This window comes from Flavobacterium sp. WV_118_3 (genome assembly GCF_039778605.1).
Lineage (GTDB): Bacteria > Bacteroidota > Bacteroidia > Flavobacteriales > Flavobacteriaceae > Flavobacterium.
The window spans coordinates 568,872-617,500 of sequence record NZ_CP156060.1 but is presented as its reverse complement, the minus strand read 5'-3'; the positions used below and the strand labels follow the sequence as shown (position 1 = coordinate 617,500).

At 37.6% G+C, this 48,629-nt stretch carries 45 protein-coding genes, 6 tRNA genes and 2 rRNA genes (2 of these 53 cut by a window edge); 23 read left to right on the top strand and 30 right to left on the bottom strand.

Annotation, left to right across the window (positions count from 1 at the left end; all coding sequences use genetic code 11):
• From ABFU83_RS02950 to ABFU83_RS02935, 4 genes are all read right to left on the bottom strand, one after another.
• Window positions 1-1,044, bottom strand: a 23S ribosomal RNA gene (locus ABFU83_RS02950); it reaches 1,837 nt to the left of the window's first position.
• 183 nt (window positions 1,045-1,227) lie between these two features.
• Window positions 1,228-1,301 (bottom strand) — tRNA-Ala (locus ABFU83_RS02945).
• Between the two features lie 90 nt (window positions 1,302-1,391).
• Window positions 1,392-1,465, bottom strand: a tRNA-Ile gene (locus tag ABFU83_RS02940).
• A 174-nt stretch (window positions 1,466-1,639) separates the two neighbouring features.
• Window positions 1,640-3,155 (bottom strand): 16S ribosomal RNA (locus tag ABFU83_RS02935).
• Together the 16S and 23S rRNA genes with 2 tRNA genes alongside form the textbook arrangement of a ribosomal RNA operon.
• A gap of 772 nt (window positions 3,156-3,927) precedes the next feature.
• Between ABFU83_RS02935 and thrS the strand changes: the two genes are divergently transcribed.
• The 7 genes from thrS (at window position 3,928) to ABFU83_RS02900 (ending at window position 10,229) form a co-directional block, all read left to right on the top strand.
• A complete protein-coding gene (thrS, locus tag ABFU83_RS02930) occupies window positions 3,928-5,874 on the top strand; it encodes a threonine--tRNA ligase (RefSeq protein WP_300491417.1) in 1,947 nt (648 codons plus the stop codon).
• Window positions 5,875-5,969: 95 nt separating this feature from the next.
• The gene (gene infC, locus ABFU83_RS02925; protein WP_230979003.1) at window positions 5,970-6,455 is read left to right on the top strand and encodes a translation initiation factor IF-3; all 486 of its coding nucleotides are present in this window, start codon (window positions 5,970-5,972) and stop codon (window positions 6,453-6,455) included.
• A gap of 121 nt (window positions 6,456-6,576) precedes the next feature.
• A complete protein-coding gene (gene rpmI, locus ABFU83_RS02920; RefSeq protein WP_136403190.1) occupies window positions 6,577-6,774 on the top strand; it encodes a 50S ribosomal protein L35 in 198 nt (65 codons plus the stop codon).
• Between the two features lie 107 nt (window positions 6,775-6,881).
• A complete protein-coding gene (gene rplT, locus ABFU83_RS02915; protein ID WP_136403191.1) occupies window positions 6,882-7,226 on the top strand; it encodes a 50S ribosomal protein L20 in 345 nt (114 codons plus the stop codon).
• 133 nt (window positions 7,227-7,359) lie between these two features.
• Complete coding sequence (rlmF, locus tag ABFU83_RS02910) at window positions 7,360-8,466, top strand: 23S rRNA (adenine(1618)-N(6))-methyltransferase RlmF (protein WP_347068803.1); 1,107 nt, start codon at window positions 7,360-7,362, stop codon at window positions 8,464-8,466.
• A 9-nt stretch (window positions 8,467-8,475) separates the two neighbouring features.
• The gene (locus tag ABFU83_RS02905) at window positions 8,476-9,783 is read left to right on the top strand and encodes an AAA family ATPase (protein ID WP_347068801.1); all 1,308 of its coding nucleotides are present in this window, start codon (window positions 8,476-8,478) and stop codon (window positions 9,781-9,783) included.
• Window positions 9,784-9,848: 65 nt separating this feature from the next.
• Window positions 9,849-10,229 (top strand): hypothetical protein, encoded by a 381-nt coding sequence (locus ABFU83_RS02900; protein ID WP_347068799.1) that lies wholly within the window; start codon window positions 9,849-9,851, stop codon window positions 10,227-10,229.
• A 381-nt stretch (window positions 10,230-10,610) separates the two neighbouring features.
• Here ABFU83_RS02900 and ABFU83_RS02895 read toward each other — a convergent pair whose 3' ends face one another.
• From ABFU83_RS02895 to ABFU83_RS02840, 12 genes are all read right to left on the bottom strand, one after another.
• Complete coding sequence (locus ABFU83_RS02895; protein WP_347068797.1) at window positions 10,611-11,522, bottom strand: glutaminase; 912 nt, start codon at window positions 11,520-11,522, stop codon at window positions 10,611-10,613.
• A 51-nt stretch (window positions 11,523-11,573) separates the two neighbouring features.
• Window positions 11,574-12,248 (bottom strand): response regulator transcription factor, encoded by a 675-nt coding sequence (locus tag ABFU83_RS02890; protein WP_136403194.1) that lies wholly within the window; start codon window positions 12,246-12,248, stop codon window positions 11,574-11,576.
• Window positions 12,249-12,253: 5 nt separating this feature from the next.
• The gene (locus tag ABFU83_RS02885) at window positions 12,254-13,051 is read right to left on the bottom strand and encodes an ATP-binding protein (protein ID WP_347068795.1); all 798 of its coding nucleotides are present in this window, start codon (window positions 13,049-13,051) and stop codon (window positions 12,254-12,256) included.
• Window positions 13,044-13,679, bottom strand: a complete 636-nt coding sequence (locus tag ABFU83_RS02880; protein WP_347068793.1) for a hypothetical protein — start codon at window positions 13,677-13,679, stop codon at window positions 13,044-13,046. Before ABFU83_RS02880 ends, ABFU83_RS02885 begins: the two co-directional genes overlap by 8 nt.
• Before the next feature lie 11 nt (window positions 13,680-13,690).
• The gene (locus ABFU83_RS02875; protein ID WP_347068791.1) at window positions 13,691-14,023 is read right to left on the bottom strand and encodes a hypothetical protein; all 333 of its coding nucleotides are present in this window, start codon (window positions 14,021-14,023) and stop codon (window positions 13,691-13,693) included.
• A 234-nt stretch (window positions 14,024-14,257) separates the two neighbouring features.
• Window positions 14,258-15,523 (bottom strand): asparagine synthetase B, encoded by a 1,266-nt coding sequence (locus tag ABFU83_RS02870; protein WP_347068789.1) that lies wholly within the window; start codon window positions 15,521-15,523, stop codon window positions 14,258-14,260.
• A gap of 85 nt (window positions 15,524-15,608) precedes the next feature.
• Window positions 15,609-17,153: a replicative DNA helicase gene (dnaB, locus tag ABFU83_RS02865; protein WP_347068787.1), complete on the bottom strand. Its 1,545-nt coding sequence runs from the start codon at window positions 17,151-17,153 to the stop codon at window positions 15,609-15,611.
• A gap of 143 nt (window positions 17,154-17,296) precedes the next feature.
• Complete coding sequence (locus tag ABFU83_RS02860; protein ID WP_136403200.1) at window positions 17,297-18,250, bottom strand: acetyl-CoA carboxylase carboxyltransferase subunit alpha; 954 nt, start codon at window positions 18,248-18,250, stop codon at window positions 17,297-17,299.
• A gap of 71 nt (window positions 18,251-18,321) precedes the next feature.
• Entirely contained in the window at window positions 18,322-19,209 is an 888-nt protein-coding gene (locus ABFU83_RS02855) for a DMT family transporter (protein ID WP_347068785.1), read from the bottom strand.
• Window positions 19,196-20,272, bottom strand: coding sequence for an LptF/LptG family permease (locus ABFU83_RS02850; RefSeq protein ID WP_347068783.1), 1,077 nt, complete (start codon window positions 20,270-20,272; stop codon window positions 19,196-19,198). Before ABFU83_RS02850 ends, ABFU83_RS02855 begins: the two co-directional genes overlap by 14 nt.
• A 33-nt stretch (window positions 20,273-20,305) precedes the next feature.
• Complete coding sequence (gene tgt / locus ABFU83_RS02845; RefSeq protein ID WP_347068781.1) at window positions 20,306-21,436, bottom strand: tRNA guanosine(34) transglycosylase Tgt; 1,131 nt, start codon at window positions 21,434-21,436, stop codon at window positions 20,306-20,308.
• 98 nt (window positions 21,437-21,534) lie between these two features.
• Window positions 21,535-22,734, bottom strand: coding sequence for an MFS transporter (locus tag ABFU83_RS02840; RefSeq protein WP_347068779.1), 1,200 nt, complete (start codon window positions 22,732-22,734; stop codon window positions 21,535-21,537).
• Between the two features lie 173 nt (window positions 22,735-22,907).
• On the opposite strand from ABFU83_RS02840, the gene ABFU83_RS02835 reads away from it, so the two are divergent.
• The 3 genes from ABFU83_RS02835 to ABFU83_RS02825 all read left to right on the top strand — a co-directional run bounded on the left by ABFU83_RS02835 (window position 22,908) and on the right by ABFU83_RS02825 (window position 26,074).
• Entirely contained in the window at window positions 22,908-23,756 is an 849-nt protein-coding gene (locus ABFU83_RS02835) for a transketolase (RefSeq protein ID WP_347068777.1), read from the top strand.
• 41 nt (window positions 23,757-23,797) lie between these two features.
• A complete protein-coding gene (locus ABFU83_RS02830) occupies window positions 23,798-24,751 on the top strand; it encodes a transketolase C-terminal domain-containing protein (protein WP_347068775.1) in 954 nt (317 codons plus the stop codon).
• 97 nt (window positions 24,752-24,848) lie between these two features.
• Window positions 24,849-26,074, top strand: a protein-coding gene (locus tag ABFU83_RS02825; protein WP_347068773.1) for an IS3 family transposase whose coding sequence is annotated in 2 segments (ribosomal slippage) — window positions 24,849-25,188 and window positions 25,188-26,074 — 1,227 coding nt in all. Because the reading frame shifts where the segments join, the coding sequence is not laid out codon by codon here.
• 55 nt (window positions 26,075-26,129) lie between these two features.
• Here ABFU83_RS02825 and ABFU83_RS02820 read toward each other — a convergent pair.
• Window positions 26,130-27,035, bottom strand: coding sequence for an FKBP-type peptidylprolyl isomerase (locus ABFU83_RS02820; protein WP_347068771.1), 906 nt, complete (start codon window positions 27,033-27,035; stop codon window positions 26,130-26,132).
• 80 nt (window positions 27,036-27,115) lie between these two features.
• On the opposite strand from ABFU83_RS02820, the gene ABFU83_RS02815 reads away from it, so the two are divergent.
• From ABFU83_RS02815 to ABFU83_RS02805, 3 genes are read left to right on the top strand one after another with little or no spacing between them, the layout of a single operon-like run.
• Window positions 27,116-27,511 (top strand): RNA-binding S4 domain-containing protein, encoded by a 396-nt coding sequence (locus ABFU83_RS02815; protein WP_347068769.1) that lies wholly within the window; start codon window positions 27,116-27,118, stop codon window positions 27,509-27,511.
• The gene (locus tag ABFU83_RS02810) at window positions 27,498-28,082 is read left to right on the top strand and encodes a methyltransferase domain-containing protein (RefSeq protein WP_347068767.1); all 585 of its coding nucleotides are present in this window, start codon (window positions 27,498-27,500) and stop codon (window positions 28,080-28,082) included. Before ABFU83_RS02815 ends, ABFU83_RS02810 begins: the two co-directional genes overlap by 14 nt.
• A gap of 18 nt (window positions 28,083-28,100) precedes the next feature.
• On the top strand, window positions 28,101-28,595 hold the full coding sequence (locus ABFU83_RS02805; RefSeq protein ID WP_347068765.1) for a phosphoribosyltransferase family protein: 495 nt from the start codon (window positions 28,101-28,103) through the stop codon (window positions 28,593-28,595).
• Here the strand turns inward: ABFU83_RS02805 and ABFU83_RS02800 are convergent.
• Window positions 28,587-29,105 carry a shikimate kinase gene (locus ABFU83_RS02800; RefSeq protein ID WP_347068763.1) on the bottom strand — a complete coding sequence of 173 codons (519 nt, stop codon included), beginning with the start codon at window positions 29,103-29,105 and terminating at the stop codon, window positions 28,587-28,589. The two genes, ABFU83_RS02805 and ABFU83_RS02800, sit on opposite strands and share 9 nt — an antisense overlap.
• Window positions 29,106-29,233: 128 nt before the next feature.
• On the opposite strand from ABFU83_RS02800, the gene ABFU83_RS02795 reads away from it, so the two are divergent.
• The 3 genes from ABFU83_RS02795 to ABFU83_RS02785 all read left to right on the top strand — a co-directional run bounded on the left by ABFU83_RS02795 (window position 29,234) and on the right by ABFU83_RS02785 (window position 30,980).
• Window positions 29,234-29,306: transfer RNA gene (locus ABFU83_RS02795), tRNA-Lys, on the top strand.
• A gap of 34 nt (window positions 29,307-29,340) precedes the next feature.
• Window positions 29,341-29,413, top strand: a tRNA-Lys gene (locus ABFU83_RS02790).
• Between the two features lie 277 nt (window positions 29,414-29,690).
• Window positions 29,691-30,980, top strand: a complete 1,290-nt coding sequence (locus tag ABFU83_RS02785) for a tyrosine-type recombinase/integrase (RefSeq protein ID WP_347068762.1) — start codon at window positions 29,691-29,693, stop codon at window positions 30,978-30,980.
• 202 nt (window positions 30,981-31,182) lie between these two features.
• Here ABFU83_RS02785 and ABFU83_RS02780 read toward each other — a convergent pair whose 3' ends face one another.
• The 8 genes from ABFU83_RS02780 to ABFU83_RS02745 all read right to left on the bottom strand — a co-directional run bounded on the left by ABFU83_RS02780 (window position 31,183) and on the right by ABFU83_RS02745 (window position 40,344).
• Entirely contained in the window at window positions 31,183-32,328 is a 1,146-nt protein-coding gene (locus ABFU83_RS02780; protein WP_347068760.1) for an IS481 family transposase, read from the bottom strand.
• 642 nt (window positions 32,329-32,970) lie between these two features.
• Window positions 32,971-33,093, bottom strand: a complete 123-nt coding sequence (locus ABFU83_RS02775; protein WP_347068758.1) for a hypothetical protein — start codon at window positions 33,091-33,093, stop codon at window positions 32,971-32,973.
• 78 nt (window positions 33,094-33,171) lie between these two features.
• Window positions 33,172-34,518: a restriction endonuclease FokI C-terminal domain-containing protein gene (locus ABFU83_RS02770; protein WP_347068756.1), complete on the bottom strand. Its 1,347-nt coding sequence runs from the start codon at window positions 34,516-34,518 to the stop codon at window positions 33,172-33,174.
• A 15-nt stretch (window positions 34,519-34,533) separates the two neighbouring features.
• The gene (locus ABFU83_RS02765; RefSeq protein ID WP_347068754.1) at window positions 34,534-35,934 is read right to left on the bottom strand and encodes a restriction endonuclease subunit S; all 1,401 of its coding nucleotides are present in this window, start codon (window positions 35,932-35,934) and stop codon (window positions 34,534-34,536) included.
• Between the two features lies 1 nt (window position 35,935).
• Window positions 35,936-37,456, bottom strand: coding sequence for a hypothetical protein (locus ABFU83_RS02760; RefSeq protein WP_347068752.1), 1,521 nt, complete (start codon window positions 37,454-37,456; stop codon window positions 35,936-35,938).
• A complete protein-coding gene (locus tag ABFU83_RS02755) occupies window positions 37,453-39,651 on the bottom strand; it encodes an N-6 DNA methylase (RefSeq protein WP_347068750.1) in 2,199 nt (732 codons plus the stop codon). The genes ABFU83_RS02760 and ABFU83_RS02755 overlap by 4 nt, the downstream gene beginning before the upstream one ends.
• 2 nt (window positions 39,652-39,653) lie before the next feature.
• A complete protein-coding gene (locus tag ABFU83_RS02750; protein ID WP_347068749.1) occupies window positions 39,654-39,851 on the bottom strand; it encodes a helix-turn-helix transcriptional regulator in 198 nt (65 codons plus the stop codon).
• Between the two features lie 241 nt (window positions 39,852-40,092).
• A complete protein-coding gene (locus ABFU83_RS02745) occupies window positions 40,093-40,344 on the bottom strand; it encodes a hypothetical protein (RefSeq protein WP_347068747.1) in 252 nt (83 codons plus the stop codon).
• 588 nt (window positions 40,345-40,932) lie between these two features.
• On the opposite strand from ABFU83_RS02745, the gene ABFU83_RS02740 reads away from it, so the two are divergent.
• The 5 genes from ABFU83_RS02740 (at window position 40,933) to ABFU83_RS02720 (ending at window position 43,083) form a co-directional block, all read left to right on the top strand.
• A tRNA-Leu gene (locus ABFU83_RS02740) sits at window positions 40,933-41,017 on the top strand.
• Window positions 41,018-41,222: 205 nt separating this feature from the next.
• On the top strand, window positions 41,223-41,627 hold the full coding sequence (locus ABFU83_RS02735; protein ID WP_347068745.1) for a DUF5367 family protein: 405 nt from the start codon (window positions 41,223-41,225) through the stop codon (window positions 41,625-41,627).
• The gene (locus ABFU83_RS02730) at window positions 41,624-42,136 is read left to right on the top strand and encodes an ATP-binding protein (protein WP_347068743.1); all 513 of its coding nucleotides are present in this window, start codon (window positions 41,624-41,626) and stop codon (window positions 42,134-42,136) included. The genes ABFU83_RS02735 and ABFU83_RS02730 overlap by 4 nt, the downstream gene beginning before the upstream one ends.
• Before the next feature lie 400 nt (window positions 42,137-42,536).
• Window positions 42,537-42,609, top strand: a tRNA-Lys gene (locus ABFU83_RS02725).
• Window positions 42,610-42,879: 270 nt separating this feature from the next.
• Entirely contained in the window at window positions 42,880-43,083 is a 204-nt protein-coding gene (locus tag ABFU83_RS02720; protein WP_347068741.1) for an ArsR family transcriptional regulator, read from the top strand.
• A 32-nt stretch (window positions 43,084-43,115) separates the two neighbouring features.
• Here ABFU83_RS02720 and ABFU83_RS02715 read toward each other — a convergent pair whose 3' ends face one another.
• Window positions 43,116-44,549 carry a S41 family peptidase gene (locus ABFU83_RS02715; RefSeq protein WP_347068739.1) on the bottom strand — a complete coding sequence of 478 codons (1,434 nt, stop codon included), beginning with the start codon at window positions 44,547-44,549 and terminating at the stop codon, window positions 43,116-43,118.
• A gap of 207 nt (window positions 44,550-44,756) precedes the next feature.
• Window positions 44,757-45,131 carry a helix-turn-helix domain-containing protein gene (locus ABFU83_RS02710; protein ID WP_347068737.1) on the bottom strand — a complete coding sequence of 125 codons (375 nt, stop codon included), beginning with the start codon at window positions 45,129-45,131 and terminating at the stop codon, window positions 44,757-44,759.
• 96 nt (window positions 45,132-45,227) lie between these two features.
• Here ABFU83_RS02710 and ABFU83_RS02705 point away from each other — a divergent pair, with 96 nt between their 5' ends.
• Entirely contained in the window at window positions 45,228-46,148 is a 921-nt protein-coding gene (locus ABFU83_RS02705) for an alpha/beta hydrolase (RefSeq protein WP_347068735.1), read from the top strand.
• Window positions 46,145-47,287 carry an MFS transporter gene (locus tag ABFU83_RS02700; protein ID WP_347068733.1) on the top strand — a complete coding sequence of 381 codons (1,143 nt, stop codon included), beginning with the start codon at window positions 46,145-46,147 and terminating at the stop codon, window positions 47,285-47,287. Before ABFU83_RS02705 ends, ABFU83_RS02700 begins: the two co-directional genes overlap by 4 nt.
• A gap of 72 nt (window positions 47,288-47,359) precedes the next feature.
• Here ABFU83_RS02700 and ABFU83_RS02695 read toward each other — a convergent pair whose 3' ends face one another.
• Together ABFU83_RS02695 and ABFU83_RS02690 are read right to left on the bottom strand one after the other, a co-directional pair.
• Window positions 47,360-48,382 (bottom strand): DUF2268 domain-containing putative Zn-dependent protease, encoded by a 1,023-nt coding sequence (locus tag ABFU83_RS02695; RefSeq protein WP_347068731.1) that lies wholly within the window; start codon window positions 48,380-48,382, stop codon window positions 47,360-47,362.
• Between the two features lie 206 nt (window positions 48,383-48,588).
• Window positions 48,589-48,629, bottom strand: partial view of a hypothetical protein gene (locus ABFU83_RS02690; protein WP_347068729.1) — the end only. It continues 397 nt past the right edge of the window; only the last 41 of its 438 coding nucleotides appear in the window; its start codon lies beyond the right edge, outside the window; its stop codon occupies window positions 48,589-48,591.

Here is a 48,629-nt window from a genome sequence, read left to right as displayed (position 1 = left end):
CATACATTTGGGGACCTTAGCTGATGGTCTGGGTTCTTTCCCTCTCGGACATGGACCTTAGCACCCATGCCCTCACTGCTGAAAATCATTATATAGCATTCGGAGTTTGTCAGGAATTGGTAGGCGGTGAAGCCCCCGCATCCAATCAGTAGCTCTACCTCTATATAACTAAATCAGCGCTGCACCTAAATGCATTTCGGGGAGTACGAGCTATTTCCGAGTTTGATTGGCCTTTCACCCCTACCCACAGGTCATCCGAAGACTTTTCAACGTCAACCGGTTCGGACCTCCACTGTGTGTTACCACAGCTTCATCCTGCCCATGGGTAGATCACACGGTTTCGCGTCTACCACTACTGACTATAGCGCCCTATTCAGACTCGCTTTCGCTACGGATCCACACCTGAAGTGCTTATCCTTGCCAGCAACGGTAACTCGTAGGCTCATTATGCAAAAGGCACGCCGTCACCCCACTTAAGGGCTCCGACCGCTTGTAGGCGTATGGTTTCAGGATCTTTTTCACTCCGTTATTCACGGTTCTTTTCACCTTTCCCTCACGGTACTGGTTCACTATCGGTCTCTCAGGAGTATTTAGCCTTAGCGGATGGTCCCGCCAGATTCAGACAGGGTTTCACGTGCCCCGCCCTACTCAGGATACCACTATTCTTATCTTCTCTTACTTGTACGGGACTATCACCCTATATCGTTAACCTTTCCAGGTTATTCCAATTCAATCCGCAAGAAATATCGTGGTCCTACAACCCCACAACTGCCGTAACAGCTCTGGTTTGGGCTTTTCCGCGTTCGCTCGCCACTACTTACGGAATCACTTTTGTTTTCTTCTCCTCCGCCTACTTAGATGTTTCAGTTCAGCGGGTTCGCCCATCTATCGATGTACTATGTCTTCAACATAGTGGGTTGCCCCATTCGGATATTTACGGATCAATTCGTATGTGCCAATCCCCGTAACTTTTCGCAGCTTATCACGTCCTTCTTCGCCTCTGAGAGCCTAGGCATCCCCCATACGCCCTTATTTTGCTTATTGTACTTACTTTTTTTAAAATATACCTTAACGGTACACCCTAAATTCTGTGCTTTCTAATTTTTTTGTTTTCTTATCTCAATATGTCAATGAACGGTTTCTTTTAGAGGAAAGAGTCTAGAACAAAGATCAAAGACAACGTCTTTTATCTTGATTCTTGTTTCTCTTTTCTACCTCCTAAGATAGTGGAGAATATCGGAGTCGAACCGATGACCTCCTGCGTGCAAGGCAGGCGCTCTAGCCAGCTGAGCTAATCCCCCATTCTTTTTTTTTGAATGTTGAATTTTGAATGTTGAATCAATCTTTAATTCAATTCTCAACTTCCAGAATTTCCTTATAAGTAAAAATTGTAGTCCCGGGCAGACTCGAACTGCCGACCCCTACATTATCAGTGTAGTACTCTAACCAGCTGAGCTACGAGACTATTTTTAAATTATTTTAAATTTTGAACGTTAAATTTTAAATGATATATCTAAAACCTAAGTATCACTCTTTAAAAATAGTATAAACTCTTTTTTTTACTTATTCTTCTTTTTTTTGAACTAACAGCGAGAGTAAAATCTCTTGTATGCATAAACCCTAATTATCGTGTCTCTAGAAAGGAGGTGTTCCAGCCGCACCTTCCGGTACGGCTACCTTGTTACGACTTAGCCCCAGTTACCAGTTTTACCCTAGGCAGCTCCTTGCGGTCACCGACTTCAGGTACCCCCAGCTTCCATGGCTTGACGGGCGGTGTGTACAAGGCCCGGGAACGTATTCACCGGATCATGGCTGATATCCGATTACTAGCGATTCCAGCTTCACGGAGTCGAGTTGCAGACTCCGATCCGAACTGTGACCGGTTTTATAGATTCGCTCCTGGTCACCCAGTGGCTGCTCTCTGTACCGGCCATTGTAGCACGTGTGTAGCCCAGGACGTAAGGGCCGTGATGATTTGACGTCATCCCCACCTTCCTCTCGGTTTGCACCGGCAGTCTCGTTAGAGTTCCCGACATGACTCGCTGGCAACTAACAACAGGGGTTGCGCTCGTTATAGGACTTAACCTGACACCTCACGGCACGAGCTGACGACAACCATGCAGCACCTTGTAATGTGTCCGAAGAAAAATCTGTTTCCAAATCTGTCACACTACATTTAAGCCCTGGTAAGGTTCCTCGCGTATCATCGAATTAAACCACATGCTCCACCGCTTGTGCGGGCCCCCGTCAATTCCTTTGAGTTTCAAACTTGCGTTCGTACTCCCCAGGTGGGATACTTATCACTTTCGCTTAGCCACTGAGCTTGCGCCCAACAGCTAGTATCCATCGTTTACGGCGTGGACTACCAGGGTATCTAATCCTGTTCGCTCCCCACGCTTTCGTCCATCAGCGTCAATATATTGATAGTAACCTGCCTTCGCAATTGGTATTCCATGTAATATCTAAGCATTTCACCGCTACACTACATATTCTAGTTACTTCCCAATAATTCAAGTCTTGCAGTATCAATGGCCGTTTGATCGTTAAGCGACCAGATTTCACCACTGACTTACAAAACCGCCTACGGACCCTTTAAACCCAATGATTCCGGATAACGCTTGGATCCTCCGTATTACCGCGGCTGCTGGCACGGAGTTAGCCGATCCTTATTCCTACAGTACCGTCAATCTACCACACGTGGTAGGGTTTCTTCCTGTATAAAAGCAGTTTACACACCATAGATGCTTCATCCTGCACGCGGCATGGCTGGATCAGGCTTGCGCCCATTGTCCAATATTCCTCACTGCTGCCTCCCGTAGGAGTCTGGTCCGTGTCTCAGTACCAGTGTGGGGGATCTCCCTCTCAGGACCCCTACCCATCATCGTCTTGGTAAGCCGTTACCTTACCAACTAACTAATGGGACGCATGCTCATCTTGTACCGTTGGAACTTTAATAATCAAATGATGCCATTCGATAATACTATGAGGTATTAATCCAAATTTCTCTGGGCTATCCCTCTGTACAAGGTAGATTGCATACGCGTTACGCACCCGTGCGCCGGTCTCAGGTTAGCAAGCTAACCCTACCCCTCGACTTGCATGTGTTAGGCCTGCCGCTAGCGTTCATCCTGAGCCAGGATCAAACTCTTCATCGTATATTTTTAATATTTTACGATAATTTCTAGGTCTAATTTGTTATACTCGAAAAATCTTACTCTCTCTTTGTATGCTGTCAATCCAATATGTCTATGAACTTAATTCTCTTTGTTTTATCACTAACGCGTCTCCTTGTTAGCGGCTGCAAAACTAAAAATTCTTTTTGTTTCTCGCAAGATTTTTTTGAATTTTTTTTTGAAAAAATTTTCTTCGTTTATCTTACTCAATATCTTTAAGAACTTCCCTGTTTTGCGGGTGGCAAAGGTAAATCACTTTTTTATTTCTCGCAAATCTTTTTTGACTTTTTTTCTAACCTTAGTCAATCCCAATCTGCCGTACTATACTTCAATGAACTCCCTTATTGCGGCTGCAAAACTAGAACCTTTTTCCATCTTTACAAACTTTATCAAACCTTTTTTTAAATCTTTTTCTTAACAACCTCATTACAAAGACGTAACAACAACATGTTTTTTTCGAATATCCGGGCTTTGCTTGCGCAAATCCAAGGATTGGCCAGGTTTTACGCATTTTTACACTATATATACCGGGTATGACAGGTTCCAAAAACCTGTCAGGTCTTCCGAAATTAGTACAATCATACCTATATATAGGACAATTCAGGCGATCAATCGACATCAAAAACGCATTACGCAAGAAATACCACTAAAAAAAGCCCAATTTAAATCAATGTAAAATATTTGAATTATACTACCTATATATATTGTATGTATTTCTCTAAACTTTTATATTTGCGCTTTATAAATTTAATATATGATAAAGATTACATTACCCGATGGTTCGGTAAAGGAGTTTGCACAAGGTGTAACTCCGATGGATGTTGCCAAAAGCATTAGTGAAGGATTGGCTCGAAATGTTATTTCGGCTTCTTTTAATGGTACAACAGTTGAAACCACGACCGAATTAACCACGGACGGTGCTCTTGTATTATATACCTGGAATGATAAAGAAGGAAAAAAAGCTTTCTGGCATTCCACTTCACACGTAATGGCGCAAGCTTTACAAGAAATGTATCCAGGCGTTAAGCTTACAATTGGTCCGGCTATTGACAATGGTTTTTACTATGACGTCGATTTCGGCGATCAAAGAATTACTGATGCCGACTTTAAAGCCATTGAAGATCGAGTTCTTGCTATATCAAAAGAAAAACACGAATTCAAAATGCGTTCCGCAACAAAAGCCGAAGCATTGGAATTTTACGCAAAAGAAAACAATCCGTATAAAACAGAATTAATCGAGAACCTGGAAGATGGAACGATTACTTTCTGTGATCATGCTACTTTTACCGACTTATGTCGTGGTGGTCATATTCCGAATACCGGAATCATCAAAGCCATGAAAATATTATCGGTAGCCGGAGCATATTGGAGAGGTGATGAAAAAAACAAACAGTTAACCCGTGTATACGGTATTTCATTCCCAAAACAAAAAGATCTAACCGATTATTTGGAATTATTAGAAGAAGCCAAACGTCGCGACCACAGAAAACTTGGAAAAGAATTGGAATTATTCCATTTCTCCCAACGTGTAGGACAAGGTCTACCATTATGGTTACCAAAAGGAGCTGCTTTACGCGATCGTTTGGAGCAATTCCTTAAAAAAGCGCAGAAAAAAGCCGGATACGAACAAGTTGTTTCGCCACATATCGGTCAGAAAGAACTTTATGTGACTTCCGGACACTATGCTAAATATGGAGCCGACAGTTTCCAGCCAATTCATACACCGGCTGAAGGAGAGGAATTTTTATTAAAACCGATGAACTGTCCGCACCACTGTGAGATCTATAATGCAAAACCGTGGAGTTATAAAGACCTTCCAAAACGTTATGCTGAATTTGGAACGGTATACCGCTACGAACAAAGTGGTGAATTACATGGTTTAACCCGTGTTCGTGGATTTACTCAGGATGACGCACACATTTTCTGTACACCGGAACAATTGGATGCTGAGTTTAAAAACGTAATCGACCTGGTACTTTATGTATTTGGTTCTTTAGGTTTTGAAAACTTCACCGCTCAGATTTCGTTACGTGATCCGGAAAAACCGGAAAAATACATCGGATCGGACGACAATTGGGATAAAGCCGAAAACGCGATTATCAATGCAGCCAAAGAAAAAGGACTGAATACGACAGTAGAATACGGCGAAGCAGCCTTCTACGGTCCAAAACTGGACTTTATGGTAAAAGATGCTTTGGGAAGAAGCTGGCAATTAGGAACTATTCAGGTAGATTACAACCTACCGGAGCGTTTCGATTTGACGTATAAAGGTTCTGATAATGAGCTACATCGCCCGGTAATGATCCACCGTGCACCATTCGGATCGATGGAGCGTTTTATTGCGATTTTACTGGAGCATACTGGAGGAAATTTCCCACTTTGGCTAATGCCGGAGCAGGCTATAATCCTGTCTTTGAGCGAGAAATATGAAAATTATGCCAAAAAAGTTTTAGATTTGCTAGAAAATCACGAAATTCGCGCCCTAATTGATAATCGTAACGAAACGATTGGTAAGAAAATCCGGGAAGCTGAAGTTCAGAAATTACCGTTTATGCTGATTGTTGGAGAAGAAGAAGAAAAGAACGGTACGATTTCGGTACGTCGTCACGGCGATTCCGGAAAATCAAATCAGACCATGACAATTGAACAATTTGCTTCTTTAGTACAAGAAGAAATTAATAAGACATTAAAATCATTCTAAGTTTAACTTAAATTTTTAGAGCCATAGCAATTAGAAACAACAGGGGCTTTCAGCCCAGAGTAGAAAAAAAGGATCCGCACAGAACAAACAATGCTATCCGTGTTCCTGAGGTTCGCCTTGTAGGAGAGAACATTGAGCCAGGTGTTTACAAAACATCGTTGGCCTTACAAATGGCAGAAGAGCAAGAATTGGATTTGGTTGAAATCTCTCCCAATGCCGCTCCTCCGGTTTGTAAAATAATGGATTACAAAAAGTTTCTTTACGAACAAAAGAAGCGGGATAAAATGCTAAAAGCAAAATCATCGCAAATTGTAGTAAAAGAGATTCGCTTTGGACCTCAGACAGATGAACACGATTATGAGTTCAAGAAAAAGAATGCTGAAAAATTCCTGAAAGAAGGATCAAAATTAAAAGCATTCGTATTTTTCAAAGGCCGTTCGATCATCTATAAAGAGCAAGGACAGATTTTATTATTACGTCTTGCTCAGGATCTTGAAGAATTCGGAAAAGTGGAAGCACTTCCGGTACTTGAAGGTAAGCGTATGATTATGTTCATTGCACCTAAAAAGAAAAAGCAATAAGCTAGTTCTTTTTACCATTTTAATCAACGGGCTTTTAGAGTCCCTGATATAGTATTGCAGTTTGTTTTTTCAGATTGTAATCAAAATAATAAGTAAGATAAATCTAATACCTAGGAAGAAAATGCCTAAAATGAAAACTAAATCTAGTGCTAAGAAACGTTTTAAAGTTACTGGCTCTGGAAAAATCAAGAGAAAGCACGCTTTTAAAAGTCACATTTTGACTAAAAAATCTAAAAAGCGTAAATTAGCTTTAACTCACGCAGCTTTGGTTCACCCATCTGACGTGAAGAGTGTAAAAGAACAATTACGAATTATCTAATCGTTCTTTCGGTTACAACAATTTAATAACCCTGGAGTAGTGCCTCGAATCCTGGTATTCGTCAAGAACCTGAAAAGGTCGCCTGCTACAAAAACAATTTAAGAATTATGCCAAGATCAGTAAATTCAGTTGCTTCAAGAGCTAGAAGAAAAAGAGTATTGAAGCAAGCCAAAGGATTCTTTGGAAGACGTAAAAACGTTTGGACAGTAGCGAAAAACGCGGTAGAAAAAGCAATGCAATATGCTTACCGTGGAAGAAAGCAAAAAAAGAGAAATTTCCGTGCATTATGGATTATGCGTATTAACGCTGGTGCACGTTTACACGGAATGAGTTATTCTCAATTCATGGGTAAAATCAAAGCAAACAATATCGAATTGAACCGTAAAGTTCTTGCCGATTTAGCGATGAACCACCCAGAAGCTTTCGCAGCTATCGTAACTAAAATTAAATAAAAACGTTTGTTAAACATATTTATCTTACTTATTACAAAGCCCATTCTTACGAATGGGTTTTTTGTTTTTCTGAAAGAAAGAAACGTTTCGGTTTCCTTATAATTGTACTACCTTTGTCGTCTATTGTATTCAAATGAAAAAAGATATTTCTTCCGGCACTGCCAAAACCTTACATCCGCGTAACCAACACAACAGTCGTTACGATTTTGATTTCCTGATCTCGGTCTATCCGGAACTGGAAGCCTATACCACCACTACCCCTTTTGGTGATACGAGTATTGATTTTGCGAATCCCGATGCCGTTAGAACACTAAATAAAAGCCTTTTAAAGGCGTATTACGCGATCGATTACTGGGAACTTCCCAAAACCAATCTTTGTCCTCCTATTCCGGGACGTGCTGATTATATCCACTATATCGCGGATATTCTGGCTGAAAGCAATTCCGGAAAAATCCCAACCGGTAATACGGTGCGTATTCTCGATATCGGAACCGGTGCCAGTTGTATTTATCCGATCATTGGTCACCAGGAATATGGATGGTCTTTTATTGCAACTGAAGTAGACAAAGCGGCGAAGAACACAGCCGAAACGATCATTCAAAAAAATCCGGATCTTAAAAATGAGATCAGCGTTCGCTTACAATCCAGCAAGCGTCAGGTTTTTAAAAATATCATTGGAGAATCGGAGCAATTCGATTTTACGATTTGTAATCCGCCGTTCCACGATTCGCGGGAAGCAGCTACAAAAGGAACCGAACGAAAGCTAAAAAACCTAGGCAAAAATACAGCCGGAAAACCGGTACTTAACTTTAGTGGTCAAAATAACGAATTATGGTGTGAAGGCGGCGAACGCGTGTTTATCACAAACATGATTTATGAAAGCGTACACTTCCAATCGCAATGCCTGTGGTTTTCGACCCTGGTTTCCAAAAATGAAAACCTAAAAGCGTTTTATTCCGTTTTAAAAAAGGTCAAAGCCGTAACGGTAAAAACTGTTACTATGGAACAAGGAAATAAAGTAACCCGTATTTTAGTTTGGTCGTTTCAAGAACAAAACCGACAAAAAAATGGAACGAAAAAAGATTTTAACGACTCGAATCCTCTAGTACCTATTTGCAATAAAATTGCAAGTACTCTAATAACTATACATTTCGACAATGATAATCATTTCCGAAAACCTTCTTTATTTACCATAACCTTAATCAATATAACTTTATTTTTTTTTAAATTTGGAAATTAAATTTAAAAAATGCAAAGAATAGAAATAAAAAACTTCGGACCAATAAAAGAGTTAGATCTTGAGATACAAGATTTCTCTTTGCTCATTGGTCCGCAAGCAAGTGGTAAGAGTACGATTGCAAAAACCATTTTCTTTTTCAAGTCTCTTAACGATGATTTGGTAAAATATTTCATTGATGCACTAGACAAAAACGAATTTAAAAAGCATTTTAACAATTCTTATGGAAAAATAGTGCGTCAAAAGTTTCTTGATTACTTTGGGGCAAGCACTCATTTAAACAGTTTACAGTTAAAATATTATTATAGTGATGATATTTGGATCAGCATTACACTTGAAACAAATCACAAATATATAACGCCTGAATTTAGTGAATCACTTCTTAAGAAAATAAAAAAAATTATTTGGGAAGTCAAAGATTTTTCACAGTCCATAAATCAAAGAAACCCATCTCTCTTAACAAGTAAAGATTTACTTCAGTTAGATACAGACAAAAGAAAATTTATTAATCAAATAAAGCAGAAATGTAATTCAATCTTTGAAGAAGATCGAGAATTAATTTTTATACCAGCCGGTAGAAGCTTATTAGCAACTTTGTCTGAACAACTACAGTATGTAAACTCTAGGAGTCTTGATTTTTTAATGAGGACTTTTCTAGATAAGATCAATATTGTCAGACCTATATTTAATAAATCATTAAGCGATATTATTAAAGAACGACGACTACTTACTCAACAAGACATTGATTATGAAACAACTAAACTTGCAGAGGAAATTATCACAAAAATTTTAAAGGGAAAATATCAATTCGATAAAGATGGGGAAAAAATTTTTTACACATCGAAAAATTATGTAAAACTTAGCTTTTCATCTTCAGGACAACAAGAGTCACTATGGATATTACTACTACTTTTTATTATTGTTTTAGAAAAGCAAAATGTTTTTATTGTTATTGAAGAACCTGAAGCTCATTTATTTCCAGAAGCACAAAAGGAAATTTCTAACCTTATAGCTTTACTTTTTAACATAAAGAACTCTCAAGTATTTATCACAACACATAGCCCCTATATACTAGCATCAATCAATAATTTAATACTAGCGCATCAAGTTGGACAATCTAATAGGGCAGAGGTTTCAAAAAAAATCAATAAAAATTTATGGATAAACAGGCAACAAGTTTTTGCAGCAATGGTCCAAAACGGATTAGTCACTGATATTATTGACAAAGAATTGAATATAATACAACAAGAAAAAATCGATTCTGTTTCTAGTATCATCAATAATGAATTCGATTTTTTATTTCAATTTGAAACTGAATAATTATGTCTTGTAAACCATTTGAAACTTGCTTTGAATTTCATAATCAAAACAGAAAAATAGTTACCATGACTGATAAGAAGTCATCAACAACATATATATATGAAAACAATTCTTCAAATAAATTAACCAAATATCGAGTTGATGGCTGCTTAATTGATGACCATAATTCAAAATGTGATTTTCTATTGCTCAACTGTGACAAAAAAGAATCATATTTTGTTGAACTAAAAGGATCGGACTTAATTAAAGCTGTTGAACAAATTGATCGTTCAATTGATTTGTTACACAGTAAATTCAAAGACTTTTCAGTTAATGGAAGAATTGTTTTAACAAGAGTAAATACAACCGATTTAAAGAACAGTAAATTAATTCGACTAGAACAAAAAATTAAAAGATTGAATGGAAATCTAAAAAAACAAAATAGGCAAATGACTGAAGTTAATTAATAATCAAATCAGTTTACTGCGGTTTAAAAAAATTAATCGGTTCAATAACAAAAGCTTTCAACTTCATAAAACCGATGTATGTTAGTAATCAGGTATTAATCATCGACACTTTTATTTGTCTTCAATAAAATCTCCCTAAAATATTCCGCTAAGCTAAATTATTCGATTCTTGACTAATGTGGTAATACGTTATAGAATTATTAACATCCATAATATCGGAATAATACAAAAACACAGATCAAAACCACTAACAAAGGACTTACATTAGACTAATTAAAAGGTAATATTTAATAGTCAAGTCAATTTTTTTGAAAACATTCCAAATAATAGTGATACCTCTTTAGCCTAACTTAAAACTAAGTAAAAAAACTTAAAAAGATTTTAAAATATAGACATTCCGGTTTTGGTTGTGAGTAGCTCAAGGGCATTCATACCCAATTCCGAATTTCCTTTTTCGTTTAATCGCGGACTCCAGGTTGTTACGGTAAAATTTTTAGGATATAAAGCCGCAATACCACCACCGATTCCGCTTTTACCGGGTAATCCTACTTTATAGGTAAACTCACCGGATTCGTCGTAAAAACCACACATCTGCATTAACGCATTTAAGCGCTTCGCCTGACTTTGCGTTAGCACCTGCTGACCATTTTTTGTGATCCCTCCATTGGCAAAAAAGAAGAAAGCATGTGCGAGTTCTTTACAACTCATTTCAATAGAACACTGAAAAAAGTAAAAATCAAGAACCCTATCCACATCGTTTTGAATATTGCCGAACGATTTGATAAAATTGGCCAAAGCCACATTCCGGAATCCGGTTTGCTTTTCCGATTCCGCGACACTACGATTAAAATCAATATCGGGGCTTCCGGACAAGGTTCGAACAAAATCCAGAAACTCTTTTTTAGGATCTTTTAATTGCGACACCAACATATCGGCTACTACAATCGCTCCGGCATTAATAAACGGATTGCGTGGTATTCCTTTTTCGTATTCCAACTGAACAAGCGAATTAAACGGATTCCCGGAAGGTTCTACTCCTACCCGTTCCCACATCCGTTCGCCCAATAGCGAAAACGCCATCGCTACCGTTAGTGTTTTGGAAATACTCTGAATGGAGAATTTTTCGTCACTATTCCCAATACCAAAATCATCGCCGTTGAGTGTGGTGAGGTGCATGCCAAACTTATCGGGATCAATTTTAGTCAGTTCGGGAATGGTTTCCGTAACAGTTCCGGTTACCGGCAGTCGCTTTATTTGTTGGTATATCTCCTGAAGAATGGCATTATAATTCATGCGGTCGCTTTAATTGAACCACAAAAATATGCTTTTTCGGAAAAACAGTCGTTATTGAAACGACAAACTATCGAGGCTGACAATCTTGTTTTGAATCGCATAAACGACTAACCCGGCCACATTTTTAGAATCCGTCTTCAACAACAGATTGTTGCGATGCCCTTCAACCGTCCGTGGACTGATAAACAATTTTTCGGCGATCTCGTTGGTATTCATCTGACCACAAATGAGCCGCAGGATTTCAATTTCGCGATTCGTCAGATAATCTTCATCCAGATTGGTTTTGGATTTTTTCTGTTCAAGAATCAAATTCTCATTAACCACCTGCATGACAAAATCGTTATAATAAAAACCTTTATCCATCACCTCATTAATCGTAAACAACATTTCCATTGGCGACGCATTTTTCACCAAATAAGACGCCGCTCCAACCTGAACCATATTCGCGATAAACGGTTTGGAATCATAACTGGTAAGTGCGATAATTTTGATTTGCGGATACCGGCGATGAATGAATTTGGTCGCTTCGACACCGTTAACCATCGGCATTTTAAGATCCATCAAAATAATATCGGGCAAACGTTGCTCGTTCAGATTCAGGTAATCAATCAGTTCCCCGCCATTGGAAGCTTCAAAAAGTATTTCGAAGTTTTTTTCCCGTTGCAGGATAAAAGCTATTCCTTTTCGGAATAAGGCTTCATCGTCGACTAAAATAATTTTGATCATAGGTGCTAAAAATTTATTGTGACATGAATTCCCTTATTAATTTCGCTTTCTACGCGTAGTTCTCCTTCCAACATTGCAACCCGACTTTCGATATTTTTCATACCCAAGCCAGCCAGTTTTTTAATATCCCTGGTATCAAAACCGCTACCGTTATCGGAATAATTGCAATAACAACCGTTGTTATCTTTATTAAAAACAATCATAATGCGGGTTGCTTTTCCATGCCGCAGCGAATTGTTGATCAATTCTTGTAAAATTCTAAAAATATGTAAGTGCTGTTCGACCGGAATGGCATCAAAAGTCCGCTGTTTTGTATCGTTTTTATATTCAATCTTGATGGTGCCACCACTACTTTGCTGACAAAGTTCGTCGATGGCCGCATGTAACCCAAACTTATCTAATATTGGCGGTAACAAATTGTGTGCTATCGTACGGGAACTTTCCAATACGACACCAGTAGTCGTAATAATATTCCCGGTTATTTCCTGTACTTCTGCTGACGATAAACCCGTTGACGTTAGCAAGTGACTGTTTAACGCAATGATATTTAGCTTGGAACTGATATCATCGTGCAAATCCTGAGCAATCCGTTCCCGTTCTTTTTCCTGTGTAAGAATGGTAGCCTGCAATAGTTTTTTCTGGTAATCGATTTCAAGATCTTTTTTTTCAAGTTCCTTTTGGATGATTTTTTTCCGGGAATAATACACAAAAAACAATATGGCGATAATCATCAGTACAAACGCGACAAACGTATAGAGTACCGCACTGATGATTTCCATATCTTTTGGATTGAGATTATTCATAGTCTTCGTTTTTTTTCAGGGAACGCTTACGCCATTCGATAAAGATAAACAGTTGATAGATCACCACCAGGGTTGCATTTAACAGCCAAACCACATTTCGGGATTCGAGTTGTAAGGTATTGATCAGATTTCCGGATAAAAACAACACCGTACTTCCAAACAAATACACCAAGATTCCGGTATTGATATAGTAATAGCGCTTTTCGGTATTTAACAGGTTATAAAAATGAAACATCGAATAAATAATGATCAGATATGACGTGATAAAAATTTCGAACAGATTAAAGCGAAAAAACAGCTCTTTATCCGTCAGATATTGTATTCCAAGAACGCACAAACAGGTCATTAAACAAGTTCGTACGATTCGTCGTTGCACTTTTTGCTCCAGAATTTCCAGATAAAAGAAACTTAAAAACACCATTTGCAGGATAAAATAGAAATGGGACAGGAACAAATTATGGATTCCGTTGTTTTTAAGCAAGCTGGTAAAAAACTGGATTATTGCGATAACCAGCAAATAAAGGGTAACTATTTTATAGGCTTTTTCTTCCTTCCGGTAATTTTTTAAATACAACAGCAGATTGATTCCCGAAAACAGATACCCTAAATAAATAATATAATTAATCAAAAGCAGCGTTTTTATTCTCCTTCACTAATAAAGGGAGCTTTTTTATTACACGTACTAGGGCAAGGCTCTGAAAAATCATAGATATAAAAACCTTTGCTTTCATCGATCATATCATTTCCATCGGCATCGACACCAACGATCATTAGTTTTTCCACATGATCTTCGTCAACTCCAAGGTAGGCTCTAACATTGGTAACGCCACATTCGCTCATTACCTGCGTAACGTCAATTCCCGGGATTAAAAACGCCTTTAATTTATGGTGCCCTACATAGTCACCTTTTTTTTTCTTCCATCTTTCCGCCCACTCCCGAGCAGTGTCCAAAGTAATCGTATTTTTAGCCATATTCAAGTGATTAAGTTCCGTGTAAAAATAATACTATTAATTTTTATTTTCAATGATTCCGTTAAAAATAATCGCAAATTATCACACTTTGTTATACAAAAGTAATCAAATCATAAACAAACAGTAAATAATCAAACATTTAAGAAAAAAATGTTATACAAATTGCACAAAAAAAAGCCCTCCTGTTTAGGAAGACTTTCTACCGTTGTGCTCTAAAATCGGACGTATAAAAAGTTAAGTTTTTAATTTTTTCTTTCGGGCCGCCGGGAATAATACATTATTTAAAATGAGACGATAACCGGGAGAATTCGGATGCAAATCCAACACTGTAGGCGCGTCACCCACGCGGTGTTCGTAATCTTCCGGATCATGACCGCCGTAAAACGTAAACATTCCTTTTCCTCGCGTCCCATGAATATAACGCGCTTCGCCATTGGCTTTGTTTTCGCCCATCACCAATACGCTCGATTTGATTCGTTCGCTGTCGAAAGCAGTTGTTTGTCCCATAAAGCCTTTGATCAGTTGGGTATGATTCTGGCACAACATACTTGGAATCGGATCCCATTTGGCCGAATATTCCATCAGTGAAAAATAATCATTATCCGGTAGTACTTTTCGTTTGCGCGACATATCGATATCCGAAAATTCATAAATCATCGGATTTCTTTCCAGAATAAAATCTTTAAAGGCAAAGCTTTTATTATAATCGATTCGCGATTGGTAATTCGCGTCACTATCGTCGCCGTCGAACATCGGTTCGCAAATATCCACACCTTCAGCTGATAAGGCGATGTCAAAACTATCGGTCGCCGAACACATGGCAAACATAAAACCACCACCAATCACAAAATCACGGATTTTATTAGCTACGGCGAGTTTTTCCTGTGAAACTTTACCGAAGCCAAGTTTTTTAGCCAATGCTTCGGCATCTCTTTTCTGTTCGATATACCAGGGTGCGTTGCGATAGGCTCCAAAAAACTTACCATATTGTCCGGTAAAGTCCTCGTGATGTAAGTGTAACCAATCGTATAACAACAAAGCATCACTCAGTACTTCTTCGTCATAGATTGCGGTAAACGGAATCTCGGCATAGGTCAACACCAGTGTCACCGCGTCGTCCCAGGGTTGTTTACCCTTTGGCGTATACACGGCAATTTTGGGTGCTTTTTCGAGAACTACGGTTTCCATATTCTGAGAAGGCGAACTGATATCTTCTAAAATCCCATTGGTTTGTCCATCGGAAAGCACTTCAAAAGTAACCCCTCGGATCTGGCATTCTTTTCGGATTTCCGACGCATCCGGCAACAAAAACGAACCGCCGCGATAATTGAGCAACCAACTCACTTTATAGTGTTTGTCCAATGCCCAATAGGTAATTCCGTAGGCTTTCAGATGATTTTGCTGTCCTTCGGCTTCCATCGGCAATAAAATAAAAGCCGCTTTTGCCGACAAGGAAATCAACATTAGTACGATGCTATATAGGATATTTCGAAGACGCATTCTTGTTTTTTATTTTCAAAGATAAACTATTTCAAAAACAAAAAGGCATAAAAAAAAGTCTGCCGCAACAGACCTTTTACTATTTTTAAAACGGGACATCACTGTCGTCGTCAAAGCTATTCATGTTACTACCAAATGCTTCGTTGGCTGATGGCAGGTTTTTGGTGATAAATGCCGTTTCATCCATATTCATACGGGAAGGCAATTCGTCGAATGGCGAACTAAAGTCGTCCAGGTTGTCGAACTTACCGAGATTACCGATAAATTTCAGACGGATATTATCCAATCCACCGTTACGGTGTTTTGCTACAATAAACTCAGCCTGACCTTGTGTTGGCGAACGCTCTTCGTCGTCCCATTCGTCAATTTTATAATATTCCGGACGGTAAATAAAGGATACGATATCGGCATCCTGCTCGATCGCTCCGGACTCCCTTAAGTCGGAAAGTAACGGACGTTTACTCGCTCCACGGGTTTCAACGGCACGCGATAACTGCGAGAGGGCAATTACCGGTACATTTAACTCTTTTGCAAGGGCTTTTAAGTTTCGGGAAATGGTCGAGATTTCCTGCTCTCGGTTTCCGCCGCCTTTTCCACCACCACCGGCAGTCATTAACTGAAGGTAATCGATAACGATCATTTTGATTCCATATTGTGAAGCCAGACGTCTTGCCTTGGCGCGAAGGTCGAAAATGGAAAGTGACGGGGTATCGTCGATATATAAGGGTGCTTTTTCGAGGTCTTTTACCTTGATGGAAAGCTGTTCCCATTCATGTTTTTCAAGTTTACCGGTACGCAGTTTTTCGGAAGACAAACCGGTTTCGGAGGAAATCAAACGGGTGATCAGCTGTACGGATGACATCTCCAGTGAAAATAAAGCTACAGGTGCACCGGCATCGATAGCCATATTACGAGCCATCGAAAGTACGAAAGCTGTTTTACCCATACCCGGACGTGCCGCAATAATGATCAAATCCGAAGGCTGCCAACCGGATGTTAATTTATCCAGATCATGAAATCCGGTCGGGATTCCACTCAATCCTTCTTTGTTTGAGATTTCCTCGATTCTTTTTTTTGCCTGAATTACCAAACTCTGCGCCGTTTCGGAACTACGTTTGATATTTCCCTGTGTAACTTCATACAGTTTGGACTCGGCTTTATCCAGCAAATCGAATACATCGGTCGTTTCGTCGTAACTTTCTTCGATAATCTCGTTTGAGATTTTAATCAGACTTCGCTGGATGTATTTTTGCAGAATAATACGCGAGTGAAATTCGATGTGTGCCGAAGATGAAATTTTCTGGGTTAACTGGATCAGGTAGAAATCTCCACCGGACAATTCGAGTTTTCCATTTTTCTTTAACTGCGCCGATACCGTTAATAAGTCGATCGGTTGGGTGTCGTTAAAAAGTTCCACGATGGCTTCGAAAATATACTTGTGCGCGTCTTTATAAAAAGCATCGGGTTGTAAGATATCAATAACCTCGTCCACACCTTTTTTATCGATCATCATCGCGCCCAAAACCGCTTCTTCCAGGTCTAATGCCTGAGGCGGCAACTTCCCTTTTTCCAGATTAATGATGGTAGTTTTATCTACACGAATAGGGTTTATATTTTTGAGGTTTTCCATACTGCTAAGGTAGCCATTTTTTAGGTAATACGAATTTGAATTGTGAGCAATCGGATGTTCATAACCATCCAAAAATGTTAATAAGTCAAAAAAAAATCCGAAGTTGTAAGACTTCGGATGATTGTATTTGTAAGTAATTGAATTTATTCTTTGAACTCACCCATTTTGCTGTATTTATCCATACGCTGTGCAATCAATTCTTCTGTTGATAAGTCTTTTAACTCATTATATCCTTTCATGATATATTGTTCAACGGTTTTGAAAGTTGTATCACGGTCGTAATGTGCGCCGCCAAGCGGTTCCGGGATAATATCGTCGATAAGTTTTTGTTTTTTCATATCATACGATGTCAGTTTTAAAGCTTCGGCCGCCTGCTCTTTGTATTCCCAGCTTCTCCATAGGATAGACGAACAGGATTCCGGAGAGATAACCGAGTACCAGGTATTTTCCAACATGTATACTTTATCACCAACACCAATTCCCAAAGCTCCACCGGAAGCTCCTTCACCAACGATAACCGTGATGATCGGCACTTTAAGACGGATCATTTCGAAAATATTTCTGGCGATTGCTTCTCCTTGTCCTCTTTCTTCGGCTTCCAATCCTGGGTAAGCACCCGGAGTATCCACTAAAGTCACTACAGGAATTCCGAACTTCTCCGCCATTTTCATCAAACGAAGTGCTTTACGATATCCTTCCGGATTGGCCATACCGAAGTTACGGTATTGTCTGGTTTTGGTATTGTATCCTTTTTGTTGTCCGACAATCATAAACGACTGCCCACCGATTTTACCCAAACCACCAATCATTGCTTTATCGTCTTTTACTCCTCTGTCACCGAAAAGTTCCAGAAAAGTGTCCCCACAAAGGGCTCTAACGTGATCCATAGTATAAGGTCTGCTTGGATGTCTGGACAACTGAACGCGTTGCCATGCCGTTAGATTTTTATAGATATTCCTTTTGGTTTCTTCTAATTTTTTCTCGATTTGCTTGCAAGTATTTGATACGTCAACATCCGATTCAAGGCCGATGATCTGGCATTTATCCAGTTGATCTTCAAGTTCTTTAATAGGAAGTTCAAAATCTAAATATTCCATTTTTTTATACCTTTTTGGGTTTAGTTTGCCTACAAAGATAAATTATCATTTTATATTGTAGTAACAATTTATTAATTTGTTTTTATTTTTTTATAGTTCTTGGCTATGCCGTTCAGGATTACCGTAAGCAGGATTATAGCCGCTCCGACATAAAACGACGGGCTCATTTTTTCTTTATCCTGAAAAACCAGAACCGCCAGAATTATCCCGTAAATCGGCTCCAGATTAATGGTTAGCATTACGGTATACGGGCTCAGGTATTTCATTACTTTTACCGAAGCCAGGAAGGCATAAGCTGTACAAATCGATCCCAACACCAAAAGCCAGATGCAATCGGATAGCGACAATTCAAAAAACGATGGTGTAAAATAACCGCTAAACAACATATAGAGGGTTAAAAACCCAACACCGCCTAACAATTCATAAAATGTAATCACGGAAGCTTCGTGTTTTTGAGCGAATTTTCCGTTGATCACCGAAAATAATGCCGATAAAAAAGCGGATGTCAGTGCCAGAACAATTCCTTCTATATGATCGCCTTCCACATTAAAGATAATTCCCAGTCCAACAATTACGATAAGACCGAACAACACCTCGTACCAGATCATTTTCCGACCGTAGAATATCGGTTCCAGAAAGGAGGCAAAAAAGGCACCTGTAGACAAACAGGCGAGTGTTACAGAGATATTAGAGACTTTAATCGCCATAAAAAACGTAAGCCAATGCAAGGCAATCACAAGTCCGCCGAGCAGAAAACCCGCCAATATTTTTCCCGAGGCTCCAATAGGTCTTTTACGAACTAACAGAAACAGGAAAAGCAACAGCAAAGCGATCATCATACGATACCACACCAATGGTAACGCATCCAATGAAATCAATCCTCCTAAAATAGCCGTGAATCCCCAGATAAAAACAATTAAATGGAGATGTAGGTAACTTTTAATATTATCGTTTGGCATTTCTGAGGAGATAAATAGCTAAGATTCCGAATACGACATTGGAGAACCAGACGGCTACCAACGGCGGCACACTGGATTTTTCGGCCAGCGTCGCAAAGATCTTATCAAAGAAAATAAAGGTAAAGGCAATAGCGATCCCCAAGGCCAGATTCACTCCCATCCCTCCTCTTCGTTTCATAGAGGAAACGGAAACCGCAATGATCGTAAGGATAAAAGCTGAAACCGGGATACTGAATTTTTTGTATTTTACCACCAGATAGGTATTGATATTGGGGGAACCCCGTTGTTTTTCTTTTTCGATAAAGCGGTTTAACTCGCCCAGATTCATGGTTTCGGCCACATAGACCACCGGCGTAAGATCTTCCAGATCAAACTCCATTTTCATCTTCATCTGATCGCGTTTTTCCAGTTTATCGTCCAATTCTCCAATCGTTCGTTTGGAATAATTATACAAGGTATAGGTACTATCTTCCGGGTTCCATTTAATCCGGCTGGCATTAATTTTATATTCCAACTGATCCCCTTTGAATTTTTCGTAAGTAAAATTAAAAGCGATCTTCGATTCGTAATTAAAATTACTAACGTAGATAAATTCGTCTTTACTGATTTGCCTGTAAACGTCCTGGTTTTCCCTGACGGTAGGACTATTTGACAGGTAATTGTAGCGGAAATCATTAAACCCCTGACTGGCTTTAGGCACCAGAAAGAAACCCATTACCAAGGAAAACAACGACACCAGCGTCGCTCCAATAATATAGGGTCGCAAAAAGCGGGTAAACGAAATACCGGAACTCAAAATGGCTATAATTTCGGTATTATTGGCCAACTTGGACGTAAACCAGATTACCGATAAAAACAGGAATATCGGAAAAAGCAGGTTGGCAAAATATATTGTAAAGTCGTAATAGTATTTTAAAATCGCTGTTAGCGGAACTTTGTTCGCCAGCATTTTATTGATCTTTTCGGAAACGTCGATTACAATCCCAATCGGGATAAACATCAATAACATTACCGAAAATGTTACCAGATAACGTTTTAAAATATATTTGTCAATTATTTTCATCCGGGTTATCGAAAATTAAAGTTGTCGTTCGGATTATAAACGTTGGCTCATTTGTTTTACCATTTTTTCTTTCCATTGATAAAAATCACCAGTTATGATATGTTCTCTGGCTTCGCGAACCAACCACATATAAAAGCCCAGATTGTGAATCGTTGCAATTTGTTTCCCCAGGTATTCATTGGCCGCAAACAAATGGCGTAAATAGGCTTTTGAATATTCGGTATCTACAAAAGTAATCCCCATCTCATCGATAGGAGAGAAATCAGCTTCCCATTTTTTGTTTTTGATATTGATGGAACCGTTCGCCGTAAACAACATTCCGTTACGCGCATTACGGGTTGGCATCACACAGTCGAACATATCGATACCCAACGCGATGTTTTCCAAAATATTAATTGGTGTTCCTACGCCCATCAGGTAACGCGGTTTATCTTCCGGCAAAATAGCCGTTACCACTTCGGTCATCGCATACATTTCTTCTGCCGGTTCCCCAACCGAAAGTCCGCCGATAGCATTCCCTTGTGCGCCAACACTAGCGATATATTCTGCCGATTGTTGGCGTAAATCTTTATAGGTACTTCCCTGAACAATTGGGAAAAATGTCTGTTCGTAGCCGTATTTAAACGGTAATTTATCCAAATGTGCAATACAACGATCCAACCAACGGTGCGTCATATGCATCGAACGTTTGGCGTAACGGTAATCACACGGATATGGTGTACACTCATCAAAAGCCATGATGATATCAGCACCGATCGTACGTTGGATTTCCATTACATTTTCGGGTGAAAAGAAGTGATACGAACCATCGATATGCGATTTAAACTTCACCCCTTCTTCTTTAATTTTACGATTTGAAGAAAGTGAATACACCTGATAACCGCCACTATCTGTAAGAATATTACGATCCCAGTTCATGAATTTATGCAAACCGCCGGCCTTTTCAAGAATCTCCGTTTGCGGACGCAGGTATAAATGATAGGTATTTCCTAAAATAATATCGGGATTAATATCGTTTTTCAATTCACGTTGGTGTACTCCTTTTACGGAAGCCACCGTTCCTACTGGCATAAATATCGGTGTTTCAATTACACCGTGATCGGTAGTTATACTTCCCGCTCTTGCTTTTGACAACGGGTCTTTGTGTACTAAATCGAACTTCATAATTACTTTTTACAATCGGCAAAGATAATCGAATTCGACAATTGAACAGGAGGTTACTTAGAAAATATTAACGATTATTTCATCTGCCATCCGGTGTCTTATTCCATTTTTTTCATCACGACATAAAAGCCAACAGCAGTAAGAATCGTTATTCCTCCGGTTACCAACCAAAGCGTATCGAATCCATGAGCCGATGCCAGACGTGTTCCGCAATAGGGTGAAACGATATGCGCTACAGCATAAGCCAAAGCACCGAATCCCATATACGCCCCGCGATTTGAAGCTCCGGAACGTTGCACGGTTACCGTAGCCACAAAAGGCATCACCAATATTTCAGAAATACACAACACAAACATGGAAACATATAATAGCACGAATTTACCCGGTAAGACCAACATCGCAAACGACAAACCACACAAAAGGGTTCCCATGATGATCACCTGAGCCGATGTCATTTTTCGTTCGGCAAGATGCACCAGTAACATTTCCAACGCAAAAACCACGATACCGCTATAGGCCAGTAACATTCCGATATCGGCTTCCGTCAATTTATGGATTTCCTTATAAAACAACGGCAACGTACTCAGCAACTGAAAGAAGCAAATAGCATATAAAGCCGTAAGGATATTAAACCAGATAAATTGCTTGTCTTTATACGGTGAAATCTCTTTTTCGGCAACGTTCGATTCTTTTTTAAGTACATTTTCATTTCCTTTTCGATTTCGAAAATAAAAGAAAAACAAAGCTCCCGCTACAATGGCACCAATAGCATTGCCGTAGAAAAGCCAGTCGTACGAAATAAGTGCCAGCAAACCGCCCAATGCCGGGCCAATGGAAAAGCCAAGATTAATCGCCATTCGGTTTAACGAAAAAGCACGGGTAATGTTTTCCGGTTTGGCATAATAGGCCACCGAAACGGAATTAGCCGGACGGAAGGAATCTGTAATCACACTCAGAATAAAAATTCCAACCGCCAGCGTTTCCACTGTTTTAAAAAAAGGCAATATACAAAACATTGGAACCGACAACAACAAACTGGTTGTCTGCACTTTAAAATGTCCGACTTTGTCTGTTAGCCAACCACCCAACCACGATCCCGTAACGGCACCTAACCCGAAACAACTCAATACGGTTCCGGCTTCTTTCATCGAAAAATGCAAGGCCTGTGTCATATAAATCCCCAAAAAAGGCAACACCATCGCGCCACTTCTGTTGATAAAAATAACCAAAGCCAGCATCCATGCCGGACGCGACAATCCCCGGTACGAATCCAGATAGATCGTTAAAAATCGTTTCATTTTGTTGACAGGAAATAGAATGTTATAAAAAGTAACTAAAAGTACTACATTTCGATCAGACATCACACGACAATCTCTAATTTATTATTGGTCTACATTTATAAAGAGAAAAAGAGTTTGGTACATCTTTAAAATAAAGCTATTTTTGTCCTAGTATAACTTTTACATAAAAAATGAAGCCTAACACTCAACAATTAAACGACTTAACAATTCAGGTTAGAAGAGATATCCTTCGTATGGTTCATGCCGTAAATTCAGGCCACCCTGGAGGTTCACTTGGATGTACAGAATTCCTTGTAACCTTATACCAACACCTGATGGACCGCAAAGAAGGTTTTGATATGGATGGTATCGGAGAAGATCTATTCTTCCTTTCTAACGGACATATTTCTCCTGTATTCTACAGCGTACTAGCACGAAGCGGTTATTTTCCGGTATCAGAATTAGCTACTTTCCGTTTGATCAATTCCCGTTTACAGGGACATCCGACTACACATGAAGGATTGCCGGGCATTCGCGTAGCATCCGGATCATTAGGACAGGGAATGTCGGTAGCTATTGGTGCTGCCTTAACTAAAAAATTAAGCGGAGACAACCATATCGTTTACAGTTTACACGGTGACGGTGAATTACAGGAAGGTCAGATCTGGGAAGCAGCAATGTATGCTTCTGCTAAAAAAGTAGACAACTATATTGCTACCGTAGACCTTAACGGAAAACAAATTGACGGTACTACCGAAGAAGTTTTATCATTGGGTGATTTGAATGCTAAATTCACAGCATTTGGATGGGATGTTTTGGAAATTAAAGAAGGGAACAACATCGAAGCGATCATTTCGGGAATGACAGAGGCCAAATCGAGAACAGGAAAAGGAAAACCAGTTTGCGTATTACTACACACCGAAATGGGTAATGGAGTTGATTTTATGATGCATACGCACGCATGGCACGGAAAAGCGCCTAACGATGCGCAATTGGAAAGCGCTCTGGCACAAAACCCTGAAACTTTAGGCGATTATTAAACCGCCGTTCCGTTACAACCTTATTTAATTAAAAGTCGACAATGAAAAAATATACCAACACAGGAAATAAAGATACCCGTTCCGGTTTCGGAGCAGGATTAACCGAATTAGGACAAAAGAATGAAAATGTAGTGGCTCTTTGCGCCGATTTGATCGGATCGTTAAAGATGGATGATTTTAAAAAGAACCATCCGGAGCGCTTCTTCCAGATCGGAATTGCCGAGGCAAACATGATCGGAATCGCAGCGGGAATGACCATTGGCGGTAAAATTCCATTTACCGGAACATTTGCCAATTTCTCTACCGGACGCGTTTACGATCAGATTCGTCAGTCGGTAGCCTATTCCGATAAAAACGTAAAAATCTGTGCTTCGCACGCTGGTTTGACATTAGGAGAAGACGGAGCTACCCACCAGATTCTGGAGGATATCGGTTTGATGAAAATGTTACCGGGAATGACTGTGATCAATACTTGCGATTATAACCAGACCAAAGCAGCCACTTTAGCTATTGCCGATCATCACGGTCCGGTATATTTGCGTTTTGGCCGTCCGTCTGTTCCAAACTTCACACCGGAAAACGGAACTTTCGAAATTGGAAAAGCGGTTTTACTAAACGAAGGTACTGACGTAACCATTATCGCTACCGGACACTTAGTATGGGAAGCATTGGTAGCTGCCGAAGCTTTGGAAGCAAAAGGAATCAGTGCAGAAGTGATCAACATCCACACCATTAAACCATTGGACGAAGAAGCAATTCTAAAGTCGGTTGCTAAAACCGGATGTGTGGTAACAGCCGAAGAGCACAACATGCTTGGCGGTTTAGGCGAAAGCGTTGCCCGTACCCTATCGCTACACCACCCTGCACCACAAGAATACGTTGCTGTTCAAGACAGTTTTGGCGAAAGCGGAACTCCGGATCAGTTAATGGAGAAATACAAACTTAACAACGAAGCGATTACCGCTGCTGCTGAAAAAGTGGTAAAACGAAAATAATTACAGATCAAGCATAAAAAAAGCCTCCACATTTGCGGAGGCTTTTTTTATAACTTTGTCCCGTCCTGAAATAAGTTGACACCAAATCGACTTTATTATGAAAGACAAAGAAAGCAAGGCTATTAAGCGTAGTCAAAAGGATTACAACATGGCTTTTAAATTAGCTGTAATTACCCGAGTTGAACAAGGTGAAATGACTTATAGGCAGGCTCAATCTGTTTATGGAATCCAGGGAAGAAGTACTGTTTTGGTTTGGCTTCGAAAATATGGTAACTTAGACTGGAGTAAACCAAATCTGTTATTTATGTCTAAATCTAAAGAAACCCCGGCTCAAATTATTAAACGATTAGAGAAAGAACTGGCCGATGAGAAACTTCGAAATACGATTCTCAATACGATGATCGACATTTCTGATAGTCAGTACGGAACTCAGATCCGAAAAAAGTTTTCTCCCAAACCATCTTCCGACTCCGGGAAGGAGCAGGAATAAGTTTGTCCAAAAGTTGCCGATTGTTTGGGATGAGTAGACAAGCTATATATCAGGAACAAAAAAGAATCTTCCATCGGGAATCTGCCTTACTCAAAGTAAAGCATCTGGTTCTTTCTTTGCGATTGGAAATGCCACGTATAGGAACACGTAAACTATATTATCTACTTTCGAAGCAATTTGATCAACAGGGTGTAAAGATAGGTCGTGATGCTTTATTTGATTATCTAAGAAGGGAGAAGTTACTTGTTAAACCAATGAAGAGTTACGCTAAAACTACCTATTCTAAACATTGGCTACACAAGTACGAAAATCTTTTGAAAGAATGTGAAATTAACCGTCCCGAACAGGTATACGTTAGTGATATTACTTATATCAAATCACATCAGAAAACGCATTATCTATCTTTAGTTACTGATGCTTATAGTAGAAAAATAATGGGATACAAACTCAGTGATGATATGAGTTCTGAAAATGTGGTACAGGCATTAAAAATGGCTGTACTGAATAGGAAATCAACATTACCACTGATACATCACTCCGATAGAGGATTACAATATTGTTCTAAAATTTATCAGAAAGTATTAGCTAAAAACGGTATTACGCCCTCTATGACCGACGGATATGATTGTTATCAGAATGCGTTAGCTGAGAGAATAAACGGAATTTTAAAAAACGAATTTTTGATTTATAAATGTAAAGACGGACAAACATTAGAAAAACTCATAAAAACAGCAATACAAACCTATAATAATAAAAGACCACATTTGAGTCTGAAAATGAAAACACCTAACTTTATACATCAAAAAAACCAGCCAGAAAACCTGACTGGTTAATATATTTTTATTCTAAAATCTGTCAACCTATTTTAGGACGACTCACTTCTATTTACTAGTGACAACTTGGGTCTAAATGTCTCTTTTTACCGTTACTATTCGGAGTGTCACAGGTTGGAATTTGATCAAATGAATATTGTGCTCCGGTTGTTGATCCCGGTATACGGATTTCATCTTTAGTTAAAACCCCATCGTTATCATCATCGATATCAAAAACATCGGCTACACCATCGCCATCCGTATCGATTAAGGCACCATTGGCATCAAAACCGTATTCGTAACGCGATAAAACACCGTCTCCATCCTGATCCAGGAACTGGATATCGAACAACTTAAATGTAAACACCAATGGCGAATATTCCGGAATACTTCCCACATAACTGGAATAATATCCTAAACCGGAAGGCAGGAATACCACACCGGCTCCGTAATCTTTATAACCTAAAGTTCCATCCGGATTTTCAACAGACGTCCCTCTTTTAAATTCCGGGAAGATATATTCCCAACCTTTAATAGCTCCCAAAAGGTTAATTTCAGTTGCATTTGGCGCATAATCAAACTGACCGTCCGTTAGTAACAATCCTCGATAAGACGTATATACTTTATCAATACCACAAGGTGCATCTCCTGTACCTGCAGCAAGTTTCAGATAATATACCTTATATTCTATATTGTGCAGTTTTACAATTTTAGTTTGTAACGGATAGGTTGTCTGATCCCAGATAGAAACCTGCGAACCGCCGTCAGGGATAGCCGTGATAGTTGTTTCATTCACATCACCATTCACATTATGAGTTACCTCAATATAATGTGTTTTCAAATAATTTTCAATAGCTACGATATCTGAAGCAAATTGTTGACCGTAATCCCGGACTTCAACAGTAGAATTACCATTATCGTCACAGGCAAAAAGAGTAGCCATTAACAATGCACTTCCCACTATCTTAAAGAATCTATTCATTATTACTAAAATTTAACGGTGCAAGATACAATTTTCCTTTATTTTTGTTTTAATATTAACATCGAATTTTGAATTTTCATATGAGAGTGGATAAATATTTGTGGTGTGTCCGCTACTACAAAACGAGAAACATTGCTACAGAGGCATGTAAAAAAGGACATATCACCGTAAATGGGCAGGCTGCCAAACCTTCACGGGAAGTTTTTCCTACCGATAAAATTACCTTACGCAGAGACCAGATCAACTATATTTTAACCGTTTTAGACATTCCCGCGAATCGGGTTGGTCCAAAACTGGTCGATATTTACCGTAAAGACGAAACACCGGCTGAGGCTTTTGAACACCTGGAATTACTTCGTCTTTCCAAAGAACACTATAGAGCTAAAGGTACCGGACGACCAACTAAAAAAGACCGTCGCGACATTGACGATTATACCGACGAACCCTCTATTGATTTTGAAGATGACAACATTTAACAAAGACTACTGGGAAAACCGTTACCAAAACGACGAAGCCCCCTGGGACACCGGTTCGGTGACTGCTCCGATGAAAGCGTATATTGATCAAATAACAGATAAAAACCTGACGATATTAATTCCGGGTGCCGGCAATGCCCATGAACTGGATTATCTTTTTTCGCAGGGTTTTCATAATGTCTATGTGATTGATCTGGCACCAACACCATTAGAGAACATTAAATTACGAAATCCGGATTTTCCGGATGCGCAATTAATTCAGGGTGATTTTTTTGAGTTAAAGCACACTTTTGATCTCGTATTGGAACAAACTTTTTTTTGCGCGTTGTCACCGGAATTACGTCCTCAATATGCTGCCAAAATGCACGAAATTCTAAATCCGGGTGGCAAAATAGCAGGATTATTATTTGATTTTCCACTAACCGAAGCCGGACCTCCATTTGGCGGAAGCGAAACCGAATACCGCAAGCTATTTTCGGATACTTTTACAATTAAAACACTGGAAAGAGCACACAATTCGATAAAACCAAGACAGGATCGGGAACTGTTTTTTATCTTTGAAAAAAAATAACACAACAACACAACAACCATGAAGAATATCATTCTGACACAACAGGAAATTAATCATAAAACCAAGCGAATCGCATATCAGATCTACGAAACCTTTGCCGACGAACAAGAAGTGGTTTTGGCCGGAATTGCAGCCAACGGTTATATTTTTGCGCAGAAAATAGCCCGCGAACTAAAACAGATTTCCGATCTTAACATTGTACTGTGTGAGGTTAAAATAAACAAAACACAACCACAGGAAGCCATACAGACTTCGTTAACTCCGGCGGAATACGCAAACAAAAATCTGGTATTAATCGACGATGTCCTAAACTCCGGCACTACTTTGATCTACGGCGTAAAGCATTTCCTTGACGTACCGTTAAAGAAATTTAAAACCGCAGTACTGGTAGACCGAAATCATAAAAAATACCCGGTAAAAGCCGATTTTAAAGGATTATCCTTATCGACTTCCCTATTGGAACACATACAAGTGGTTTTCGAAGAGTCGGAAGAATATGCTTATTTAAGCTAAAAGCCCTTTTATCTCATTTACAATAGCGTCAGGATTTTTACCATCGACCGATACGACATGTTTGGCCTGATGGTAAAAATAGCTCCTGTCGAAAAGGTGCTTTGCAATAAACTCCTCTACTTCTTGATCATTTAATCCGGCTAATAACGGTCGGTTGTGGCGTTCATTTTCCAAACGCGCCAGCAGCTCTTTTATGGAAGCTTTCAAATAAACCGATGTAATTCCATCCAATTGTAAAAACTCGTGATTATTGGCATAGCAGGGAGCGCCACCGCCAAGGCTTAGTATAAAATTATCGTTTTCGGCGATAAACGATTTGAGTTTTTCGTGTTCGAGTTTACGAAATTTGATTTCCCCGGATTCGGAAAATAATTCCGGGATGGTTTTTTGGGTTGCTTCTTCAATAATTTGATCCAGATCGAAAGCCGGAATCGAAGTCTTTTGCGACAATAATTTCCCAATTGTTGACTTCCCCGATCCCATATAACCTATAAGAATAATTTTATACATATCAATAAATGTCTCGTTAACAGAAACTTAAAAATTGGCTTTAAAAAAAACACAAATTTAAACCAAAAAAGTCTTGGATAATAAAAAATAGGCCTTATATTTGCACCCGCAATCAGGAAATGATTACAGACTCGGTAGCTCAGCTGGTAGAGCACATCACTTTTAATGATGGGGTCCTGGGTTCGAATCCCAGCCGGGTCACAAAAATGACCTAAATTTATTTCTTGAAAGCACAGACTCGGTAGCTCAGCTGGTAGAGCACATCACTTTTAATGATGGGGTCCTGGGTTCGAATCCCAGCCGGGTCACGCTGAATCCCAGCGGGATCACAGATTGTCAGAAAAAGCACACTAATAGTGTGCTTTTTCTATTTAAAATTATTTCCAAAGCACATTTCTAGTAAAAAATAAACTAAGAAAAACCATATTAATTTAAGTAATATGGTTACCCTTTTGGTTACCAAATATGTTTCTTAAATTGGGTAACCGAATTTTCTTGAACTTGTAAATGTGTGGTTTTAAGGAATTTCAATTTGTTTTCGGTTTTAGCCGAAAGAAATAATTGATAACTTAAAAATGTTGGGAAATGAAAAACAATCAAAAACTTTCGATTTTATTTTGGCTTTTTAAAGCTAAGGCGACCAAGAAAGATGGTAAGGCACCACTTTATGCTCGAGTGACAATTAATAGTAGGTCTGAAGAGATTTCTATGCAATCAAAAGTACATCCAAATAATTGGGATGTAATAAATAAAAAGGACACGGCGGGTACTTTGGAATCTCAAAGAACGAATAAGAAGGTTAAGGAAGCTGAGATTGACCTATATCGACATTTTATGAGTTTAACGACCACTTTTGACGAGGTTACTCCGATAATGTTAAAAAATGTTTATAATGGTAAAGATCCTCTTGCACACCAAAGAACAGACACCTCAACTGGTATTCGAACAATTCTCGAAGCTTTCGATAATTATATAAAAAATTTTAAGTTAAAGGTGGATAAAGGGAAAAGATCAAATGGTACACATACACATTGGAACACGGCAAGGAATAAAGTCGCTAATTTTATATGTGTTAAATATGGTCAACCTGATTTAGAGTTAACCTCTATAAAATACAGTTTTGCAGAATCATTGTTTGATTATTTAACTCTCGAAGCCGATGTAATACTCGCTGAGAATACAGCAAAAGGCTATATCAAAAAGACTAGACAAATTCTAAAAAGGTGTGCTAAAAATGAACTTATAAAAAGTAATCCCATCCAAGAATTTGTTTGCAATGCTGAAGATCCAGAAGTTATTCCTCTTGAACTCTCACAGATAAATAGAATGCTACAAAAATCTATGCCTGCAAAAGTTTTAGAGGAAATCCGGGATGTCTTCATTTTTCAATGCTTTACGGGCTTTTCTTATGCAGATCTCTATAAGTTATCAAAAGAATGTATAAAAGAAGTTGGTCTTAACGGTGAAAAGTGGATAGCGAAACAAAGAGATAAAACGGACGTAAATGAGATGGTTCCTTTGCTACCATTAGCACAAAAAATCATCGAAAAATATGAAAGTCATCCGTCATGCTTGAAAAAAGGACTTTTACTTCCTGTGGATAATAACAGTCGTTATAATAGATACCTTAAAGAGATAGCTAATATTTGTGGAATAAATAAACGTTTACATACACACCTAGCTAGGCATACATTTGCAGATCTTATGCTTAATAGCGACATGCCTTTAGAAGACGTAAGTAAATTACTTGGACATAAAAGCATACGTACGACTCAGAAATATGCAAAAATTCGTAAAAATCGAATTAGTCGCAATTTGAAAAGAGTAAGGGAAGATCTGTTTACAGATACTGGCGAACTTAAAACTATAGGATAATACATATATTGTAATAGTCCCTTGTTCGTAGAAGATTTACTTAATAAATTTTCACTAATGGTAAAAATACATTATACAACATTCAAGTTCTGCATAAAATCAAGAAATTGACTAATAGTCAGTTTCTTGATTAAAAAAAATTATTAAATGCCTTTTTCGTTAAGGTGTAATAGCCACTACTTGATCTGACAGTTGGTTGTCTTTAAAAATTGTCAGATTGCCTATTCGAATATAGTAATGTTTCTGCAAAATCTATAGATTCAACTTGTTGCTTATTTTCTTGTACCGGATAAGTAACAAGTTGATCTTCTTTTAGTGTCTCCAGCATCTTTTCTTTTGCCAAATTAATTGTATCATTGAAGGTCTGCATGGGTGTCTTTCCAAAGCAATACTTTCCAGTATGGGTACGATCCTGATTATAGTAAATCATCCAACGATCAAGGTCGTTTTGGAGTTCCTGAATGCTTCGGTATACTTTCTTTCTGAATGCAACTGCATAAAACTCATCCTGAATAGTACGATGGAAACGTTCGCAAATACCATTTGTTTGAGGGCTTTTTGCTTTGGTTTTCGTGTGATCTATATCTTCGATGGCTAAATAGAGCTGATATTCATGCTGGTCTCTTACCCCGCAGTATTCTGTTCCTCGATCGGTTAATATTCTTAACAATCTTAAGTCATGTTGTTCGAAAAATGGTACTACCTGATCATTGAGCATATCTGCGGCAACTAATGCATTCTTACGATCATACAGCTTTGTAAAAGCGACTTTAGAATATGTATCAATGAAAGTCTGCTGATATATATGTCCAACTCCCTTAATATTCCCAACATAGTACGTGTCCTGAGCACCCAAATATCCCGGATGATGAGTTTCTATCTCGCCGTGTGCCTTTTTCTCTTCTTTAGCTCTTTCCAGAGCTACAAGCTGAGCTTCCGTTAACACAATACCTTCCTGTGCAGACTTTGCCTCTAAGGCTTTTAATCCAAGCTTGAAGGTCTGCAGATCATGCCTCATCCATATACTCCTAACTCCTCCGGGAGATATTAATATGCCTTGTTTTTTTAGCTCATTAGATACGCGTAATTGGCCTAAAGCGGGTTGATCTATAGCCAAGTCCACAACTGCTTGTTCAATATGCTCTTCTACTCGGTTCTTTAGAATTGGCTTCCTTCTAGAAAGTTCCTGAAGTGCAAGTTCTCCTCCTTGGTCATACAATTCCTTGAATCTATAAAAGCTATCTCTGGAATAGCCCATTACTTTGCAGGCTCTTGATACATTCCCTAAGTGCTGGGCAAGCTCTAAAACACCCAGTTTGTTTTTGATGATTTTTTCTTGTGTAGTCATAACTCTAATCTATTTTTCAGTTGTTAATTTATTGCAACTGTCAGATTAAGTCTTGACTACTTCAAATAAACCCTGTTCTTGGGTTCACAATATGGAAATTCACAATCATTTCAGAAAATGCCACAACTTATCCTTCTTCCTTTAAACAACATCCTACAATAAAGGATATCTTCCTTCTTCCAATTAATTTAAAAAGTTTAACCTTTTCGATTTTAATATTTCATCGGAAAAATTTAGAGTATAAGAACATTTCTTCTAATCCAAGTAAAGGGCACACTAAAAATGGGCACACGCTAACACTCCAAAGTTATTTTGACTGATGTTAATAAAGAGCCCGAAACACGTTAAATCAGTTATATGCGACATTTCAATTAAAGATGGAACGATACAAAGTTTTTACTTTTCTCCTAATCCCACATATCATAAGCTACGCCCTTTTTTTTAAATACAATAAGCTTTTATCCAATAATCAGGTTATAATTCCTATTGCAGAAAAATAGGTATTGACTTTGACCGTAGTCACATTTATAATGGTAATCATGTATATAATTGCCACCAATTATTAGTACGCATTTCCTCCCATAAAGCAACAACCGCTCAATCATTACGATTGAGCGGTTGTTAAGTTTTAATAAATGATACTTACTCTTCCTCAGTATTTTTATTTTTATCCACCTGATGATTATTTTCAGATGTTTCATTTACTGTATTTGCATTTGAGGTTTCAGTAAATCTTTCTAATACATATTCGGATAACGTTTTCATTGTATTGATGTTTGAATGTTAATATGATATGTATGAATTTTTACTTGGTACATTCAAGTATATAGGTGTCTAAAAAATTTATACATCATCAAATTCCTCTATAATATTTTTAGATTCGATAGGATTACCAAAACTTATTAATGTTTCAATAATAGTAGCCGGAGGAATTCTGTCTTTTGTTTTATATGCTAAAAGGTATAATAATGCTTCTGATGATAATAGTATAAATCTTTTAATGTCTGTATTCCATGTAATTTCATTAATAAATCCATCAAAATTAGATTTAAACGAATTACTTACGATAATAAAACCTATTTTTTTATAACCTTCTTTCTGCAATTTTGGACAATAGTGATTGATATATTCTTTAATTGCTCTATCATCTATCCCTAAGCTATAACCATTTGAATATGCTTTTGCATCTATCAAAAACGCAGTGTTTTCTTCCCTATGCCTTATGATGGCATCGGGATTTCTTCTTGTACCTTGCCCTAGAACTTCTACTTCAAAATCTAGCTGTTTAAATATTTCGGCAACTAATTTTTCATACGCAAACCCTTTGGAAGAAGAAGAATTTTCATTGTTATTTCCTAATTCAACTAATCTTGAAACTTTAGGGATCAGGTAGTCTGACAACTCAAATGAAGCATTTGCAGCAATGATTTTTTCTTCTTCTACTTCAACAATAATAGGTTTCTTCTTTTTAATTGAAGGAGTAACATTTGTTGTTTTATTAGGATTACCTTTAAAATTCCAAAATGCGTGTTCTGCATCCCAGTTATTGATTTCCTTACCTGTGTACTTGTTTAAAACAACCTTTATCTGTTCGTTTAAGTCATAAAAAAAGCGATACGTCTGTACTTGATTTTCTTTTTCCTCCCAAAAATCTAGCTCTTTGTATGCATTTATCAGAGAAGTATATAAAATTGGCCAAGCTCTATTATCCTGTATCTGCCAAAAATAAGACAGGAAATATCCAATAGAGCCAGAATTAGGTGCTTTTCTCTTATCCTTAGCTTTTGACGATATTCCAAAACTATATTTTTCTAATACATCTATCTTTGAAAGAGCCTCTTCTAAATTGGATGGTAGATAAAGACATTCTTTTAGTAATTTAGATAATTTTTCTATATCAGATTCACTGTTTTTAACTAATTGATTGAAAAACATTTGACCTTTAGTCGCTGTGAAACCCCAAAGATTATTCCTTTTATTAAAGCTATCTACATTGGTCTTGAATTCAAATACATTTATTGCTCCAGATCGAAACTGTTCAATAAATTTCTTAAGTTCAACAATTGCGTTTAATCTTGCTTCATCTATATTATCAAATTCATTCCCTTTAGTATCCAGCACTCTCTTATTAGATGAAACATAGTTATCCCAAATAGTATGAATTTGTTTTACTTTATCTTGCGTTATCATAGTTTACTAATGAGTTTAGCCTATTATCATTTTTTCTACTTGTTGTTTGGCTTGTTCCAAAACATTTTTTGCATCGGCTTGCAAGACTTTAGCTTTGCTACGCATATCTTGAATATGCTGTGCTATTTCGTTTTGCTTTTCAAGTGGAGGAAGCGGGATTGGTAGTGATTTATACTCTTCAGAATTAATATTTGACTGTACAGCAGGACGTTCTATTGCACTAACCCAATATTTATAAATTTTTGAATTGCAATAAAAAAACAAAAAGTCAGGATTGATTTTAGCAATATTTAAGACAAATCGAATCAAATAACCTGCGAAAATTGCTTTTTCTTCTACCTTTTTGTGTATGTAACATCTACCAACAGACCCACTTCGAGCAAAAAGAATATCGTTATATTTTAATTCATAAATGTTATTGGTGTTTTTAGCTGTTTTTTTTCCATAATCCTTTAATTCACCAATTTCATCAATATCTGTTATTCTGATATATCTAATTGCATTTTCTAAACTATACTCTTCCGCTTCTTCATTTGCACCATATTGAGGTGGTTTAACAATTAAACTTCCCAAAGTATTGAAAGGGAAATTCGCATCTTGATTTATCAAAAAATCATATTTACTATTATAATCTGGATCCAACCTGCCACCTGTAACTTCGCTAAAAGAAGTTGTAAATATTCGATTTTGTAAACTATTGTCTTTTTCGGGCAAGGAAATACCCAATTCGCCCAACAGATAGGTGTCTATACTGTTTAATAGTTGTTGTGCTTTGGCTTCTTTTTCTTGCTTTTTTGTATACGCAGATTGAAATATTGAAACAATATCTTTCTGAATATTAATGCCAGGCAATGGAATTTGCAAAGATTTATATTCCTCAGCATTTATATTTGGTTGTCCTGCAGTTCTTTGAATAGCTTTCACCCAATTTTTATACACCCCTAGTTGAGTATAAGTAAAAAGATAATCTGGTAAAATTTTAGATTTATCAACAACAAATCGTATCATATAACCAGCAAAAAAGCAATCATAGTTTACAGTATCTTTTTTGTGGATATATGCTTTTCCAACCGTATTGCCACTACGAGCAAAAAGTATATCATCATTATCTAAAATAAACCTACTCTCAATATTTTGAGCCGTTACTCCAATTTCGTTTTTAAGTAACCCATATTCGTCAATATCTGTTATTCTGATATATCTTGGTTCAAGAAAGGAAGTTCTTATTATACCACTTTCATTGGCTCCATATTGCGGATTTTTTATTAATAAATTTTTTAAAGAGACAATATCATACTTAAAATTATGCAATATTTTATTGTACAGTACCATATCTCCATCCCATCTATCAACTAATTCAGAACGGTTGATGATAAAAATTTTATTGGGGTCGGTATGTGTGGGAAGATTGTACATTTTATATATTTTCAATTACATATCCATAATTACTAGACAAAATACCTATTAGGTTATTATACACTTCATCTTCTAAAGTGCTAATTGCCTTTTCATTATACGGGTTTCTTACATCGTGTTCATAGTCAAATGGTACTTTTACCGTATCGCCCAATTGACGTACAATGATAGTTGGCTTTTTCAAAGCTCTTGCAATTCCTAATTCGTAGCCAACATTTGGATTGCCTCCTGTAATATCAGCAATGAACACGCTACAACTTTGTATCTCGTTGATCATATTATTTATAATGTCTCTTGTTTCTCCTCTGTGCGTCATTATTGGTAATAAGCTGATAGAAATATGTGGAAAGTTGGCTGTAATTTTACTTATAACCCGATTATAGGCATCATTATAGGTTTTCATAATTTCAGTACTTCCGTCATAATAAGGCATTGCTACAAAAACGCTAATGCTTCTGGCAGAAATTTTGTCAAAAATATTGACTAAAGAAGCATCTTTAACCTCTTGAATTTCAAAAATATGATTGTTTAAAATCCAATCTTTAAAAAAATCAAATTTGGCTTTATTTCCTTGCACGTGATAATATAAGAAGGCTGTCAATAAACCAAAACTAGAATTTGCTTTAAGACTATCATTTTCACTGTAAAGCAAATCAATTGCCTTTAAAGAGTTAAAAACTTTTTCTACTAAGGTGTCTTTATCTTCTCCACGTTCTAATAAAATCCAGAAAATTGAATTGTAGTAGGTGCGATACTTACCTGATATAATGTGTTGTATTCCTTCAAAATACTCAGGTGAAACTTTATCAATCAATGTTCTTGTCAGCAAAGCATAATCGCCTAAAAGTTCTTGCAATTCAGTATCAGGAAATGTTAGTTTATCATCTATAATAACTTTTAAATTTTCTTCAGAAGTTAAAGGAATTGTTTTAGTATTGATATTGTGAAAAAATACTTTGATTGCCTTATCAAAATTTTCGGTTTCAGTATTTGTAACGATAGCCCCATTTTCGTAAAATTCTTGTCCCAAGATGATACAAAAAGGAGCAACCATTCTATCCACTTTCTCTGCTGTGGACTCCTCCGCTGCTTTTAATCTGTGGTTACCATCTATTCTATGAAATGGTTTGTCTGCCAAATTGTTAATTTCAATTTCCACAACTGACAAGGTTGTAACACCTTTTGCATCTGCAATGCTTTTATAATCAATCTTTTTTATTTTAAAACTGGTTTGGTCTATGTTAGATTTAAAACTTTTATTTGACTGTATTTTTTGTAAAGGGGTTAAAGTGTCTTTCGATTTGGAAAAATCATGCTTTATTTTATAGCTTAATATCACTTCCGGAAAAAAAAGGTACGTTTCGTTTTTTAAAAAATCACTTATATCCTCTCTATCTTGTATCGGATTTCTTTGGTAAGAATAATCCGCTTTGGATATATTAGCCAGCTCTTTTATAGGTGCAAAACCTCTGATACAAAGTTGTCCGTTTAAAGAATTATCAATAATACCTCTCAATATCATATTTCGTTATTTTCAATTGCGTTAATAAATTTTTCTAACTCTGTGGAAATACTATCCAGCTCGTTTACATTGGTTTTTTTACCTGTAGCGTCGTATCCTATATCTTCGGCTATTGCCATAAAAATGGGATAATCTGGCAATTGTCTTTCATTTTCTTGCTGATATTGCAATTGTAGGCTTTCTTTTAATTCTTGTAATTGGTCCGCAAATCGGCTATTAATTTCGGTTTTGTCTTCCTGCATTAATTCCGTAATTTCTTTTTTATCTTTTTCAGGGTAGTCGTTTTTGTATTGCTTTTCCAGTTCTTTTATAGCTTGTTTTTTCTCTTTATCCCAGTCAGCAATCAGTGTTTTGTAGTGATTGGTATCTAAGAGGTTGAAACGCGTTTTTTGTTTAATGTTTCTAATCTGCTCTGTTTGGGTTTCATCGTATTTTCTTAAAAACAAAACCGAACTTTTTACGCCAGCACCATTAGCGGCAAATGCCGTTTGGGGCAGAGAAACTACGGCTACTATGCGGAAGGTTTCTTCGATATGAGTACGCACATATTGTAAACTACTGTTGGTAAGTATGCCGTCTGGTATCACAATAGCCAAATAGCCGTTTGGTTTTAAAAAGCGGTAACATTGTTCTATAAACAATACTTCGGTACTTTGATTTTCTCGGTACGTTTCGGGTTTGGCAACTACAGCTAACCAGTCTTCTTCTTTTTTGCCGAGTTGAAAGGTTTTGAGATAAGCTTTTTCTGTTTGTCGTACAATACTACCAAAAGGCGGATTGGTAATGATGAAATCAAACCTGTTGTACTGAAATCCTTTGTTTTCGGTGTTTCTTTCGATGGCTTCGGGTGTGAGCAATCCGTCAGATGTAATGACGTTGGTATGTCCATCGTCATGAATAATCATATTCATTTTAGCAGCACGAGAAATCTGCTCATTTATTTCTATTCCATAGAGGTTTTTCTCAGCAAAGTCGTGCCAAAATTTACGGTGTTTTTGACTTTGCCTTACATCGTTTTTATGATTAGGATATAATTCATCGGCTTGCTTACGTACCTTATTGAGGGCATACAGCAAAAAGCCACCACTACCGCAAGAAGTATCTAACACTAAAGAATGATTGGTAATGGGCAACACTTTCACTGTAAACTCCACTATAGGTCGAGGGGTAAAATACTGACCAAAATTTCCTCTAAAAAATGTACCCATAAAGGTTTCAAAAGCTCGTCCTTTTGCATCTAAGTCTGTTTCACCAATATTTACATCTTGTAAGTAGCCTACTACAGTTCTTATTTTTTCGGCACTTAGGCGTATGTTATCTCTAAAAACTTCTCTGTCTCTTTCTCTTCCTTCTTCATACAAACTTTCAACACGCTCCTTTAGTTGCTGGTTTTCTATTCTTCTCTTTTCGGTTTCTATTTGCAAAGGACTTAATTTCGTATAGCTCGGTACGGCTTCTGTATCTACCGTTATGATTTGAAAATCGTAAGATTGTCCTGGTTTTCGATCCTTTTTCTCATCCCATATTTTACAGAAAATAAGTTTGTCCAATTCATCAAATGCTTCTGAAGGGTTTAGCTGTCCGCCTCCCCAAAGAGCATCGTGGGCTTGCTTAAATCTTCTTGTAAGATCATCCTCCCCAATTTCTATCAAATCAAAATAATCTTGTTTGCCTTCTATTTGTTTCAAACTTTCGGCATCGTATACAAATTTATAATGAGCTAATTTTTTTACTCCAAATTGCGGTATATCAGGCTGGGTAATGCGAGTATGTTTAGATTTATCTACTTCAAAATACTCATTATTATCTCCATTGGTCACCCATACATATTTTACCTCGTTAGGCATTGCATAGGCATAACTATACGCTTGTTCTACAGCCTGTAAAAATTCTTGCTGACTTACATTCGGTTTTTTACATTCTACCAAAATATGTGGTTGCTCACAAGCATCATCATTATATACCACGATATCTGCCTCTTTGATACCAGAGCCCATAGTTACAGATACATATTGTTTTATACGTTCTGGTTTGTATTTGTACTGCAATACTAATTTTAAAAAAGCTTCTGCTTGAACTTTTTCTTCTGGATTGTTATAGTTTCTATTTTTATTTTGATGAATATAGGTTATCGTTTTTTGATCCTCTGATATTTTAATCAGTTTTTTACCTATTCCTTGTTGTATAATGCTCATAATTATTTGGTTGAATTCAACAATTCTCTTACATCAATTTTTAACAATTGGGCAATCTCTGCCAAAGTTTCTACTGAAGGCTGTACTTCATTGGTGACCCAACGGGATACCGTTACTTCACTTTTGCTTAGTTTTTCAGCCAGCCATTTATTGGTTTTGCTTTTTTCTGCAAGGATTATTTTTAACCTATTGATTTTCATTGTATGTTATTTGATTAACATTTGGTGTTAAATTTAAGACTATTATTTTAGATAGAAAAGAAAAGGATTTTTATATTATCGGGTATTTGGGAGGTGATGAATTGATGCTTGATTCACTATAATCTTTTATGTATTTTATTTAGTGCATTCTAGATTTTGTTATTAATGAGAAGCTAGTACAGAAAATCCCATTACAATAACATAAACTATCATCAAACAACAATTTTATCAACTCCCTCTTTTATAATAAAGTAGCTTTTTCGTAAATCTTGTTTATATCAAGAAGCGGACCTAAATTCCGGTCAAGAATACCATCAGTAGTTTCTAGCAAAATGCATTCTTTTTCCATTTGGGCTTTCAATTCTGAAATTTGACTACCATACTCCAATCGCCATTTTTCATATACATCCTTGTTGATTTCTCCCAATATCCACTTCTCCTCTACAGCTGATAATTTTCTGTTCGGCTTCCTATAATCTACTTCGATGATCAATAAGACTTAGCCTGTGAATATACAAATAAAAAGTAGAGTAATAGTTAAGTTAATTTTTGCGACATTCTTTCATCAGCTATATTTAAGATTTTTCGTACCTCTAAATCTATACTAAGTTAGTATATCTATTTTTCACCTTTTGATTATTTATTATGGTGAATAATGGAGATGTCTGTTTCGACAACTAATAAAATGGGTAACCAGAAACACTAAATTGGGTAACCAAAAATTGACTTGGAAATAAGAAAAAATCAAAATTATCAGTTTCCAAACAACATTATTTTATGAAATTTTATAAATGGAGATGTCTGTTTTTGACAACAAATAAAATGGGTAACCACTTTTAACAAATGGGTAACCGAAAATACAAATTGGGTAACCATTTCAAGTATGATTAGAAATTTTGCTTATATTTGCAACAACAGAAAGAAGTTCTTTAAAATAGCACATAAAAAACTAAATTTTATGGTTACCCTTTTGGTTACCCATTTTTACAACACTAGTAAAACCGTGCTTTTTGACAACATAAAGTGATCCCAGCCGGGTCACAAAAAAAAGTCAAACAGTAGTTTGACTTTTTTATTTTATGGCCACGTGGAGAAATTGGTAGACTCGCCATCTTGAGGGGGTGGTGTCGCAAGACGTATGGGTTCGAATCCCATCGTGGTCACCAAATGGTACAAATGTAGATCGGCTACAGTTGTACCATTTTTTTTATCTTCCAATTCTTAGTTGATCAAAAATCCAATATTTTTCTCCTGATTACCATATCCAAAATCGGTAATAATCATCAAATAGCTGAATTTACAACCGGAAAATTCTTATATTTATACTCAAGGAATCGGCGCAGCTAAAGCGTAAAATTTTATTCATTCACAATGAAAACATCTAAAGAGAATTACCCGTTGCTTAGTTTTATTGTTGGTTTTTTAGTCTGGCTAGTCGCCACGATATTGTTTCGGATCGCCGGTCAGCATTTTTTTATGGTCGATAACGCATTAGTCATGATCATTTTATACATCATTCTGATTCCGGCACTCGGTTTCGTTGCGACCACGGTTTTTAATAAATTCAAACTAGACCATCTTGAAAGCATAAAATCGGCTGCCCTTATGGTTTTACCCGGCATGCTACTAGACACCGTATGCATACAGTTTTTTGAATCTTTCTTTCCCAATATGCCCGAAATCTACAGTAAAACATTTGCTTCCTGGCTAATGTTTGCCTACGCTATTGTTTTAATTTTCGGACTTTTAAGAAAGAAACAAGAAACTAAAGCATGAGAATAGCAATATTCGGCGCTCACAATGTAGGCAAAACGACATTAGTCGAGGAACTGTTAAAGCATCTTCCCGAGTACACTTTTGAACCAGAACCGTACCGTCAGTTGGAAGCCTCCGGGTATGAATTTTCAGAAAAACCCACTATTGATGATTTTATAGAACAGTTTAATTATTCAGCCAAAAGGATTCCAAAAAGCGAAGACGATGTCTTATTCGATCGTTGCGTTCTTGACATCTTAGCTTATATTCATGTTCTGAATCCACGGAAAAATATCCAATCGCTGTATCAAACAATGCAATCCCTACTTAGCGAAATTGACCTTTTTGTATTTGTTCCGATTGAAAAGCCGGATTTGATAGCCGGTCATGAGTCCGATTTGCCAAAACTTAGAAGTCAGGTTAACGATTTACTCCTTGAATGGATTGACGATCTCGGAATAGAAGTGACACAAGTGCGTGGTACCTTATCGAATCGTAGGAATCAGGTACTCGCTGGAATTTCCGAATAGCGATCGCATCATTTGTATTGATCATTCGAGAATTGGTATTTGACGGATCATTTTAGGAGTCGGCACAAAAAAACAAGTGTATTTTTACTCGTTTTAAGTACGCTTTTACACTTTAAAAAGTATCGCAGTCGAAAAATGACAAAAAATAGCCCTTATTCCAAAACCAGTAGTTCTTTCATATTGAAACGGTTAACAACCTACAGACTTGCTCTCTGTATTTTTTCAAAAAATTAAAGTCAAAAAAAGCATTTTTTATTAGTTCAAACGAATAAAAATTCCTTTCTTTGCACCCGTTAAAAACAACAAAAGATATCTAAATATCGGACGTTGCAATTCAGTAGGAAGCTTTAAACCTTCCGGTTTCACTGATCAAAAAGAAACAAAACAAACTTATATTATAGACTCGGTAGCTCAGCTGGTAGAGCACATCACTTTTAATGATGGGGTCCTGGGTTCGAATCCCAGCCGGGTCACAAAAAAGTCAAACTAATGTTTGACTTTTTTTCTTTTATACCCTCTTGAACACAGGCCTTCCCTGATAAAAGTAAACCCAACAGATCCGCAAAAAATGGTTACCCATTTTTTTAATTTTTCTAAGGTGCTGTTTAGAAAAACTCCATTTGTTTTTGGCATTATCCCAAAAAACTTAAAAGTGAAGGAAGAGGAAAAAACATGACGAAAATCACATCGCTGCTCGCGGGCTTTCACTACATTTGATTTCGTGCATTTTAAAAAACCTTATCATGAAAGGAAAAACAGACAAAATACCTGCAAAATTGTGCTATGAACATGTTGGTGGCAAGCTTGGAAGCCTACTTCTAAAACAATTTATTGTTCTTGGCTGGCTGGCCAAGGAGACACCCGAAGACAAGAACTTCTATGTTACTGAAAAAGGGATCCTTGAATTCGAAAAAATCGGTATTGACTTATCACAAATAACCCCTTGATACTATGATTAACCTCAATGATTACGACAATTTTATTTTTCCGTTTCCATTTTTCGTAGTACAAAATCCATTTGTCTGTCAAAACCCGTCTTTAAATCATCTGCCTGAAGCGGTATTTCGACGTCCGGTTTTATGCCTTTGGGATCATTTCTAAAATTTGGAGTTTTCATTTTGTACTGAAAAGTAGGTATCCATACCAATGTTTTAGAATAAGGCAAAACAAATGCACGACCACCGGCATTACTGTAATTGCTTCCTTGTGAATATTCGCCGTAAAATTTTCCAATTTTATATTCCCGTAGCAAGGCTAATAAATGTCCCGTGGTGGAAAAACAACCGCCATTTATCAAAACACTAATCTGTCCTTTATATACATTGGATTTGCTCTGTTGTTTTTTAAACCACCAAAAATCATTGGCGCTACCAGTTGCTGTGGTGCAATTTAGTCCGTTTATTGGTGTTGTTTCCGCTACATTTATTTCTTCAATACTTTCAGGATATTGCGCATAATGCTTCCAGTTTTTCACACTATTATACTTGGCCCCCACATAATCAAAATAGTAATAAGGTTGATCAACTAAATAAGAAAACAAATAATTGGCTATTTCCGCAGCGCCACCACTGTTATCGCGTAAATCAATAATTAGATTTTTAGTTTTCAGACTGTCGAGCCTGGCAAAAAAAATATCCAATTGCTTTTGTGCGACCGCTCGATCGGCTTCATTATACCCATTTTCAAAAGAATGAAATTGGAGAACCGCAATTTTATCTTTTCTAATTTCAGTCGTCAAAGGAGGAATCGTTTCCGCGGTACTTTTAGTGAAACGATCCAAAGTAATTCCATTGAATACTACTTGCTGCTTTTGGTTCTCCTGGTCCAGAAATGTCACTTCAAACTTTTCACTTTGGTCGTATATAAAATAATAAAAAGGGAAATTCTTAAATTTCGTATTTAATCCGGTTTCATTTCGACCTTCAAGATGAATATATTTTTTGATCTCCTTTACGATGGTCTGAATCTCTTTTCCGTTTATCGAAAGAATTTGTAAGCCCGTATAACTTTGGTTTTCCTTTACAGAACGATCAAAATAATAATTAACTCCAATCTGATAAATACAAAATGGAAAAACAGGTTTTTCTTTTAACAATGCCATAATTTGTCCTCTGTCGACAGTAGTATGTCCATCTTTTATTTTGGCCATTAGTGTAGCGGTGAGCTTGTAATACTCTACAATAGAAAGATCACCTTTGATCGAATTCTTTAAGTCCAAATAGGTTTGATCAAATTCTTTTTTCGAACAAAACATAAACTGTCCGGGATGAATCGCATTGGTCAGGTTGTATAGCTGCGTAAATTCTGCAGCAATACTATCTTTTTTTAACTTTTTATCCAGCAATGGATCATGTTGTCCACAACTGAAATGGATTGCAAAAAATAAAAACGGAATTAGTATTTTCAAATTCATGGTCGAGTGTCTTATTTATGGAATGCTGACTAGTAACCAAATGTATGTATTGTCTTACTACAAACCAAATGTAACACCACGAATCCAGGATTTAAGACACTATATCGCAATCAGGTTTTGCCAGAATATAGTATAAGAACCACAACTATTCCCAATCCGTCATTAGTTTTGGTGCAAAATGAAAGATCGCTTTTGCTAAAAATGGTATTAAACAAGTTCGTTTTTGAGAAGTAATGCTTTATGCTTTTCGGCCCATTGGCTCAATTGACTCCATATCGGAACCAATTCCTGAGCAATATCGGTCAACTCATAATCTACCCGTGGTGGAACCTGGGCATGAACGGTTCTTTTGACCAGGCCTTCTTTTTCCAATTCACGGAGTTGTAACGTAAGCATACGCTCCGTAATTCCCGTGATTTGATTGCGCAATTCACTAAAACGCAATTTCCCATTTTCCAGTCGACAAAGGATTAACAACTTCCACCGGCCTCCGATTTTACATACGGCATACGTCAGATTACAACTTTCCACTATATAATTCTCATTCAACATATTGGTTGAATTTTCCTTTCTTTTCGCCATTACTTACAAATTTGTTTGTACCATACAATTGGATGTGTACCCTACAAATTTAAATATTAGCTAATAATTTTGGGAACAATTCTAAAAGAAAGTATTATGATCGTATCAGAACAAACCGAAAAAGCATTGGCCTATATTCAAAATATAGAAGTGTCCGAAAATCGAACTCCCTGGGAAACCGGCAGGGCTTTTTATGAAAAGTTTATCCCTTTAGCCGGAGAAAAAGAAGCCGTTTTTCAAATCGAAGAACAAGTAGCAGTAAAAGACAATGATTCCATTCGCTTACGGATTTACCGTCCGAACCATAGCGACCAACAACCCGTTATGATTTATTTTCACGGAGGCTGGTTTAATGCCGGAAGTCTGGAAACCCACGATACCCCTTTACGCCAGCTAACGAATTTAACGCAATCTACGATTATTAGTGTCGCCTATCGACTGGCACCGGAATATCCATTTCCGGCAGGTTTAAACGATTGCGAATTTGCCACAAAATGGATTATTGACAATGCCGCCTTACTCCAAATCAACCCCAACAGAATAATAATAGCCGGTGATAGTGCCGGAGGGGCTTTGGCGGCAACCGTTACCCGAAAATTCCGGGAAAAAGTTATGGCACAGCTACTGATTTATCCGGTAACCGATAACCGTCTGAACACAGCTTCCTGGATAGAATTTCAAAATGGCCCGCTATTGGATTTAAAAGGCGGCATTCAGGCATGGGAATGGTATTTGCCAAATGCCAACGACCGAAATAACCCCGATGCGGTTCCGCTGTTAGCCGAGGATCTGGAAGCGGTCCCGCCAACATTAATCGCCGTTGCCGAATTTGACCCGTTAAAAGATGAAGCCATCCGCTATGCCGAAAAATTAAAAGCCAAAGGCGTAACGACAACGCTAAAACAGTATGAAGGAACCACACACGGTTTCTTTCAAATGGGTAAATTCATCAAAGATGCCAAAGTGCTTATGCAGGATGTAGCTGATTTCACAAACCGATATAATGCTTCAAAATGAAAAAATACGCATATATAGGCTGCTTAGGGTTTATCGCCGTCATCACTACCGAATTTGGTGTTATCGGCATATTGCCACAAATAGCCACATATTATAACATCAGTATCGACAAAGCAGGCATGTTACTTAGTGCTTTTGCATTAGTCATCGCATTGACCGGTCCTTTTATGGCCTTATTAACCTCCGGCTTAGACCGCAAAAAAGTCATGATTACTGCTATCCTTATTTTTCTGTTTACGGGAATCGTATCTTCATTTTCACCTCCTTTCTGGCTGTTGATGCTGGTTCGGATACTCCCGGCATTTCTACAACCGGTTTATATTGCCACCGCCTTGTCTGTAGCCGTTTCAAAAGGTGATAAAAAACAGGAGAACGAATTGATGAGCATCGTGTTTAGTGGTGTAGCCATTGCTATGGTTTCTACCGTTCCGTTTGCCACGTGGTTGGCCAGTAAATTCTCCTGGGAATATTCGTTTATTATCCAAACTATTGTAAGTACTATTGCGCTGTTGGCGATCTATTACGTACTGCCCAACCTACCTGTTGCGGAAAAAAAGTCCTATGGGAGTCAGTTAAAAATACTGACCCAACCTGTTTTTATCGTGAGTACCGCGATGAATTTTTTTATGATCGCCGGATGGTTTTCCACCTATAGTTACTTTGCGGAATACCTCAACAAAGCCAAAGGTATGGATAGCACTATGGTAAGTTATATGTTGTTTGTATTTGGGATTATCGGAATTATCGCCAATCGCGTTTCGGGAAAAATGCTAAACCAAAATGTTGCGAATACTACCGCCTTATTTTTGTCGGGAACCATTCTGATTCCGGTATTACTGCATTTTTCAGGCACCCATCCCATCGCCGTGTTTTTGGTCATAATTCTTTGGGGATTTTTATATTCGCCGAGTTTTCTAAATGCGTCTACTTATATGATTTCGTCGGTGCCGGAATCGTTGGAATTTGCCAACAGTCTTGCGACTTCCTTTGGTAATATGGGGATTACAGTGGGTACCACCGTAGGCGGATGGATGATCGCCACCAAAGGCGTTCAATACACCCCGTGGTTGACATTAGTATTCGGTTTATTGGCCTTTACGATGATACTGACGCGGAACTATCTGGAGCGTAAAGCCTAAATAGAAAGGATAAACCTATTTCCTTCCTCTTCACAGACAAAAAGGGGCTGTCTCAAAAAGGAGTCAGCCCCTTTATAATTTTTGAATATAACTTTCGTAGCCGCTTCTTTCGAGAACTTCCGTTGCTTTTAAGGTATAAATATCGCGCCAGGAATTGGCACCGTGTTTTTCCACATATTTTGAGACAATCCGGAAACCCAACCAATAATTCAGCGTTTTGGGCGCGTCGGGAAATAATTTTAACTTATCGTTTCGCAACAGTGGATTATTTCCTGAGGTATCGGAAAAATACAGTTTTACTTTGGTAAAGATTTCTTTTTCGTGCTTTAAAAACCAATCCCAATCAGCTTGGGTCATATTTTCGACCGCCTCATATTCAGTTATTTTTTTATCGAAAAAAACATAGGTAAAATAACACGCAAAACCTTCATCTATCGCCTGACTTAAAGCCGTGGTTCCCTCAGCATCATTTCCTCTAAATTTTTCATAAACCAGATGATTTAATTCGTGAGGCAATCCTTTTTCGACAGCATACTGTACATCGAGCGTTTTATTGTTCAATTCAAAAGCAAATTGCCCGGCATTACAACCACCAAAACCAATACCCGTAATGGGCGTAAAAAGAATACTGATTCGTGCTTTGGGTCTATACGGAACCATTTTTTCAAACTTTACTAAATTGTCCCGAAGTGTTTTATCCATATCCATTTTCAGGATTTCCGAAACCCGATGGTCCATAAAGGCTTTATTATCCCTATACAAGGTTTTGTTCCATTGGATCATACCTGCTGGCGTATTAAATTTTGACGCATTTTCGTCTCCAAAAATTGCCCCATAACAATCATCCCATAACGCTTGATGTGGCTGATATACCTTTTCGACAATCCTTACACTGTCGTATGGGACATTTCGATGGGCTAAAATCTGATTTTTAAAAAGATTCAAAATGGTTATTTCTCCTACTCTGACACTATCTGGAACGCTTTCGAGTTTTCTATAGACTTCGGCTTCTTTATCGACAAAAACAGCAGGTACTTTAGGCGAGCACGATGTGAGTATCGAACTGATCAGGGTGGAAACAATAATTTTTTTCATGGCATAAAAAGGATTCAAATCAATACAAGTGCTATCCGGGACAAAAATAAACAGATTCCCGCTATGATTACATAAGGACTATAAATAGGCTATTGGTCGCTAAATGCTGAAGAAACGGAACCTGTTTGGCATCCTCTTTTAATCCCGGTTCCTATTCGAATGTCTTTTTTTAAAGAAATCAAATAATTCATTTTCAGGATCGTTTTTTAGGATTTATCCCGTTGGTAAACCCGTATTTTTTCATGTT

What these genes read in the sequence shown, in the direction of transcription:
- thrS (WP_300491417.1), top strand. Translation starts at nt 3,928, where the DNA reads ATGATAAAGATTACATTACCCGATGGTTCGGTAAAGGAGTTTGCACAA.
- rpmI (WP_136403190.1), top strand. Translation starts at nt 6,577, where the DNA reads ATGCCTAAAATGAAAACTAAATCTAGTGCTAAGAAACGTTTTAAAGTT.
- rplT (WP_136403191.1), top strand. Translation starts at nt 6,882, where the DNA reads ATGCCAAGATCAGTAAATTCAGTTGCTTCAAGAGCTAGAAGAAAAAGA.
- rlmF (WP_347068803.1), top strand. Translation starts at nt 7,360, where the DNA reads ATGAAAAAAGATATTTCTTCCGGCACTGCCAAAACCTTACATCCGCGT.
- ABFU83_RS02905 (WP_347068801.1), top strand. Translation starts at nt 8,476, where the DNA reads ATGCAAAGAATAGAAATAAAAAACTTCGGACCAATAAAAGAGTTAGAT.
- ABFU83_RS02900 (WP_347068799.1), top strand. Translation starts at nt 9,849, where the DNA reads ATGACTGATAAGAAGTCATCAACAACATATATATATGAAAACAATTCT.
- ABFU83_RS02895 (WP_347068797.1), bottom strand. Translation starts at nt 11,522, where the DNA reads ATGAATTATAATGCCATTCTTCAGGAGATATACCAACAAATAAAGCGA.
- ABFU83_RS02890 (WP_136403194.1), bottom strand. Translation starts at nt 12,248, where the DNA reads ATGATCAAAATTATTTTAGTCGACGATGAAGCCTTATTCCGAAAAGGA.
- ABFU83_RS02885 (WP_347068795.1), bottom strand. Translation starts at nt 13,051, where the DNA reads ATGAATAATCTCAATCCAAAAGATATGGAAATCATCAGTGCGGTACTC.
- ABFU83_RS02875 (WP_347068791.1), bottom strand. Translation starts at nt 14,023, where the DNA reads ATGGCTAAAAATACGATTACTTTGGACACTGCTCGGGAGTGGGCGGAA.
- ABFU83_RS02870 (WP_347068789.1), bottom strand. Translation starts at nt 15,523, where the DNA reads ATGCGTCTTCGAAATATCCTATATAGCATCGTACTAATGTTGATTTCC.
- dnaB (WP_347068787.1), bottom strand. Translation starts at nt 17,153, where the DNA reads ATGGAAAACCTCAAAAATATAAACCCTATTCGTGTAGATAAAACTACC.
- ABFU83_RS02860 (WP_136403200.1), bottom strand. Translation starts at nt 18,250, where the DNA reads ATGGAATATTTAGATTTTGAACTTCCTATTAAAGAACTTGAAGATCAA.
- ABFU83_RS02855 (WP_347068785.1), bottom strand. Translation starts at nt 19,209, where the DNA reads ATGCCAAACGATAATATTAAAAGTTACCTACATCTCCATTTAATTGTT.
- ABFU83_RS02850 (WP_347068783.1), bottom strand. Translation starts at nt 20,272, where the DNA reads ATGAAAATAATTGACAAATATATTTTAAAACGTTATCTGGTAACATTT.
- tgt (WP_347068781.1), bottom strand. Translation starts at nt 21,436, where the DNA reads ATGAAGTTCGATTTAGTACACAAAGACCCGTTGTCAAAAGCAAGAGCG.
- ABFU83_RS02840 (WP_347068779.1), bottom strand. Translation starts at nt 22,734, where the DNA reads ATGAAACGATTTTTAACGATCTATCTGGATTCGTACCGGGGATTGTCG.
- ABFU83_RS02835 (WP_347068777.1), top strand. Translation starts at nt 22,908, where the DNA reads ATGAAGCCTAACACTCAACAATTAAACGACTTAACAATTCAGGTTAGA.
- ABFU83_RS02830 (WP_347068775.1), top strand. Translation starts at nt 23,798, where the DNA reads ATGAAAAAATATACCAACACAGGAAATAAAGATACCCGTTCCGGTTTC.
- ABFU83_RS02820 (WP_347068771.1), bottom strand. Translation starts at nt 27,035, where the DNA reads ATGAATAGATTCTTTAAGATAGTGGGAAGTGCATTGTTAATGGCTACT.
- ABFU83_RS02815 (WP_347068769.1), top strand. Translation starts at nt 27,116, where the DNA reads ATGAGAGTGGATAAATATTTGTGGTGTGTCCGCTACTACAAAACGAGA.
- ABFU83_RS02810 (WP_347068767.1), top strand. Translation starts at nt 27,498, where the DNA reads ATGACAACATTTAACAAAGACTACTGGGAAAACCGTTACCAAAACGAC.
- ABFU83_RS02805 (WP_347068765.1), top strand. Translation starts at nt 28,101, where the DNA reads ATGAAGAATATCATTCTGACACAACAGGAAATTAATCATAAAACCAAG.
- ABFU83_RS02800 (WP_347068763.1), bottom strand. Translation starts at nt 29,105, where the DNA reads ATGTATAAAATTATTCTTATAGGTTATATGGGATCGGGGAAGTCAACA.
- ABFU83_RS02785 (WP_347068762.1), top strand. Translation starts at nt 29,691, where the DNA reads ATGAAAAACAATCAAAAACTTTCGATTTTATTTTGGCTTTTTAAAGCT.
- ABFU83_RS02780 (WP_347068760.1), bottom strand. Translation starts at nt 32,328, where the DNA reads ATGACTACACAAGAAAAAATCATCAAAAACAAACTGGGTGTTTTAGAG.
- ABFU83_RS02775 (WP_347068758.1), bottom strand. Translation starts at nt 33,093, where the DNA reads ATGAAAACGTTATCCGAATATGTATTAGAAAGATTTACTGAAACCTCA.
- ABFU83_RS02770 (WP_347068756.1), bottom strand. Translation starts at nt 34,518, where the DNA reads ATGATAACGCAAGATAAAGTAAAACAAATTCATACTATTTGGGATAAC.
- ABFU83_RS02765 (WP_347068754.1), bottom strand. Translation starts at nt 35,934, where the DNA reads ATGTACAATCTTCCCACACATACCGACCCCAATAAAATTTTTATCATC.
- ABFU83_RS02760 (WP_347068752.1), bottom strand. Translation starts at nt 37,456, where the DNA reads ATGATATTGAGAGGTATTATTGATAATTCTTTAAACGGACAACTTTGT.
- ABFU83_RS02755 (WP_347068750.1), bottom strand. Translation starts at nt 39,651, where the DNA reads ATGAGCATTATACAACAAGGAATAGGTAAAAAACTGATTAAAATATCA.
- ABFU83_RS02750 (WP_347068749.1), bottom strand. Translation starts at nt 39,851, where the DNA reads ATGAAAATCAATAGGTTAAAAATAATCCTTGCAGAAAAAAGCAAAACC.
- ABFU83_RS02735 (WP_347068745.1), top strand. Translation starts at nt 41,223, where the DNA reads ATGAAAACATCTAAAGAGAATTACCCGTTGCTTAGTTTTATTGTTGGT.
- ABFU83_RS02730 (WP_347068743.1), top strand. Translation starts at nt 41,624, where the DNA reads ATGAGAATAGCAATATTCGGCGCTCACAATGTAGGCAAAACGACATTA.
- ABFU83_RS02720 (WP_347068741.1), top strand. Translation starts at nt 42,880, where the DNA reads ATGAAAGGAAAAACAGACAAAATACCTGCAAAATTGTGCTATGAACAT.
- ABFU83_RS02715 (WP_347068739.1), bottom strand. Translation starts at nt 44,549, where the DNA reads ATGAATTTGAAAATACTAATTCCGTTTTTATTTTTTGCAATCCATTTC.
- ABFU83_RS02710 (WP_347068737.1), bottom strand. Translation starts at nt 45,131, where the DNA reads ATGGCGAAAAGAAAGGAAAATTCAACCAATATGTTGAATGAGAATTAT.
- ABFU83_RS02705 (WP_347068735.1), top strand. Translation starts at nt 45,228, where the DNA reads ATGATCGTATCAGAACAAACCGAAAAAGCATTGGCCTATATTCAAAAT.
- ABFU83_RS02700 (WP_347068733.1), top strand. Translation starts at nt 46,145, where the DNA reads ATGAAAAAATACGCATATATAGGCTGCTTAGGGTTTATCGCCGTCATC.
- ABFU83_RS02695 (WP_347068731.1), bottom strand. Translation starts at nt 48,382, where the DNA reads ATGAAAAAAATTATTGTTTCCACCCTGATCAGTTCGATACTCACATCG.